General features: G+C 48.3%; 59 protein-coding genes (2 of these 59 running past the window's edge). 25 read left to right on the forward strand and 34 right to left on the reverse strand.

Translation table 11 applies throughout. The annotated features are described in order from the left end of the window. Positions 1–1,312 carry the 5' portion of a sodium:solute symporter gene (locus FHW36_RS11030; RefSeq protein WP_145667253.1) on the reverse strand. Its footprint begins 233 nt before the window's first position, so only the first 1,312 of its 1,545 coding nucleotides appear in the window; its start codon is at positions 1,310–1,312; its stop codon lies off the left edge, out of view. Between the two features lie 136 nt (positions 1,313–1,448). On the opposite strand from FHW36_RS11030, the gene FHW36_RS11035 reads away from it, so the two are divergent. Further along, complete coding sequence (locus FHW36_RS11035; RefSeq protein ID WP_145667257.1) at positions 1,449–2,312, forward strand: AraC family transcriptional regulator; 864 nt, start codon at positions 1,449–1,451, stop codon at positions 2,310–2,312. Between the two features lie 68 nt (positions 2,313–2,380). On the opposite strand, the gene FHW36_RS11040 is transcribed toward FHW36_RS11035, so the two are convergent. Next, the gene (locus FHW36_RS11040) at positions 2,381–3,463 is read right to left on the reverse strand and encodes a Gfo/Idh/MocA family protein (RefSeq protein WP_145667262.1); all 1,083 of its coding nucleotides are present in this window, start codon (positions 3,461–3,463) and stop codon (positions 2,381–2,383) included. Positions 3,464–3,580: 117 nt separating this feature from the next. Here FHW36_RS11040 and FHW36_RS11045 point away from each other — a divergent pair, with 117 nt between their 5' ends. The 7 genes from FHW36_RS11045 to FHW36_RS11075 all read left to right on the forward strand — a co-directional run bounded on the left by FHW36_RS11045 (position 3,581) and on the right by FHW36_RS11075 (position 9,635). Continuing rightward, a complete protein-coding gene (locus FHW36_RS11045; protein WP_186452386.1) occupies positions 3,581–4,396 on the forward strand; it encodes a DUF4272 domain-containing protein in 816 nt (271 codons plus the stop codon). A gap of 346 nt (positions 4,397–4,742) precedes the next feature. Then, complete coding sequence (locus tag FHW36_RS11050) at positions 4,743–5,474, forward strand: HAD family hydrolase (RefSeq protein ID WP_222429041.1); 732 nt, start codon at positions 4,743–4,745, stop codon at positions 5,472–5,474. Continuing rightward, complete coding sequence (locus FHW36_RS11055; RefSeq protein WP_222429042.1) at positions 5,474–6,316, forward strand: phosphoribosyltransferase family protein; 843 nt, start codon at positions 5,474–5,476, stop codon at positions 6,314–6,316. The genes FHW36_RS11050 and FHW36_RS11055 overlap by 1 nt, the downstream gene beginning before the upstream one ends. After that, positions 6,306–6,860: a TerD family protein gene (locus FHW36_RS11060; protein ID WP_145667271.1), complete on the forward strand. Its 555-nt coding sequence runs from the start codon at positions 6,306–6,308 to the stop codon at positions 6,858–6,860. Before FHW36_RS11055 ends, FHW36_RS11060 begins: the two co-directional genes overlap by 11 nt. Positions 6,861–6,884: 24 nt before the next feature. Then, positions 6,885–7,499 carry a TerD family protein gene (locus tag FHW36_RS11065; protein ID WP_145667274.1) on the forward strand — a complete coding sequence of 205 codons (615 nt, stop codon included), beginning with the start codon at positions 6,885–6,887 and terminating at the stop codon, positions 7,497–7,499. Positions 7,500–7,558: 59 nt separating this feature from the next. Further along, positions 7,559–8,659 (forward strand): toxic anion resistance protein, encoded by a 1,101-nt coding sequence (locus FHW36_RS11070; protein ID WP_145667277.1) that lies wholly within the window; start codon positions 7,559–7,561, stop codon positions 8,657–8,659. Positions 8,660–8,669: 10 nt separating this feature from the next. Next, complete coding sequence (locus FHW36_RS11075) at positions 8,670–9,635, forward strand: hypothetical protein (RefSeq protein WP_222429043.1); 966 nt, start codon at positions 8,670–8,672, stop codon at positions 9,633–9,635. 42 nt (positions 9,636–9,677) lie between these two features. On the opposite strand, the gene FHW36_RS11080 is transcribed toward FHW36_RS11075, so the two are convergent. The 13 genes from FHW36_RS11080 to FHW36_RS11140 form a co-directional block, all read right to left on the reverse strand. Continuing rightward, complete coding sequence (locus FHW36_RS11080; RefSeq protein WP_145667280.1) at positions 9,678–10,478, reverse strand: DUF475 domain-containing protein; 801 nt, start codon at positions 10,476–10,478, stop codon at positions 9,678–9,680. Positions 10,479–10,503: 25 nt separating this feature from the next. Next, complete coding sequence (locus FHW36_RS11085) at positions 10,504–12,012, reverse strand: helix-hairpin-helix domain-containing protein (RefSeq protein WP_145667283.1); 1,509 nt, start codon at positions 12,010–12,012, stop codon at positions 10,504–10,506. A gap of 27 nt (positions 12,013–12,039) precedes the next feature. Then, positions 12,040–13,440, reverse strand: coding sequence for a protein phosphatase 2C domain-containing protein (locus FHW36_RS11090; RefSeq protein ID WP_145667287.1), 1,401 nt, complete (start codon positions 13,438–13,440; stop codon positions 12,040–12,042). A 12-nt stretch (positions 13,441–13,452) separates the two neighbouring features. Continuing rightward, positions 13,453–14,508, reverse strand: coding sequence for a TerY-C metal binding domain-containing protein (locus FHW36_RS11095; RefSeq protein WP_145667290.1), 1,056 nt, complete (start codon positions 14,506–14,508; stop codon positions 13,453–13,455). Beyond that, entirely contained in the window at positions 14,508–15,137 is a 630-nt protein-coding gene (locus FHW36_RS11100) for an AIM24 family protein (protein ID WP_145667293.1), read from the reverse strand. Before FHW36_RS11100 ends, FHW36_RS11095 begins: the two co-directional genes overlap by 1 nt. Before the next feature lie 12 nt (positions 15,138–15,149). Continuing rightward, positions 15,150–15,785, reverse strand: coding sequence for a vWA domain-containing protein (locus FHW36_RS11105; protein WP_145667296.1), 636 nt, complete (start codon positions 15,783–15,785; stop codon positions 15,150–15,152). Positions 15,786–15,801: 16 nt separating this feature from the next. After that, positions 15,802–16,440 carry a vWA domain-containing protein gene (locus FHW36_RS11110; protein WP_145667298.1) on the reverse strand — a complete coding sequence of 213 codons (639 nt, stop codon included), beginning with the start codon at positions 16,438–16,440 and terminating at the stop codon, positions 15,802–15,804. A 49-nt stretch (positions 16,441–16,489) separates the two neighbouring features. Then, a complete protein-coding gene (locus FHW36_RS11115; RefSeq protein ID WP_145667301.1) occupies positions 16,490–17,173 on the reverse strand; it encodes a TerD family protein in 684 nt (227 codons plus the stop codon). Positions 17,174–17,182: 9 nt separating this feature from the next. Continuing rightward, positions 17,183–17,758, reverse strand: a complete 576-nt coding sequence (locus tag FHW36_RS11120) for a TerD family protein (RefSeq protein WP_145667304.1) — start codon at positions 17,756–17,758, stop codon at positions 17,183–17,185. 104 nt (positions 17,759–17,862) lie between these two features. Continuing rightward, a complete protein-coding gene (locus tag FHW36_RS11125; protein WP_145667307.1) occupies positions 17,863–19,320 on the reverse strand; it encodes an aminoacyl-histidine dipeptidase in 1,458 nt (485 codons plus the stop codon). Positions 19,321–19,416: 96 nt separating this feature from the next. After that, positions 19,417–21,117: a GMC oxidoreductase gene (locus FHW36_RS11130; protein WP_145667310.1), complete on the reverse strand. Its 1,701-nt coding sequence runs from the start codon at positions 21,115–21,117 to the stop codon at positions 19,417–19,419. Positions 21,118–21,246: 129 nt separating this feature from the next. Further along, complete coding sequence (locus tag FHW36_RS11135) at positions 21,247–22,065, reverse strand: HAD-IIA family hydrolase (RefSeq protein ID WP_145667313.1); 819 nt, start codon at positions 22,063–22,065, stop codon at positions 21,247–21,249. Positions 22,066–22,259: 194 nt separating this feature from the next. Next, entirely contained in the window at positions 22,260–23,801 is a 1,542-nt protein-coding gene (locus FHW36_RS11140) for a DUF4139 domain-containing protein (RefSeq protein ID WP_145667316.1), read from the reverse strand. Between the two features lie 180 nt (positions 23,802–23,981). Here FHW36_RS11140 and FHW36_RS11145 point away from each other — a divergent pair, with 180 nt between their 5' ends. From FHW36_RS11145 to FHW36_RS11160, 4 genes are all read left to right on the forward strand, one after another. Then, entirely contained in the window at positions 23,982–24,989 is a 1,008-nt protein-coding gene (locus FHW36_RS11145) for a lipid A deacylase LpxR family protein (protein WP_145667319.1), read from the forward strand. 232 nt (positions 24,990–25,221) lie between these two features. Continuing rightward, complete coding sequence (locus tag FHW36_RS11150; RefSeq protein WP_145667322.1) at positions 25,222–25,533, forward strand: ArsR/SmtB family transcription factor; 312 nt, start codon at positions 25,222–25,224, stop codon at positions 25,531–25,533. A gap of 5 nt (positions 25,534–25,538) precedes the next feature. Continuing rightward, complete coding sequence (locus FHW36_RS11155) at positions 25,539–26,039, forward strand: SRPBCC family protein (protein WP_145667325.1); 501 nt, start codon at positions 25,539–25,541, stop codon at positions 26,037–26,039. Between the two features lie 149 nt (positions 26,040–26,188). Continuing rightward, a complete protein-coding gene (locus FHW36_RS11160) occupies positions 26,189–26,677 on the forward strand; it encodes a DinB family protein (protein ID WP_145667328.1) in 489 nt (162 codons plus the stop codon). Between the two features lie 5 nt (positions 26,678–26,682). On the opposite strand, the gene FHW36_RS11165 is transcribed toward FHW36_RS11160, so the two are convergent. From FHW36_RS11165 to FHW36_RS11210, 10 genes are all read right to left on the reverse strand, one after another. Next, positions 26,683–27,327, reverse strand: a complete 645-nt coding sequence (locus FHW36_RS11165) for a class I SAM-dependent methyltransferase (RefSeq protein WP_145667331.1) — start codon at positions 27,325–27,327, stop codon at positions 26,683–26,685. A gap of 51 nt (positions 27,328–27,378) precedes the next feature. After that, positions 27,379–28,422: a Gfo/Idh/MocA family protein gene (locus FHW36_RS11170; protein WP_145667334.1), complete on the reverse strand. Its 1,044-nt coding sequence runs from the start codon at positions 28,420–28,422 to the stop codon at positions 27,379–27,381. Continuing rightward, the gene (locus FHW36_RS11175) at positions 28,394–29,500 is read right to left on the reverse strand and encodes a radical SAM protein (RefSeq protein ID WP_145667337.1); all 1,107 of its coding nucleotides are present in this window, start codon (positions 29,498–29,500) and stop codon (positions 28,394–28,396) included. The genes FHW36_RS11170 and FHW36_RS11175 overlap by 29 nt, the downstream gene beginning before the upstream one ends. A 213-nt stretch (positions 29,501–29,713) precedes the next feature. Further along, positions 29,714–30,676 (reverse strand): class 1 isoprenoid biosynthesis enzyme, encoded by a 963-nt coding sequence (locus FHW36_RS11180; RefSeq protein WP_145667340.1) that lies wholly within the window; start codon positions 30,674–30,676, stop codon positions 29,714–29,716. A 229-nt stretch (positions 30,677–30,905) separates the two neighbouring features. Continuing rightward, positions 30,906–31,880 (reverse strand): Gfo/Idh/MocA family protein, encoded by a 975-nt coding sequence (locus FHW36_RS11185; RefSeq protein ID WP_145667343.1) that lies wholly within the window; start codon positions 31,878–31,880, stop codon positions 30,906–30,908. 80 nt (positions 31,881–31,960) lie between these two features. Next, positions 31,961–32,638: a hypothetical protein gene (locus FHW36_RS11190; protein ID WP_145667346.1), complete on the reverse strand. Its 678-nt coding sequence runs from the start codon at positions 32,636–32,638 to the stop codon at positions 31,961–31,963. Between the two features lie 10 nt (positions 32,639–32,648). Then, on the reverse strand, positions 32,649–33,617 hold the full coding sequence (locus tag FHW36_RS11195) for a hypothetical protein (RefSeq protein WP_145667349.1): 969 nt from the start codon (positions 33,615–33,617) through the stop codon (positions 32,649–32,651). 69 nt (positions 33,618–33,686) lie between these two features. Beyond that, positions 33,687–34,490, reverse strand: a complete 804-nt coding sequence (locus tag FHW36_RS11200) for a polysaccharide deacetylase family protein (protein WP_145667352.1) — start codon at positions 34,488–34,490, stop codon at positions 33,687–33,689. Positions 34,491–34,560: 70 nt separating this feature from the next. Beyond that, a complete protein-coding gene (locus FHW36_RS11205; protein ID WP_145667355.1) occupies positions 34,561–35,595 on the reverse strand; it encodes a ferredoxin--NADP reductase in 1,035 nt (344 codons plus the stop codon). Between the two features lie 112 nt (positions 35,596–35,707). Continuing rightward, entirely contained in the window at positions 35,708–36,295 is a 588-nt protein-coding gene (locus tag FHW36_RS11210) for a helix-turn-helix domain-containing protein (RefSeq protein ID WP_145667358.1), read from the reverse strand. A gap of 251 nt (positions 36,296–36,546) precedes the next feature. Here FHW36_RS11210 and FHW36_RS11215 point away from each other — a divergent pair, with 251 nt between their 5' ends. Both FHW36_RS11215 and FHW36_RS11220 read left to right on the forward strand, forming a co-directional pair. Then, positions 36,547–38,550, forward strand: coding sequence for a TonB-dependent receptor (locus FHW36_RS11215; RefSeq protein ID WP_145667361.1), 2,004 nt, complete (start codon positions 36,547–36,549; stop codon positions 38,548–38,550). Positions 38,551–38,555: 5 nt separating this feature from the next. Beyond that, a complete protein-coding gene (locus FHW36_RS11220) occupies positions 38,556–39,596 on the forward strand; it encodes an AAA family ATPase (protein WP_246121133.1) in 1,041 nt (346 codons plus the stop codon). A 241-nt stretch (positions 39,597–39,837) separates the two neighbouring features. Here the strand turns inward: FHW36_RS11220 and FHW36_RS11225 are convergent, their stop codons facing one another. Continuing rightward, positions 39,838–40,713, reverse strand: a complete 876-nt coding sequence (locus FHW36_RS11225; protein WP_145667365.1) for a DUF72 domain-containing protein — start codon at positions 40,711–40,713, stop codon at positions 39,838–39,840. Between the two features lie 99 nt (positions 40,714–40,812). Between FHW36_RS11225 and FHW36_RS11230 the strand changes: the two genes are divergently transcribed. After that, positions 40,813–41,799: a formylglycine-generating enzyme family protein gene (locus FHW36_RS11230; RefSeq protein WP_145667368.1), complete on the forward strand. Its 987-nt coding sequence runs from the start codon at positions 40,813–40,815 to the stop codon at positions 41,797–41,799. Positions 41,800–41,855: 56 nt separating this feature from the next. Here the strand turns inward: FHW36_RS11230 and FHW36_RS11235 are convergent, their stop codons facing one another. Next, entirely contained in the window at positions 41,856–43,019 is a 1,164-nt protein-coding gene (locus FHW36_RS11235) for an acyltransferase family protein (protein WP_145667371.1), read from the reverse strand. Positions 43,020–43,315: 296 nt separating this feature from the next. Between FHW36_RS11235 and FHW36_RS11240 the strand changes: the two genes are divergently transcribed. Then, the gene (locus FHW36_RS11240) at positions 43,316–44,284 is read left to right on the forward strand and encodes a S66 family peptidase (RefSeq protein WP_145667374.1); all 969 of its coding nucleotides are present in this window, start codon (positions 43,316–43,318) and stop codon (positions 44,282–44,284) included. Here the strand turns inward: FHW36_RS11240 and FHW36_RS11245 are convergent. Then, on the reverse strand, positions 44,262–44,600 hold the full coding sequence (locus FHW36_RS11245; protein ID WP_145667377.1) for a winged helix-turn-helix transcriptional regulator: 339 nt from the start codon (positions 44,598–44,600) through the stop codon (positions 44,262–44,264). The genes FHW36_RS11240 and FHW36_RS11245 overlap by 23 nt on opposite strands. A gap of 109 nt (positions 44,601–44,709) precedes the next feature. Between FHW36_RS11245 and FHW36_RS11250 the strand changes: the two genes are divergently transcribed. Further along, positions 44,710–45,123, forward strand: a complete 414-nt coding sequence (locus FHW36_RS11250) for a DUF6194 family protein (RefSeq protein WP_145667380.1) — start codon at positions 44,710–44,712, stop codon at positions 45,121–45,123. A gap of 85 nt (positions 45,124–45,208) precedes the next feature. Further along, positions 45,209–46,027: a helix-turn-helix transcriptional regulator gene (locus FHW36_RS11255; RefSeq protein WP_145667384.1), complete on the forward strand. Its 819-nt coding sequence runs from the start codon at positions 45,209–45,211 to the stop codon at positions 46,025–46,027. Between the two features lie 2 nt (positions 46,028–46,029). On the opposite strand, the gene FHW36_RS11260 is transcribed toward FHW36_RS11255, so the two are convergent. Further along, positions 46,030–46,476, reverse strand: a complete 447-nt coding sequence (locus FHW36_RS11260) for a YybH family protein (RefSeq protein ID WP_222429044.1) — start codon at positions 46,474–46,476, stop codon at positions 46,030–46,032. A 97-nt stretch (positions 46,477–46,573) separates the two neighbouring features. Here FHW36_RS11260 and FHW36_RS11265 point away from each other — a divergent pair, with 97 nt between their 5' ends. From FHW36_RS11265 to FHW36_RS11290, 6 genes are read left to right on the forward strand one after another with little or no spacing between them, the layout of a single operon-like run. Next, entirely contained in the window at positions 46,574–47,632 is a 1,059-nt protein-coding gene (locus FHW36_RS11265) for a tellurite resistance/C4-dicarboxylate transporter family protein (protein ID WP_145667387.1), read from the forward strand. Positions 47,633–47,670: 38 nt separating this feature from the next. Further along, positions 47,671–48,735, forward strand: coding sequence for an MFS transporter (locus FHW36_RS11270; RefSeq protein ID WP_186452387.1), 1,065 nt, complete (start codon positions 47,671–47,673; stop codon positions 48,733–48,735). Positions 48,736–48,772: 37 nt separating this feature from the next. Then, on the forward strand, positions 48,773–50,986 hold the full coding sequence (locus FHW36_RS11275; RefSeq protein WP_145667393.1) for a molybdopterin oxidoreductase family protein: 2,214 nt from the start codon (positions 48,773–48,775) through the stop codon (positions 50,984–50,986). A gap of 24 nt (positions 50,987–51,010) precedes the next feature. Continuing rightward, entirely contained in the window at positions 51,011–51,580 is a 570-nt protein-coding gene (locus FHW36_RS11280) for a 4Fe-4S dicluster domain-containing protein (RefSeq protein WP_145667396.1), read from the forward strand. Between the two features lie 10 nt (positions 51,581–51,590). After that, positions 51,591–52,115, forward strand: a complete 525-nt coding sequence (locus FHW36_RS11285; protein WP_145667399.1) for a QcrA and Rieske domain-containing protein — start codon at positions 51,591–51,593, stop codon at positions 52,113–52,115. Next, on the forward strand, positions 52,112–52,366 hold the full coding sequence (locus FHW36_RS11290) for a DUF6755 family protein (RefSeq protein WP_145667402.1): 255 nt from the start codon (positions 52,112–52,114) through the stop codon (positions 52,364–52,366). The genes FHW36_RS11285 and FHW36_RS11290 overlap by 4 nt, the downstream gene beginning before the upstream one ends. Positions 52,367–52,424: 58 nt before the next feature. Here the strand turns inward: FHW36_RS11290 and FHW36_RS11295 are convergent, their stop codons facing one another. From FHW36_RS11295 to FHW36_RS11310, 4 genes are all read right to left on the reverse strand, one after another. Continuing rightward, positions 52,425–53,018, reverse strand: a complete 594-nt coding sequence (locus FHW36_RS11295) for a hypothetical protein (RefSeq protein ID WP_145667406.1) — start codon at positions 53,016–53,018, stop codon at positions 52,425–52,427. 90 nt (positions 53,019–53,108) lie between these two features. Further along, a complete protein-coding gene (locus FHW36_RS11300) occupies positions 53,109–54,041 on the reverse strand; it encodes a Dyp-type peroxidase (protein WP_145667409.1) in 933 nt (310 codons plus the stop codon). Positions 54,042–54,095: 54 nt separating this feature from the next. Beyond that, positions 54,096–55,013, reverse strand: a complete 918-nt coding sequence (locus tag FHW36_RS11305; RefSeq protein ID WP_145667412.1) for a bestrophin family protein — start codon at positions 55,011–55,013, stop codon at positions 54,096–54,098. A gap of 169 nt (positions 55,014–55,182) precedes the next feature. Next, positions 55,183–56,076 carry an SDR family oxidoreductase gene (locus tag FHW36_RS11310; RefSeq protein ID WP_145667415.1) on the reverse strand — a complete coding sequence of 298 codons (894 nt, stop codon included), beginning with the start codon at positions 56,074–56,076 and terminating at the stop codon, positions 55,183–55,185. Between the two features lie 125 nt (positions 56,077–56,201). Here FHW36_RS11310 and FHW36_RS11315 point away from each other — a divergent pair, with 125 nt between their 5' ends. Continuing rightward, positions 56,202–56,789, forward strand: coding sequence for a Crp/Fnr family transcriptional regulator (locus FHW36_RS11315; RefSeq protein WP_145667418.1), 588 nt, complete (start codon positions 56,202–56,204; stop codon positions 56,787–56,789). Positions 56,790–56,824: 35 nt separating this feature from the next. Here the strand turns inward: FHW36_RS11315 and FHW36_RS11320 are convergent, their stop codons facing one another. Next, positions 56,825–57,163, reverse strand: partial view of a GNAT family N-acetyltransferase gene (locus tag FHW36_RS11320; RefSeq protein ID WP_145667421.1) — the 3' portion only. The gene runs 183 nt beyond the window's last position; only the last 339 of its 522 coding nucleotides appear in the window; the start codon falls outside the window, past its right edge; its stop codon occupies positions 56,825–56,827.

Below are 57,163 nucleotides of genomic sequence, written 5' to 3' on the forward strand. Positions count from 1 at the left end.
GGAGAAACAAGCCCAGCATGCCACCGGCAAAAATGCCCGACAACTCCCACCACATATCCAGGATACTCTTTACACCTATCATTGCGATACCAAAAATGATAGCCACCATACCACTCACGGTAGTGGCTATATATAATACCCGCATATCTTTCCGGGGAGTAGATACCGGGGAGATATACCGCTGGTAAATATCTTTCAGGAAAACAGTTGCCGTACTGTTCATACCACTGCTCACGGTACTCATAGCTGCCGAAAGTATAGCTGCTACAATCAACCCCAGCAAGCCTTTCGGCACTTTCATCACCATAAACAACGGCAATACCTTATCGCCATAATCGGCGGGTGTCAACGACTCTGGCGTTACCTGCCTTTCCGCCGCTACCTGCTGCTTTATCATGGCCAGCATATCGGGGTGCTGTTGTACATAGGCGTATAACGCCGTACCGATAAAGAAAAACACCAGGCTTACCGGTACATACCACCATACGCATATCCAGATACTGCGGGAGGCTTCCTGCGCAGAGCGAGCTGTATGATAACGCTGTATATAGTTCTGGTCCATACCGAAATTATTCAGGTTAATAAAGAACCCATATAAAAACACCACCCAAAAAGTGGAGCTGCCCAAATCCAGTATATTAAAGCTTCCCAGCGAAAATTTCCCATCGGCCACGCCTATATGAAAAATGTCTGTTACGCCATGCTGCATACCACCGATCACCAGTCCCAGTATAATCAATGCTCCGGCTGTTTTAATAATCCCTTGTAATACTTCCGTCCAGATCACGGCCTCCATTCCTCCCAGCACCGTATACACAATAATACAGCCACCGGTAACGGTCATGATGGTGCGCATTTCCAATCCTGTGAGCGCCTGTAATGCCAATGCCACCCCGAAAAAGATAGTCCCCATCCTGGCCAGCTGCGTTAGTATAAAGCAGATCATGGCGTATGTCCGGGCCCAGGCACCGAAGCGTCGCTCCAGGTGGGTATAGGCGCTAACCTCCCCGCTGTGGCGGTAGAACGGCACAAAATAACGGGCGGCAATAAACGCTGCGGCCGGCATCGACAAGCTAAAAACAAACGCGTTCCAGTTGCTGCCAAACGACTTCCCCGGTACTCCCAGGAAAGTGTTACTGCTTAAAAAAGTGGCGTACAGCGATAATCCCAACGCCCAGCCTGGAATATTTCCGGATGCTGTTGTAAATTGAGCTGCATTCTTATTCTTCCTGGAGAACCATACGCCTACCAGGATCATACAAAGCAGGTAAATCGCAATAACAGCCAGATCTATTAAAGGCAAATGATGCATATCAGTTTTTCTATTTATTGCTTACGTGGAAAACAGGGAATATAATGTATTTCGGTTGATACCACTAAGGTTGGTAATTTTTACGGTTCAAACAATGTTGAATGTTATGAAAAGAATGGCTTAAATTACTATCACCATGAGTCACACTGCCGCCAACATGCCGGGTACCTGGACCCTGCCAGCCCAGTTGCAACGCAAGCTGGAAAAGCATCCGCTGGGAAAAAATCTTTTCATCACCGCTATCGGTCATTACCCCGAACATACTGCCGGCGCCATCCGCGAATCAAAGGGCACGCTGGTGTATACCCTGTTGTATGTGCTGCAGGGCAAAGGTACAGTGACCATCGGCAGGCGCAGCGCTCCGCTGAAAGCCAACCAATACCTGCTGATTCCCAAAGGCACCGCTTTCCGGGCAGATCCTGACACCGACCTTTCCTGGCGGATGTATACCCTGCAGTTTGCCGGACAACTGGCCGATGATATTTACGGGTACCTGGGCACTAACCTGCAACCACGTACCATTCCGCCGCTGGTAGGCCGCAATGCACAGTTTGATGATATCCTGCACCACCTCGATCTTATGAATAATATTGAGAACCTGCTGTACGCCAACTTCCGCTGTTACAGCTTCCTGGGCACTTTCCGGCTCAGCGTTTTCAATTATATGAAAAAGGGCGCCGACAATATCATTGAGCAATGTATACAGCTCATGAAACAGCGGCTGGACCAGCACCTGACGCTGACCAGCCTCTCGCGGGAAATGGGAATCTCCGCATCTTATCTCTCTGCACTCTTTAAAGAAAAGACCCGCTATGCTCCTATACAGCTGTTCACCTCCCTGCGCATGCAGAAAGCTTGTCAGCTGCTAAAAGAAACGCCCTGGAGCGTCAAGGAAATTGCAGCAGAAATGGGCTACCCCGACCCCTATGCATTTTCCCGGTCATTTAAACTGGTGATGGGTGTAGCGCCCAAAACCTTCCGGGACAAGCGGGGTAACTAAAAGGTCTATAATAAACGATGCCGTACTGGTGGGTACGGCATCATTTATTATAAAAAATAGCTTAACGGTTATAGCATTACCACCTTGCCGGTACGTACCGATTCATCGCAGGCGAAGGCAATACGCAGGCTGTTGATGGCATCCTGCACATGATCAGTAAGATCGGTATCCTGTTGGATAGCCTGCAGGAAATAGCGCTGCTCGCGGTTGCAGAGCTCCTGGTGATCCGGCTCTTCTTCCGTATTAATCCAGCTATCGGCTTCCACAAATTGCCCGTTGGCATCCAGGGCGGCATGGTGGAAACGCAGTGACTCTGTTTTCGTATGTGCGGCCACGTTATCTGAGTTACCACTGCTCCCCGCTTCTTTTGCCACAATAGATACGGAGCCTTCAGGCCCAATCACATCCTTCACAAAGAAGGCGGTTTGGCTCATCATAGGCCCCCAGCCGGCTTCATACCAACCCACAGAGCCGTCTTCGAAACGTATCTGTAACTGGCCGTAGTTATAATTGCCATCTGCCACCTCGTTAGACAGGCGGGCGCCGATAGCGCTTACCTGCAACGGTTTAGAGCGGGTCATCTGGCACATGACATCAATATAATGTACGCCGCAATCTACGATGGGGCTCAGGCTTTTGAGCAGGTTGCGATGTACCTGCCACATGTTACCGTGGCTTTGCTGGTTGAGGTTCATCCGCATTACCAGGGGCTTGCCCAACTGGTGTGAGAGCTCCACGAACTTTTCCCAGGAAGGGTGGTGCCGTAAGATATAGCCAACCACCAGTTTTTTGCCTGCTTTGCGGGCGGCGGCAGCCACACGTTCTGCCCCTTCGACCGTATCGGCCAGTGGTTTTTCTATGAATACATGACAACCATTTTCAAAAGCGGTGATCGCAAAGTTTTCATGTGTGTCGGGGTAAGTGGATATGCAAACAGCATCCGGGCGGGTAGCTGCCAGTGCCGCTTCATAGTCGTTGAACAAAGCATAGCCTCCTCCCAGGCTGTTGTTAAGTACTTCTTTACTTGTTCCGGTAGAGACAAGACCGCAGATGTCAAAGCCATCCAACGTATGGTAGGCCGTTGCATGGGATGCCCCCATGTTACCGCAGCCTACTACTAACACGCGTAAACGTTTTGCTGTTTCAGACATAATTTCCTTAGTTTTTCATTATCCAGATTCGTAAGATACAGTGCCGGCAATAGAATTGCAAGTACCGGCTGTGCTAATTCTTTCAACAAAATGTATATTTACGCTTTAACCTACTGTATGAATCGAGCAAAAATAGTTGTTGTCGCCGGCGCAGTTACGATGATAGCAGCCTGCGGACAAAGCCAGCGGACCACCAAAGAAAAAGACAATGCCGATACTACGTCAGTTGCAGCCAGTAACGGCGCCTTTCCTTCGGCGAGCGTACCGGTAGAAGACATCGACCCAACTCCCGATCAACAGGCCAGGCGCACCGCTTCCGAAAAGATCTGCACCGCTCATGGTATCCCCGTTTATAAAAATCCACGCGCCCTGTTCACCATGCCGGAAAATGAAGTCAGCCTCCGCAGCAAAGACGAAATGGTAGACCGGGCCATTGCACTATGTTTCATGGAACTGAAAAGTGAGCAGCCCGCTAAAGAAGTACTCGATGATTTCAGCAACCGTTACCGGGTGTTGGAAAAACTGAGCGACAAAGAAACTGCGTTCGTAACATCGACAAACCCCACCAGCCAGGATATGACGGATGCCAACTGGAGAGCAGAAGGCGCACATGTGATGCTCTGGGCATTGGGGTATATCGACAGTCTGTCGTATCCCTCTGCACCTTGTAATGTGGCGGAAGATCTACATCATATCATCAGTACATCTGAAGCGGATTTCCGGAGTAAGGCAAAGCTGAGAAGCAAGAAAGAAATCCTTCAACAGGCCGACCTGATTTTGAGATATGAGTGGGCCTGTGTAGATGCACGTTTAAGTAATGCGCCGATGCCCGGAAACCTGATCAGCGATGTAGTGATGGAACGTCATTATGCCCTGAACTGGTTGATCCGCTACCTGAACCAGGACTGGGACAATGTCAGTACGGATTCCTGAGAAAAGACACAGGTGATATTAATCACAACAACTGTTTATAAGGATCAGTGATAGCGAGAAAACATGGCAATACCATCTCTTAAAAAACTGATTAACAATAAGATAAACATCTTAACCCAGGATGATTTTTACCGAAAAAACCGCCATATTACTAATCCTTTAATTCGCAAAAAAATTCATGCGGAATGCAGGATTATATGCTAAATTAGACAAGTGGAACTAACGATCGGCAGGCTTTTTGATAATAAGCGACCAACTATACTTAGTTCAAAACGATGAAAACAGGCTTACAAGATAGCCCAACTAATAACATGATGCCACGGGTTAACCCTGAAACAGTAGAAGCATGGGGCAACACCAGATCATAAAGCTGGAAAAATACATGAATCAATACCAACATTATTCTTTTGACCTCTGGTTAACACTCATCAAATCCAATCCTTTATTCAAACAGGAGCGGACGCGTTTTTTTTATACCCACTTCAACCCGCTGCAGAAGCCGGAGGCAGAGGTGGGCCAGATTTTCCGGAAGGTAGACCTGATGTGTAATGCCATCAATGAAAAAACTGGTGGCAATATCGACGCGGAGGAAATGTACCTGATGGTGATCAATGAGCTCAACGATTTCAGTCATACGTTCGACAACATTGATCTGCCGGCGCTTTACCAGGAAATGGAAAGCCTGGTGCTGCGGTACTTACCAGTGGTTTATTGTTCGCAAACCGTGAAGGTACTGCGGCAGTTAAAACAAAACCCGGATACGACGGTGAGCCTGTTGAGCAATACGGCTTTCATCAAGGGGAGCACGCTGCGTAAAGTACTGCAACAACTGGAACTGTCGCCCTATCTCGATTTCCAGTTGTATTCCGACGAAGTAGGTATGTCTAAACCCAATGCGGCATTGTTCCGGCTCATGCTGGATACCGTGGCCGCCAGCAGGCAGCAACCGGCTGACTTAGCTGATATCATTCATATTGGCGACAACAAAAAAGCGGATATACTAGGCGCGGATGCCATGGGCATTGCTTCGCTGCTGATCAATTCTAATCATCAATGTATTTCAACCTTGCTTAACTGATGACGACTACTTATTCATTGCACAAAATTACCGATACCGGCAATTTCGGATTTTGCCCTGATGACTACAGCCGTTTCAAGTTTGGAGACGATGAAGTGGCAGAACGCTTTGGCATAGGCCTGGCGGAAGGGTTTATCAAGGCACACCTGGAAAATGGCCCGGTACCCCAGCTGGTAGTAGTATCCAGCCCCTACTCTTTTATTCCTACCGCCACCTTTGCGATGAAAAACCATTTCGTTTTTCGGCTCAATCGCTGGCTGGCGCAGCATGGACACCCGGTATTACAGGAAACCAAGGTACACCGCACCATTACCTATAAAGAGGATTACGGGGAGCTGGATGCGGCACAGCGACTGAAACTGATCGGCAACGATAGTTTTCATATCGACAAGGCTTTCCTGGAGGGGAAGAAAATCCTCTTCCTCGACGATATCAGGATTACCGGCGGACATGAAAAAATGATCCTCAAAATGGTGGATACCTACGATCTGACGAATGACATTTACCTGCTGTATTATGCCGAATTGCAGAATAGGAACATCCATCCCAATATTGAGAATTATCTCAACTATCATTTTGTGAAGTCGATTTTCCACCTGGAAAAGATTATCCAGCAGGAACAATTCTTTATCAACACCCGCCTGGTGAAGTACATATTGAACTATGACTACGAATCTTTTTGTATTTTCCTGCAAAATCAATCGGATAAATTCATAAATCTTTTGTATAATATGGCGCTGGGCAATGGCTATCATACGATTGAAGCCTACCAGAAAAACCTTAACTTTATCAGCAATTACTTATTCAACAGTAAACATAAAAGCGTACAACATGGCAATTAATTTGCAAAAGGGACAGCGGCAGGCGATCAATGCGCCTAAATTCACCATAGGATTAGGATGGGATGCCAACGCATCTACTACCGGCACCAGCTTCGACCTCGATGCCTCCATTTTTATCATGGGTGAGAACAGAAAATTATTGTCTGATCAGCACTTTGTTTTTTATAATAACCTGGTTTCCCCCGATGGCGGTGTAGAACATACCGGCGACAACCTCACCGGTGAAGGCGCCGGCGATGATGAGCAGATCAAAATTGACCTTTCCAAAATGGATCCCCGGGTAACGGAAGTATGCGTGGTAGTAACCATTCATGAAGCCGAAAGCCGTCGCCAGAACTTCGGACAGGTAAGGAACTCCTATGTGCGTGTGTTCGACCCCGTAACTAACGAAGTGATCCTGAAATATGAGCTGGAAGAAGATTTTTCTATTGAAACAGCCGTAGAATTTGGCCGCATCTATAAACGTAACGATGAATGGAAGTTTGAAGCCGTAGGCGTAGGCATGAAAGGCGGACTCCAGGATTATCTTAACAAATACAATTAATCTATTTAAAATTACTATATCCTTATGGCAATTAATCTTCAGAAAGGTCAGCGTATTAACCTCGAAAAAAGCAATGGCGCCAAGCTGCAACACATCTGTGTAGGTATCAACTGGGGCGCTATCGAAAAGAAAGGCCTCTTTGGTTTATCCAAAACCAAGGAAGCGGTAGACCTGGATGGTAGCTGCGCCCTGTTCAACGAACAGAAACAACTGCTGGAAGTAGTATACTTCGGTAACCTTCGCTCAAAAGATAATTCTATCATGCATAGCGGCGATGACCTCACCGGCGATTTGAACGGCAACGACGGACTGGATAATGAAGTGATTACGGTTGATTTCTCCCGACTGAATACCAGCACCAACTATGTGGCGTTTGTGCTCAACAGCTTCCGTGGCCACGATTTCGGCACCATTCCATTTGCGTCTATCCGTATTTACGAAGGCACGCCTTCCCGGGTAAACGAAGTATTCGCTACATATGATATTGCCAGCGGTCCGGGCTTTGCCGGTCACGTATCCATGGTGATGGGCGTGTTTTACAAAAAGAACGGCGAATGGAAATTCAATGCTATCGGCGAACCTACCAGGGATAAGAAGCTCCAGGAAACGGTAAACACCGTAGCCATGAACTACCTGTAGTCCCTGCATTTTCTGATCACTTATTGTAAAGTCATCATCACTATATAATCAGATACCTTATGGAAGTAAACCCAAATGTTACAGACCAGACCTTACCCGCAGTGCGGTTGGATAAAGACGGCAACGCTGACTTATCCCAGATTACGCCGCAGGATGCGCAAAAATATTCAGAACTGAATAAGTCGCTGGTCATTACGGATGTCAACTCCATCCTGAATTACGGTACCGAGGTACAAAATTCCATGGAAAGGTACAGTAACGAGTTTCTCACCTCTGTACGTACCTACAATTCCGGCGAAGTAGGCGGTTTAATCAACGACCTGCTCTCGGAATTAAACTATATTGACGTTGATGAACTGAACCAGGGCGGCTTAAAAAGCTTCCTGTCTAAGGTGCCTTTCCTGAAAAAGATTGTGTTCGACGCACAAAAGCTTTTCCAGAAATATGATACCGTTATTGCCAATATCGACAAGATCACCAACAAAATAAAAGCAGGTCGTATTAACTCCCTGAAAGATAACAGTTCCCTGCAAACGATGTTCGACAGCAACGTGAACTATATCAAACAGATGGAAGACCTGATCATTTCCGGTCAGCTGAAATTCAACGAGCTGAATGAGAAGCTGGCCCAGATGGAAGTGAATGCCGCTAACTACAACGACTATGAAATTGCCGACCTGCGGGAATTCATCAGCCGTTTGGACAAGCGCCTGGCCGATATGAAAGTAGTACGTTTTATCATGCTGCAATCGCTGGCACAGATCAGACTGGTACAAAACAATAATACCTCGATCGCTGAAAAAGCACAGTCTATTATTTCCACTACCATCCCGGTATGGAAAAACCAGCTGACCATTGCGGTGGCCCTGCAAAGACAGAAAGCCAACGTAGAAATGCAGCGCAAGATTTCAGATACGACCAATACCATTTTACAGAAGAATGCCGACCTGCTGAAACAAAACAGTATCGAGGTAGCGAAAGAAAATGAAAAAACTGTCGTATCGATCGACACCCTGAAACGTACTACCCAGTCGTTGATAGAAACCTTGCATGAAGTGAAAAGAATTCATGACCAGGGCGCTGAAAACCGCAAAGTACTGAATGGTGAACTGCAAAACCTGGAAACAGAACTGAAGAAAAACGTAACTAACGTTAGCTAATTGAGATAAAGTGATGGAGGATAACCTGGCAAGAATATTAAATGACTCAAATAAAACCATCAGCAAACTACAATTGCTGTCCGCTTTTTTTGAAGAGGAGATTATTTACAAAATATACCTCCGAAGCCAGGTTGTCCATAAATTATTCGAAACAAACCCGGAACTCGATATCAATAAGCTGGAACTCTTTCACCTGCAATACACCGCCACTGCCATTGAATTGCTGAAGAAAATTAAGACCAGCAACGAGCGGAATGTGAGCCTTATCTTTGATGAAATACAGATCAATAAAGAGTTGATCGACAAAATCAACGATGCTGTTTTTTCGGAAAAGAATTTTAACCTGGACAAACAAAAACAGGCACTTAAAATTAACCTGTCTCTCCGGAAATTATACCAGGTGCTCTCCGATGGCTCTGAAGACTATCCTTTCTCCAAAAATATCAATGCCTTTAGCGCACGCTTTTCCCAGGATTTTTATTTTGATATTTCCCCGGAAACACTACAAACATTGACGAGCTTTAACCCCGAAGAAGTGTATCGGAACAACTATGCCATTATCCAGAAAAAGCTGATGGGATGGCTTTGTAAGACGGATTTCCGCAACGAATTTTTCTACGGACTGAAAGCGGGGAACGTGGTAGTAGAGATTTATAAATTTACGACAGAAGATAAATTCTTCATTTATTATCCTTCCAAAAATCTCTTTCTCTTTTGTGATCCTTCCCAGGTAAAAGATATCGACTGGACCAATACCCTTTCTAAAAAGGCAAAACTGATACAGGAGTTAACCGATAAAAATGATCAGTTGATGAGCCGGGCCAATATCCTGAAAGTGGCCATACCGGACAACGTAAAAGGGGTGCTGGAAGAATATTGCGAAAAAATCGGGGATGTAAATTTCCTGCAAAATATCGGCAACTTCGATGTGCAAACGAATATTTTAAGGACGATGCTGAATACCGACGCTATCTGATAAAAGAATTGCACCAATCCGGAGACTGGTGCAAATCCTGTTTTATTTCTTTTCCAGCTCAGTGGAAGTATTGCGCTTAGGCACGTTCAGCAGGGCTGAGGTAATAATCGGTACAATAAAAATACCCACCGTTAAGATGGAGGTCATAATATCTGCTTGCGAACTTTCCAGGAAGTGTGTCAGTCCGGACTCCGGGAAGAAATGTTCGTAGATAGATAAGGTCAGTTTTATACCCAGGATACCGATCACGATAAAGGCGGCTGCTTCCAGGAACGCAAATTTCGTCATCAGTTTTACGAACGCCTGCGCTACAAAACGCATGGCCAGGATACCAATAAATACGCCGAGGCATACCAGGATGATATTATCGGTAAAGGCTACCGCCGCAAAAATATTATCGATGGAAAAGGCCATGTCCATGAGCTCTACCAGGGCTACTGTAGCCCAGAAAGGCCCGATAGCGCCCACGGTCACCTTATATAGCCATTTCTCAGATTTATCAATACTTTCTTCCTCTTCTTCACCATTGGAAGCCTCTTTTGCTTTTTTGTCTCTCCACCAGCCGTATACCAGGTATAACAGGTACAGACCGCCCAATGGTTTCAGCCACCAGATTTTAATGAGGAAGGAAGCGAACAGCATTGCTAAACCGCGGAACAGGTAAGCGCCCAAAATACCATATTTCAGGGCTCTGTCACGTTGTTTCTCCGGCAAATCCATTACCATCGTAGCTAATACGGCTGCATTATCTACTGACAACAGGCTTTCGATGATCACAAGGTTCCCTACTATGATCAGGGAAGGTATGGGATTGTCAATAATGTGTTGGATTAATTCATTCATCGCTGTTTGTTTTTTTATATAGGTTTTATTGATTGGCCATTGTAATAATTACGACTCGTCCTCCCTCCTCCCGGGACAATAACAGTTTTTTCCCGTCTGTTAATTCTACCATGCTGCCCACAGGAATTTCCTTGTCTTCCGTGAGGTCTTTCAGGGCCGGTAATTGCTGGTTTACCAGTACCCATTTGCCCTGGTAAAAAGTAAAGTAGCCCACCGGCACCTTTTGTTCTGCGCTGAGCCGCTCGTTGCGGATCACATTGCGGTTCACATGCCATTGAAACAGGTATTGGTTGTGGTAAACCATCAACCGGTGATTTTCGGGCCTCCACACCGTAGGTTTAAACTCGTAATAGAGATCTAATACCGGCAGGGGGCCTTTATGCGGCGTACCGCAGAACGGGCATTTGGGTGAAACCGTATTGTCGAACACGTACCATTGCTGTTCGCAGGCCGGGTTGCTGCAAGGCTGCATAAGGTCGGTCGTTTTCAGCAGCGCCTGTTCCCACATATCGGCGGGTGGGCGCTGGGCTGGATCATGTAACCCTGTTACGAATGCCTGGTGAAACAGCTCTTTCAGGTAAGGCCCTGTAATCGTATATGGTATTTTAGTGACATCCGCCCAGGGCAGTTCTTTGGGATTGAGGTGCTGCACTTTGGGCCGGTTAGACGCATCTGCCGGGTGCTCTATAAACAGCGCCTTTTCTCCCATCGACAGCAGGTCATCTTTTTCTGTATCCAGGTCGTGTACTTTTCCTCCTTTGAGGGGATGGCGGTACAGGAGATACATGTAAATCATCACTGCCAGTGCGTGCAGGTCGGTAGTGCGATTGGGCAGTTTCCTGCCCGGGTCTTTCACATCCAGGTGTTTGGTAGCCAATACTTCCGGCGCAATGAAATCGGCGGTGCCGATAACATCGGGCGGGTACAGGCCCGGTACTACCAATCCGTCGATATCAATAATAGCAGCGGATTTGGTAACAGGATCTACCAGCACATTTTTATAGGAGAGATCCGAATGCGCCAGGCCTGCGGCATGCAGGCGCTTTACGCCACGGACTATATTTACGCATACTTGGTAATAGCTGAGCCAGTTGCCCAGTTCTGTTTCATCGAGCCGTAAGGCAAATTGCTTATTGCGGAATTTGGGAGAAGCAAACCACTTTCCTTCTTTCTCTTTCCCTTTAATAAGATCGTTGGCGGCATATCCCTTCTTAAAGAAAAAATGGCCGGGATAGCAGGGAACAATGAGCCCTACCTGCTTATCGGTGGCGATCATGTCGGTAGGCCAGCAATAGAGGGCTTTATAGTAGCTGCCGCCCTCGCGGTTAAAGAAGCTATTGTGATAGTCAGTCACAATCTTTTTCAACCTTTCTTTGGCATTATAATCGGGCATATCCCGGTAAAATGCCACTACATAGGATTTGTCCGGGCTGAAGTATACGTCTTTCATCCCGCCGCGCATAGGTTGCCCATTATCAACGTATTGATAAGTTTTTCCTGTGTGAATGGTGGAGGTGACTGTTTTTGTGTTCATATAGCTTGCATTACCGGCACATGTAGGTTAACTGATAATCATTAAAGTCCGGTCGTCGTGATTACCGGGACTCCAGAAGTCCATCCAGCCAGATAGTTGTTGCGCTACAGCCGGAGGATACGTATCCAGTTCCACGATGGCATTCTCTTTATTTTCTCCCCCCAGGTCGGCCAGCAGTGCTTTCCAGGCACTAACTTTCTCCAGGTTGGCTTCTACTTCAAACTTAGGATCATAAATACCGTCTGTCATGAGCATCAGGTAGGAAAAGTCTGGTACCAGCTTAAAACCGAAGCGGGTAGCAAATGTATCACTTTTAAAGATTTCCGGCATCGTGATGAACCTGGTTCCTCCTCCAAACGCTCCTACATCCAGGCGGTTCATCAGGGTGATAGCCGACAAATCCTTATTTAACAAGCCAATGGGGCAGTCGCCCACCCCAAAACTCATGATAACATAGCCACAAGGATACTTTTTCAGTAGTGCAAATATAAGGGTCGCATGAAAATCTTTAACAGGAACTTGCTGGTTATGCGCAAATTCCGCGATTTTTTTATGAGTGGTAAAGGCAGCTTTTCCCAGCTGTTCGTATACGAAGCGGGTAAGTTGCTTTTCCGTTGTTTCACTGGGATTGGCTGCATGTTCTGCCAGGACGGCGTCGAATGGCGCCAATGCCGCATTGGTAAAATGTTGTTCAAAATATTCCACGATATGAGCGCAGGCCATGCGGGCCCCTTCCCGGGCCAGTGGAGCACTGCCGGCGCCATCAGACACGGCCAGCACCGTCCAGCCGGTATCGGGGAAATACCGGAACGCGAAATCATCGTCACGGAACCCGCCGGTATTGGCATGCGAACGTCCCCGCCGGGAGGCCACTACCAGCCGTTTATCGCCCAATACTGCCGATGCCGACGCATTATCTTCCCGCCAGAATGGCGCAGTATTATCGCTGCTGATGTTCTTCCACAGCGATCTGGGGTCGGGATTTACGATGAGTGCCACCAGTTTTTCGTGCAACGCCGTTTCTTCCGGCTCTCCCTGGAGACGGTAACTGAACTTTAGGCGCCAATCGCCATTTTGAGTGGGTGTACCGCTGATTACCGAAGTGGTGCTATCGAACTGCAAGCCCACGGCCTCCAGTCCTGTTATGGAAAAGGCGGCAAAATCTGTCCAGTTGAGTTGCTGAAAATCAAGCCTGGCTTCATATACCTTGCCCACAGTGGCATTGGGAATCACAACGGTTTGCTGCTGAATATCCGCCAGCCTGCTTTTTAACTGCCATGTGTCCATAAGGAACTGTTGATTTTTCAATATTTGTTTTACCCGGTGCAGGTTTTCCTCCTCTTGTACAAAGGCCTCAAATAATTGCTCCCGGTTGCTGATATCGATCTGCTGCGCGTGGAAGAGCTCCCGGATAAATGATTTTTCCATACAACTCTTATATTAGCCCTGCGCTCGGTTTACATCAAACCCACCATCGCTGATGCCATAGGTATTGCGACTGCCACAACCCGGGCAGCTGCTCACCGTTTCTGTACCGATGCAATGAATCTGACCGCAACCGCACATGGCGAAGGCAGTTTGATTGCCGCAACAGGGACAGGTGGGATTACCGATCAGCTCATCGCTGTTGATGCGCACCGGGCCACTGCTGTGATCCGACAGCTCATCGTATGAAGCATCTAACGGGAACGCCCCTACGAGGCGGTACGACAGGCGGTCCAGGCTCAGCCCATAAATTTCGGCTTCTTCTACCGATCTACGGTACTTCATCAAATAAGCGCGGCCGGTATTTTGACATTTGCCGGCTACCACGGCATAATTGCTGTCCACTCCCTGCATAGAGGGCAGGGAGTGGGTGGTATCTACTTTTGTGAGGGTATCATCTTCCAGTATACGGGCCAGCTCAAAGCCGGAAGCATTGTTTTCCACGCTCTGGCTGCTGGTTTTAACGGAATCTGTTACCCATTTAAAGAACTCCTGATAAGCGGCAGTACTGGTATTTTTAAAATGCAATACATTTTCGGTCAACTCCTTCAGTAAACTCAGGTCGGCCTCATTACCAAAAGACACTGCCACCATGTTGACAGTGCGTTGCCAGTTTTGTTTCCACTCGGCAATAGCCGGGCGGGTATCGTCGGTAGGCACTCCATCGGTAAATAGAAAGACGATCGGCTTCCAGTCGCCTTTCTTCTCGTAAGTAGTTTTTACCTGGTTTTTCCGGAGCTCCATCATCAGCTGTCCCAAGCCCCTGCTCAGGGAAGTGCCGCCGCCTACCGGAAAACGGGGCGGATAAAATTGGATGATCTCCTGTAAAGGCACCAGTGTTTTCGCCTGTCCGGCAAATACCAGGATAGATACCCACACTGTTTCAATCGCATAGGGGTCTGCTTTCAACGCCTGGATGACGGTCGACAATCCCTCTTCTACCTGCTGGATAGGCTCTCCCACCATGGATTCAGAAACATCTATCAAAAAATAAATAGGTAGTCTTCTCATTATCCAAAATTTACAGAAGTGACGTAAACGGTGCCAGGGCCGGTGATCTTCAACATGGTAATCCCCTCTCCTCCCAGCATATTATTTCCGGAAAAATGCGACGACATCCGGTTTTGCATGTCAGCATGCATGCAGATAAAACTTTTTTCATCTACAAACACCGTTTGTCCAGGCGCCAGATCCAGCGTGATAGGCGTACCTATCACATCTATAAATACGGTACAAAAGCCGGTTAACTTTTGCATGATCAAACCAGTGCCTCCTATGAGGGAAGTCAGGTTCATTTTCACATCAATATCTACTTTGTCGGACGAGGCCACGTATACGCCGGCGCGACAGATAATGCCTCCCGGCAATTGTTTCAGGTTAATGGGCAACAGTCCTACTTTGCCCGCCACCACGAGTTTTCTTGTCTGTGGATGCGCATTGCTGAGCGCTACCTGGAAAATGCTTTCGCCGGTTAACTTTCTTTTGATTAATCCGGCTACTCCTTTATCAAATACATTGATGGTAGATTGGATACCTTCCTCATAATAAATCAATGCACCTTTTTCGCAATAGAATTTCTCCTGTGGGTCTAACTCTACCTGCAGACACTTAAAGTCGTGCCCTATCAATTTTACGTTCATGCCTGGGGGTTATCAGATAATTAAATTCACTTCCTGGGGAGGTGGTGGCAGTACTACCTGTGAGGTAGTGCCCATACTTTTGTTGCCTTGTTCTATGGTATCGGACACCCATTTAAAAAACTGTTTCAGGGTGGCGCTGTCGGCTGTGTCCAGGTGTACGACCGTATCCGCCAGCTCGCGCAGCATTTCATTGTCGGCCGCTTTACCGGCTGCACAACCTACGATGGCGGCAAAGTTGAGCTCCTTTATCTTAGGAATCATGCTGCGATACAGTTGCAGGTCGGAGGGCTTGCCGTCGGTAAAAATAAACAGCAATGGGCGCCAGTCGCCTTTCTGCGTGGGCGTTCCTTTACGCACATCGGCGCTCACGCGGGCGTGCAGGAATTCAAGGCCGCTGCCGGTGTGGGTAGGACCACTTTGCGGGCAGGTAATTTCGGGCAACTGGAAGCTGACCAGTTCAGTGAGCGGCATCAACTCTTTTACATCACGGTCGAACGTGATGATGCTGAGCCACAGGGAGTCCAGTGCCTGCGCATCCATGCGCAGGGTGTTCACCATACCGCTCAGCGCATTGTTGAGTGCCTGAATGGGTTCTCCAAACATAGAACCCGAGGTATCTAATAAAAAATATACGGGTAGTCTTCGCATGGTTAAATTTTAATGCTTATACCACAATATTCAATTCAGCCGGAGGAGGTGGTAATTCGTCCAGGCCGGTGAGTTCTTTGCCGGAGTGTTCTATTTTCGTAGAGCTGACACCGATAGAGGCGGTTACCCAGGCAAAAAATTTGGAGATGCTGTGGCTGTCAGCAGTATCGAGCTTTACCACATTGTCGGTAACCTGTTTCAGCACAGCGGAATCGGCCCCGTTGCCGGCAGCACAGGCCACGGTATATGCTGTTTTGCGTTGCTTATAGGCAGCCAGGCCACCTTGCCAGTTGTCGGTAGGGATACCGTCTGTCATAATGAATACCAGCGGCTTCCAATCGCCTTTTCGTTCGGTGGTGGTTTGTGCTACTTCCCGGTCTATACAGCTGGCTAACAGCTGCAGCGCTTCTCCCATAGCCGTAGTACCGGAAGCCCGAATATCGGGCACCTGGAAGGAAGATAGATCGGTAAGTGGTACCGCCTGCCGGGCGGTACTATCAAAAGTGATGACACTGATAAAGGCAGTTTCAATGGCCTGCGGGTTTTGCCGCAATGAACTGATCATTACCTGCACCCCATTTTTCACGGCTTCTATGGGCTCTCCGCTCATAGAGCCAGAGGTATCCAGCAAAAGATACACGGGCAGTCTTCTCATACAATACAGAATTAAGTGTTTGCTACAGAAAGGGGTTAACGGTTTAACATCAGGAATAGGTCAACTTCTTCAGTTCATCAATGAAACTATCAGATTGATGTGGTGTACCAATTGCCCTGAATTTCCAGGCGCCATCTTTGCGATAGATCTCTGCAAAGGTCATAGAGCACATGCCGTTGTAGGTACTGTCGCCCGACAGGCTGTACTTGGCAATCTCCTTCCCTTTTCTGTCTACCGCACGGATAAAGGCATTTTCTATCATACCAAAGTGCTGGTTGTTCTGGCGGCCCTGGTAGATGGTGACCATGAATAATATTTTCTGATACCGGTTATCCAGTTCATTGAGCTTGATGATAATCTGCTCATCATCGCCATCGCCGGCGCCGGTACGGTTATCACCGGTAAGCCAGATATGACCAGACGGATGTTTCATAGAATTGAAGAACACCACATCCCCTTCAAAGAGGCCCATGCTTCTGCCATCGCGGGTTTGCACAGTGCGGCCCAGGTTAGCTACTTTTCCATTGTTGTCGAGCAGCAACGCTACTGCATCCAGGTCATATTCTTCTTCTTTCTGCGCGCCGCCAAACAGCTTGCCGAAAAAGCCATCATCCTTTTTCTTTTGTCTTACATCCCAGCCCAACCCGATGGTAACGGTAGATAGATCAAATTCTTCTCCGGAGTCGTTTTTACGAAGGTCGATCGTTTGACCTTTCACTAAATTGATAGCCATATGTGATGTTTATTTAATGATCTGACCTTTAAAATATTTGGAGAGGAAGAACGCCAGGTCTTCTTTATAACCTTTACCGGAAGCTTCAAATTTCCACTTACCATCTTTCACATACAGTCGACCGAATTCAACGCCTGTTTCGATAGAGAAATCTTCTCCCAGCTCGTATTTAGCGATTTCCTGCCCGTTGGCATCGTCTACAATGCGGATATAGGAATCACGCACCTGTCCGTAGTTTTGCTTACGGTTAAATGCATCATGGATAGTCACTACAAACAGGATTTCCTTTACCCTGGGATTTACTTTGGAGAGGTCTACCTGGATCACTTCATCATCTCCCACCGCGCTATTACCACCGGTAGGGTCATCGCCGGTATGGTGCAAAGCGCCATCAGGTGAATCGGTATTGCCGTAGAAAATAAAGTATTCTTCCTGGAGAATTAGTCTGTTTTCATCAATCATAAAAGCAGATGCATCGAGGTCGAAATCATACCCGGTGCCTTCGTTGGGATGCCAGCCTAAACCCACACTGATACGGGAAAGACCGATATCAATTCGTTGTCCTTTTTGTAAGTTAATCGCCATTGTTCTGAAGTTTGTCTCAGGAAAGGTAAACTATATAATCTTCTCAGAAAAGAAACAGGGTATACCAGCTACTGACACACCCTGATTTGTAATTATTTTAACAATTACTTCGCCGGTATTTCCCGGAGGATATGCAGCAAATAATTATAGAACCGGCCTACAGAAGAGACCTGTACTCTTTCATCCGGGGAATGCGCTCCGCGGATAGTGGGGCCAAAAGAAATCATGTCGAGCTTGCCCTTGAAATGCGCGCCTAAAATACCGCATTCCAGTCCCGCGTGACAAGCGCCCACTTTAGGCGTATGTTCAAAATGATCTTTATACAAATCGAGCAATAAGCGCAGGATGGCTGAATCGGCATCTGGCCGCCAGCCGGGATATTCTCCGTCCTGCACTACTTCCGCATGGATATTTTCGAATGCCGCGCGTACCGCAAAGGCCACATCTTCCTTGGTGCTGGCTACGCTGCTGCGTTGCAGCGACTGCGTAGTAAAAACACCATTCCTGGCGATGACCCTGGCCAGGTTGGAAGAGGCTTCCACCAGGTCAGCGATATCAGGACTCATCCGGAATACACCGTTGTGGGTGGCGTATATGGCCTGCAGTAATTGCATAAAATACGCCGGATCTATGATCACAGGCGGCGGCGCTACTGGCTTTAGCTCCAATGTCAGCCCGGGTTCTATCGCCTTGTATTCTTCTTTGAGCGTTGCCGCAAAATCCTGTACGAAGGCGGTGAACAAACGGCTATCCGTTTCCGGCACTACGATGGTAGCAGTGGATTCGCGCGGAATAGCGTTGCGCAGGCTGCCTCCATCCAGGCTGGCCAGTTGTATATCGAACAATTGTTTGGCCTTATACAACAGGCGATTCATCAGCTTATTGGCATTGCCCCGGCCTTTATGAATGTCCATGCCGGAGTGACCGCCCAGCAGGCCTTTGATGGTAATGTCGAAACCTTCTGCGCGGGCAGGTGTGGGTACCTCCTGGTAAAGTCCTTTGGTATTGGTATCGAGTCCACCGGCGCAACCAATCGTCAGTTCATCTTCCTCTTCAGTATCCAGGTTCAGTAAAATAGTGCCGGAGAAATTGGCGGGATCGAGTTGCTTGGCGCCCGTCATCCCGGTTTCTTCATCGATGGTAAACATGGCTTCCAGTGCCGGATGCGCAATGGTTTTATCAGCCAGCACCGACATGATCGCCGCTACGCCGATGCCGTTATCAGCGCCGAGCGTAGTGCCGCGCGCTTTCACCCAATCGCCGTCTACGTACATGTCGATGCCCTGGGTGTCGAAATTGAATACAGTGTCGTTATTTTTCTGGTGTACCATATCCAGGTGCGACTGGAGGATCACCGTTTGCCGGTTCTCCATCCCGGGCGTAGCTGGCTTGCGGATCACCACATTTCCGGTGGCATCTTTCCGGGTATCGAGGCCCAGGCTTTTACCAAAATCTTCGATGAAGGCGATTACCCGTTCTTCCTTTTTGGAAGCCCTGGGCACGGCATTGAGGTCGGCAAAATATTTCCACAGCGGTTGTGGCGACAAATCTTTTATTTCCATGCTGTTTTTTATTAAGCGCAAATCGGCGGTAAATAATTACCCGCCAATCTGTGCCGGGGCAATGTATACAAATCCTGTTAATCCATCAAAAAAGCGTTACAGGTCCTGCCGCTTCAGGGCTTTCACCGCATAGTCGGCGGCTCTTGCCGTGATAGCCATATAAGTCAGGGAAGGATTCTGGCAGGCGGAAGAGGTCATACAGGCGCCATCAGTTACAAACACGTTCTTCACGGCGTGTACCTGGTTCCATTCATTCAGCACGGACGTGCGGGGATCCCTTCCCATGCGCGCTGTGCCCATTTCATGGATGGCCATACCGGGATAAGAATCGCGGTTGAATGGCTGCACATTTTTCAGTCCTGCTGCTTCCAGCATGGCTACCGCCTCCTGGTCCATGTCTTTGCGCATCTGCCGTTCATTGTCTTTGAATTCGCAGTTGAACTTCAGCACTGGCTGCCCCCAGGCGTCTTTAACGCTGTGATCGAGGGCCACCTGGTTTTCTTCATAGGGAAGGCATTCGCCAAAGCCCATCAGTCCCATTTGCCAGGGACCGGGTGCTGATAAATAATCTTTGAAGCTATTGCCGATGCCCAGTTCTGCGATGCCCCTCGCCCATCCACTGCGACTGCTATAGCCAGTGTAACCGAAGCCGCGCAGGTAAGCACGTTTATCGGCGCCCACATTCGCGAAGCGGGGAATATAAAATCCAGCGGGACGCTGCCCGAAATAATATTTATCGGCAAAATCATCGGACGTACCGCTGGCGCCTGCATGAAAATGATGGTCCATCAGGTAGTGCCCCAGCACTCCGCTATCGTTGCCCAATCCATTGGGGAAACGGTTGGATACGGAGTTCATCAGCAGGAAGGTGCTACCCAGTGTAGAAGCATTGAGGAAGAGAATACGGGCATAATATTCCGTCATCTCTTTAGTATGTTTGTCGATCACCCGTACCCCGGTAGCCTTTCCTTTCGCTTCATCATAGATGATACTGTTTACGATGGCATCGGTATGTAAGGTGAGGTTACCCGTTTTCATGGCAGCTGGCAAGGTGGAAGATTGCGTGCTGAAATAAGCGCCAAACGGGCATCCCCGGACGCAGCGATCCCGGTACTGGCATTTTCCACGGTCGCCGATAGGTTGCGTGAGATTGGCCGTGCGGAAAATGGTCATATGTCTTCCCGGAAACGTGGCTTCTATCCTGCCTTTCACCTGCTTTTCAAAGCAATTCATTTCCATGGGTGGCTGAAATACGCCATCCGGTAAATGCGGGATGCCTTCTTTTTGTCCGCTGATACCTGCAAAAGCTTCCACATGATCATACCAGGGCGCCAGGTCTTTGTAACGTATGGGCCAGTCGATACCGATACCGTCTTTGGCATTGGCTTCAAAGTCGAGATCACTAAGCCGCAGCGATCCGCGGCCCCACATAATGGAGCGGCCACCAACGATGTCGGGGCGCATCCAGTCGAAACGCTTTTCTTCTTTGTAGGGGCTATCACTGTCTTTCAGCCAGTAGTCGGCATTGAACTCGGTATACAGGCGATCGCGCACCTGGTAAGGATGGTCTTTTTCCTTGTCCAGCGGCATTTTGCCACGGTGTGTAGCTTCCCACGGCGCTTTGGTGGCGGTGGTATAATCCTTAATGTGTTCCAGTTGTTTTCCTCTTTCAAGCAGCAATACCTTCAGTCCTTTCTCACATAATTCTTTTGCTGCCCATCCGCCGGAAATACCCGATCCTACTACAATAGCATCATAGGTATTTAATTCCTTTGCTTTTCCATTGACATTGATCATAACGTATAGATATGAATTGGTTGCCGGGAAAATAGTGAAATAATGGGAAAAGCAAAATAGAATTGGGACAGATGGAAAATGACGATCCGCCCCCGCAGGTGCGGGGACGGCAGCATGTCGTTTCCGTTGTTAATACATTACATCCGTCAACACAGTGTTACCCACTACCCGGGCAAACAGCTCATCGTTCAGCAAATCCTTAATTGATTTAATGATGAAGTCCGGAGAATAACCAAAATGCGTGAGGTCTTCTTCTTTGGTCACACCCGAAAGCGTAAGAATAGTCGTAAAGCCCATGGATCCTGCGCCTAATATATCGGTGCCCATGGTATCGCCGATCATCACCGTTTCGTCGGTAGTGAGTTGTAATGCTTTCCGGGCCATGCGCATCATCACCGGGCTGGGCTTGCCTACGCTGAAAGCTTTGATGCCGCTGGCCGTTTCCAGCATGGCTACCATGGCGCCGCATCCTGCGCGGTACTTGCCATCGCCCATGGGGCAGTTGGGATCGAGGTTGGTAGCAATCAGTTTAGCGCCCTTCATAATCATATTGAGCGCTTTGTCTACCGACTCCAGCATAATCGTTCTGCCCTCCCCGATAATTACATAGTCGGGCTGATCATCTACAATAGAATAACCCGCATTGTATAATTCGGTGAGCAATCCTCCCTCGCCGATAACATAGGCGGTGCCATTTTCCTTCTTGGAAGCGAGGTAGCGCGCAGTAGCCATGGCGCAGGTAAAGATGTCGGCATCCGTTACCCGGAATCCCATCTTATTCAACTTGTAACAAACATCGCGGCTGGTCTTTTGACTGTTGTTTGTCAGGAACAGGAAAGGCAGGCCTTTATCTCTCAGACCATTAATAAATTCTACGGCACCTGGAATGGGTTCACTGCCCTTGTAGATAACGCCGTCCATGTCGATAAGAAATCCCTTTTTTTTCATAGCATTCAGATGTTGATTATTGTATAATGGTCAATAAAAATATCATAAAAACTATGGAACGGATAAAGGCTGGAAGCTGTGCGGATACAGCGGTGTATGACGGGGTGGTGTATGAAGTGCAGATACCGGGAGAACCTGATATCTGCACTAAAGATAAGGATAAATTCCAGGAAAGCAACTACTTTTTAAAAAATTTAATTAACCAGCACCTGGTAGCTATACCGCACTACTTTCTTCTCTCCTGCTTTCAGTGCCAGCTGCCAGTTCATTTCAGAATAAGGATTTTTATCTCCCTGTTGTGTTTTGCGCTTTACTACACTACCACCATCGCTCAACGGGTCTACGGCGCCATTTACGCATTTCTTTACATTCACGGTAACATCCTTCTGTTGGAAATTATTGATCGTCACGGCACCAGTTACCGTCACTTTTCCGTATACCACTTTACCTACTTTTTTGAAATTATCTACCCGCCCCGTTTCTTCTTCTTTATTCTGTAAAGTGATATCGATGGCTTTGGATATCTGTATGGTATTATCAGCGCCTACCGGCGTGTATTTTAACTGGTTTTGCGCGAGGAAGTTACCCTGTTGATCCATGAGCATAATGGGCGCTGTGGTAAATGGTTTGTTCAGCGTGTTCTTAATTTCATAGGCATGATATACATCGGCAAATCCGCCACCCTCAGTACTTTCGTCGGCACCTGACTGGTAAGTGCCTACGTTGTCGGGGATTGTACAGCTATATTTTTCTTTGCAGGCAATGGTACCGGTGAAAATGGGAAAAGTAGCCGTAGCCTGTTTAGGCAGCGATATTTTGCCTAACTTATAAATATAGAAATCGCCCTGCTTTTCGCCTTCCTGCGAGAAATCATCCGGAGCGGTGGCTTCCTCGGCTGCAACGCGGCCTTCCATCATCACGATGTTATTGCTCATCTGCGACATGTGAAACTTCGCAGACGCAACATCTACCCCCATTTGCACAAAATCGAAACTCATCGGATCACGTTGTGCGCCGAAATACAATACCGGCGAGCCCACTACCAGTTCAGTTTCCACATCGGTCATGCGCTTACCGGGGTTGGTAAGGGTGGCCTTCATCTCCAGGTAAGCGGTTTTATCGTCGGCTATTTTCAACAGATAGGAAGGAGTCCAGTTCAAACCATCCTGCATGTATAGCTCCTTCAATGCAGTTTCTTTGACGCTGTTTTCCAATTCTATCACCACCATCCGGGCAACACTGTCTTTTGCAAAAGCCAGCGGACTATTGTCCATATCCACCTGGTAAATGGCCGACGTTTGCAGGGCCGTTACTTTGTTGTCATCTTTTCTAAGCTGCACCAGGTTGGCTGCAGGACTTACCGACAGAATAGTGCCGGTGACAGAGCGGTCGCCCCGTTCGCCTGCGGTGTAAGACAATGTTACTTTTTTGCCGGTGTTGGCCATCAGCATCTGGGGAATAGTGCCAATGGCGCCCTGTACTTTCAGGGTATCTGTTTTTACATCTACTCTTTTGACGGTGTTGCCTTTGGGGGCGCCAATCCAGTAGGTTCCCAGCAATACGGCGCCGGGATCGGGTAATGTGGCCAGTTTTCCGTTGACCGGCACGGTGCCTTCGTTAACAATCAATGCGGTACCATTTTTAAACACGGTTACTTTCTTTGGAGGAACTCCCTGCTGGGCCATGGCAGTATGCAGCACTAACAAACTGGCTGCGGTAAATGCTATCTTGTACATCTTTATAGGAAAAATTTTCGGTGAATATAGGTAAAATCCAACGGCCACGGCCTTTGCCAAGTAATCAAGTCCGGGAGTTTTTACGTATACCGACGACAAACAACATTCAAATGGGCGACAAACAGCGCTTTATTTATTGTCGCCGAAGTACGATATTTGAGAAGTCCTGAAGAGCACAAGATGAGCAAAAAGATCCTGTCCCTTTTACTATACAGCTGCCTGCTGGTAGTAGGGGGTAACGCCAACGCACAATCGAAAGACAATAGTTATTTATTCCGGCTGTACGACGATAACGACGGCATCAATATTACCGGCAATGGTACCGATGAAGCGTACACGAATGGTACCCGTTTCGACCTGTTTTATACACCCCGGAAACTACCCCGGGCTATACCTGACCGCTGGATGCCCCGGGCCGGCCAGGAGAGCGTGAATACTTATGGCTGGGGATTTATGCAGGCGATGTTTACTCCCCGGATCATTAAGCGGGAAGTACCGCCTCCGGGCGACTATGCCTATTCGGCCGGACTATTTATCATACGCAGCCTGCATTCAGCCAACCCCGTGCGCAAATACAATATTCAAACTTCGTGGGTAGCCGGTGTCATGGGCCCCTGGGCGCTTGGCAAGGAAACACAAACGACGGTGCACCGCCTACTTGGATACCAGACTCCCAGGGGCTGGAGCAGCCAGCTTAAAAACGACGTACTGCTCAATTTAAATATCGCCGCAGAAAAGCAATTGCTGGGATATAAACGATTCATAGAGGTAATTGGCGGCACGGAATTGTGTGCCGGCACTATGCTCAACACCTTGTCGGCTTATTCGCTGATCAGGATTGGTAAAATGCAGCCTTATTTCAACGGTTATCTCTCCCAATACACCACTAATACCGGGGATGCCCAACACTGGCAGTTGTACTTTACCCTGCAACCCGGCGCCCGGCTGATGCTAACCAATGCCCTGATAGAAGGCGGTATGTTTTCAAACCACGAGTCTGCCCACCGCATTATGGCGGATGGCCATTCTACCTTTGCCATGCATAAGCTGCTGGGCGGTATTGACTACGGCGTGGTGGCCGTTTATCGCCGGGTGGGTTTCTCGTTGTCGCAGAAAAGCGTTTCTTCTATGATTAAGGGACTGCCAAGTGTCGAGACCGGCAATATTTCTCTGTATATTGCATGGTAACAATAACCGACTTCCTGACCAATTTACCGACTTATAAACCTTTGACAACAACGCAGACCTAGCGGGTTGGTTAGATTTAAAACGGGTGTATCAACAATTACGATTGACACACCCGTTTTTATTTCCGCCTGTTAACACCCTGCCCGCTAAAAAAAATCGCAAAAATTTTGCGCAACCAATTAGTTTCATATATTTGCAACTGAACGGTTGCTCTTTTTTTTATTTTAGTTACATGAGAAGGGATGTATTTCAGGCAATAGCAGATCCGACCCGCCGGGCCATCCTTTTGCTGATTGCCACAAAGCCCATGACACCAGGTGCTATTGCGGAGCATTTTGAGATATCGCGACAGGCCGTATCCAGGCACCTGCGCATCCTTACGGCATGCCAGTTGTTACAGCAAACACAAACCGGCAGGGAGATATATTACCGCCTAGATGGAACGAAATTAACAGTCATCGCGGAGTGGCTGGAGAAATGCCGGACTACCTGGGAGAAAAAATTTAATACCCTTGATATTGTATTGTCCACCATAAAAACGTAAAAAAAATGAACGCGAATTTAGCATTTGATTTCTCTGTGGATAAAGAGAAGAAAGCCATTACGGTAAAGCGGGAATTCGACGCCGCCTTACCGTTAGTATGGGACGCCTATACGAAAAAAGAACTACTGGATCAGTGGTGGGCGCCCAAACCCTGGAAGGCCAGAACAAAATCCATGGATTTCCGCGAAGGCGGACAGTGGCTATACGCCATGGTTGGCCCGGAGGGCGAAGTACACTGGTCATTTGCCAATTACCAGCAAATTGTCAACCAGCAGAAATTTATAGGGCTGGACGGGTTTTCAGACGAACACGGCAACGTAAATACCAGTCTCCCTCAATCACGCTGGGAAGTATCCTTTCAGGCTAAAGGCGACAAAACACTGGTAACCTGTCATATTACCTATAATAAGCTGGAAGACCTGGAAAACATTATTAAGATGGGCTTCAAAGAAGGATTTACCCTGGCATTGGGCAACCTGGACGAAGTACTGGCAACGCTCAAATAATCACAGCAAACACCTCACAGCAACGGCAAGTTGGTTACGGGCACCAGCTTGCCGTTTTATTTTTCCGGCTCCTCCTGATTTCCCGTTGAAAAAGCGCTTTACCACACGACATTTTCCTATCTTCCAGCCCAGAAGTAAGGAGCATGCATATGAACAAAGTATACCGCACCGGCGCCGTTGGCGCCCTGCTGGACGAATATGAGAATGTAATCAAAGCGTTGCAGGAGGTCATTGCTGACGTGAGCGATCCAGCCCTAGCCGCTATAGCCGACACGACCACGACCGATCCTAATTGCCGGTCCATCCAATCCGTGCTGGCACATGTAACCAGTTCCGCCTACAGCTACGCCGTATACATACAACGCGGCAGCCGGGACAGTGTACCCGGCATTGCTGATACCTTTCGCACCAGCGCAAAAGCGTATATACAAGGCCTGACAGACGCCTTTATTTTTACGGTAAATGTTTTCAGTCAGATCCAGGACAATGAACTGGAAGAATTTGATCCCGCAAAGAAGATAGCTACCCGCTGGGGACAAGTATACGATATCGAACAACTCATGGAACATGCCATTGTGCATGTGATGCGGCACCGGCGGCAAATAGAAAAATTTAAGCTGGTACTGGCTACCAGGTAGGTGGATCAGCGTTTTTTTGCTATTAAAATCAGGTCGTCTGTAGGCCATCCATGTTGGTTAGGTGCGGGAACCCGTTGTACGGCCTGGAGGGCAAAGTCGTTTTGGTTCAGTGCCGCAACGAGGTGGGCGGCCTGGTGGTAATAAATATAAATTTCATCACCGGATGAGGAAGAGTAATATCCCGACAGGTGCTCCTCTCCTTCCATGGTGCTCAGGTAAAGCACGCCGCCGGGAGCCAGCAGGTCATATGCATCGGCGATTAACTGTTCACTTTCTGTTTTAGAGAGATAAGGTAACCCGAACGCACATACGATAGCGTCAAACTGTTGGCCGATGGTGCGAATCGCCCGTGCATCCTTCTGCTCAAACGTAGCGCCCGGATTGTTCTTCCTGGCCAGCTCAATCATATTGGGAGCCAAATCAATTCCCAGGATACGGAATCCGGGCCGTTTTTGCAGCAAATACGCGGTTACATTGCCCGGACCACAGGCAATATCCAGCAAGGCAGCATCGTCTTTGGGAATGTAGCTACAAAACAGATCAAACGTATCATGGTACATGGAAACATCCATGTATTTATCCTGGTATACTTTGGCCTGCTTGTTGAAAACTTCCACGGCCGTCAGGGATCTGCTGTTGAGCTGATTCATTCGGGGACCGGTTTTAATAAAATCCGGTGCTACAATTTACATAATTTCCATTTACTTCCCCAAGCCTTGCGAAACAGCTTCCAATAAACGGAAGGTGCCTTCAAAAGTATCCGGTGTTGCCTGCAGTGGTGATTTCCCCTGCTGTACAGCCGCTACGAAACAGGCAACTTCGCGATAGTAGCCATGTTGCCAGGTACTATTGTTGGCAGCCACGGGCACTGCACCGGCAGCATTACTTACCTGTGCTCGTCCCGTTCGTTTTAAAATTTTATCTACCGGGATACCACCGGGGCGATAACCCAGCTCCTGCACTACAAACGTCCCTGGGTAGTCGATAGCGACATGCCGTGTCGGCGTTACACATTGTAGTTGATCTGCAAAAGACGACCAGGCATAACAAGTCGATAGCTCCATGGTACCGGTTACCCTGGCATGCCGGAGTAATAACTGCACCTGTACTCCGCCGTTGACCTGCTGCGCTGTGAAATAATATTCCTTTACTGGTCCGAAGAGCTGCAATATATTATCTACCGGGTGACAAAACAGTTCCATCACGGCATTGCCTTCCGGGTAAGGGCCGGTAACATACCGGGCCTGGTAACTGAACGCCTTATTGAAATCCTTTTGGAACTGTGCATTTACCGGGTTGAATCGTTTGTTAAAGGCAATCATACAGCGGCTGGCGTGGCGATGCGCCGTCAATTCCTCCCAGCCTGCACAGTTGGTCACTCCCGGCTTCTCCACGAAAACATATTTTCCCTGATCCAGGCAGGCGTTCACCAGGGGCAGCTGGTATTCATTTTTGGTACAAATGAATACGCCTTTGATAGTATCATCCTGTAAAATGGCCGAAAGGTCGTTTACCCCCGTGCAGGCGGGAAACAAGCGGGCAGCCTGCTGTGCCAGCGGCAGCTGCCGGGAGTAAATGTATCTCACCGGCACGCCTAAACGTAATAATACAGGGTACAGGTTATCCAGGCTATGCTGCCCTATTCCAATGAATGCAAAGTTGCATCCCGGCAATGGCGCCGCCAGGGCGTCCATCACCTTTTTTCTTCGCCAGTTTTTATACCGCACTGCCAGGGACCTTATCATATTTCGATATTACTGTTTTAAAACGCTCCCGTTGTTCATTCCATTGGTAATTGCCCAATACCGCTGCGGTGATGCTGGCTCCGGCCAGTTGCTCCGCCTGGCGGAACAGGGTAACATCATATTTCCGGTGAAAGTTGATCCAGCAGCCATTACAATCGCGGCAATGTTTTTTCTGTAAGGCTATCGTGGCGGCCTCATTGTAAATGGTATCCAGGCTTTTTTCATGGATGTTGCCCAGCTTCAGGTCCAGGTTCTGGCAAATGGGCACATCGCCATTGGGGAGTACTACCACACTGTCGAAGATAGAATAACAGGGAAGTTTCAGCTCGCCCCGTTGCCAGTATTTATAAAGCAACAGGAAGTCCAGGTTCTCTTCAAAATTTCCCAGCTGTTGAATAATTTCAGGCGGAATTTCATAGCCCGTTGCGGCAGCCGATAATGAGCCTTGCTCATGGGCTTTGTCCACCGTGTCGAAATAAGAGATATTGTTGTAAATCCCTACCCGTAAATCAATTCCATAGCGGGTACACACATCCATCACATGTTGCAGGTCATCAAAGCTGTTGTAAGGAGAAAGGGTAAACATCACAGAGATATTACAGGTACTGTGCAGGGCTTCTATAACCGTCAGTACCTTATCGTATCCATCTTTTCCCCGCATATATTTATAAGACTCACGGGTACCATCCAACGAAATAAATAAGCGTTTGGGTGGAAACTGTTGCACTGCCCGGATCACTTTTTCCGGTTGCAGGCAGTTGGACAACAAGTCGAAATTGGGATGGTGATGATGGAACCATTCCAGTATTTCAAAGGCTTCCGGGTGCAGCAGGAATTCGCCGCCCTCCAGTCCTACAGTGGTAGCATCGCTGATACAACTGCTCTGCATGATGTCTATAATTTTTTCTTTGGAGAGATAGGCCACTGGGCGTTTGGCCCATATCAGGCAATGTTTGCAACGGGAGTTACAAAGATCGGTAGCGTATATCATCAGCGTAGACAGCACCTTTCGGGAAGGGTACAACTGGTTACGCACAAAGCGGCTCCCCCTGGAGAGATAATCAGAAGTTTTATACATGGTCCGGCGTTATAATAAAATAATCAATAGAATAATGGCGATGGAAATGAGGCCCAATGCGGGCAAAACCAGGTAGGCCAGCAGCCTGGCCAGCTGCTGGTGCATTTCGTCTTCTTCATATTGCATGTACGATAATTTGGTACTAATACACGCCACTGAAAAAATACCCTTATGTGCGGGAAAAATATTCTTGGGGAAGGTGGTAATACGCTATTAATTGGCTGCAGCTATCGATAATTGCCAGGCTTTCGTTTTACGGTACGTGAATTTGATACAATACCAGATATTGGTTGCCTGCTCCATATCTACTACCAACGCTTTTCGGGGTAGCTGGCGCAGGTTGGGCAGGCGCTCTTCTTGTCCCTGGAGCTCCCGGAGCCGGTGCAGGGCCAGGCTACCAAATGAGCAGATGCTCATGACGCCCGACAGAAAATCCTGCCGCTTGGAGGTGTCATAAGGCAGCATAGCGATCGCTTTTTCGATGGCGGCAACTTCTCCCATAAAATAATCGGAGAACTCGTAAGCATTTATCATCCGGTTGGGTAAAGTAACCGATCCCTGTTCCAGGTCTTTATGAATATCGAACAAATCATTTGTTAACTGGATGATGCCACCAAGACGGTACCAGCAAGCCTGCTCTATAGCACAGGCCGGGGCGTCAAAATAAAAATGGCAAAGCAGCACAGAATAGCCGCCTTTGCCCAGGGTGATGCGCATTAATTCCTCCTGGCTGATAGCCGGATCAAATTGCTTATCCGAATCGATCTGGGCTTGCAGAACTGCCCGGGCTACCTGATCATAATAGGATTTATCTGGAACAAAGTCTCTCAGGGTCAGGTTGGCATGTATAAACATCCGTTCCTCCAGGCGGGTAGCCTGGTATTGCCCGTCCCCGATGGCGATGGCTTCCAGCTGCGCAGGCAATAGCTCCCGCTTATCGCAGAAATCGTCGAACAGGGTGCTGCAAATAAAATATAACAGCATCCGTTCTTTCTCTTCAGCAGAAGTCTTTTTTCCCCGGAGTCCCATAAAGGCATCACAGATCATGGGGATATAAATACTGTAGCTGTTGACAATTTTACGAAAGGAAACCGGATCCAATTGGCCGTCAAAGCAGCTTTCCAGGTTTCTGAGATAATTAGTGGCCCATTTTTCTTCCTGCCTGCGGGCAGACATAACTTGATACAACTGGTAACAGATGCTTGCCCCGAACCTGACAAAATACATAATAGAATAAAAAACGAAATAGTTAGTGTAACGATAATGGTTGTAGGTAAAACTATATTTCCAAATATAAGATAAAAGAGAATTATCAAACAAAAAAGTAAAGCCGGAAAATAAATGACCAGCGCCTGCGGCGCTGATCTCCTCCTGTTTGGCTGCGCTGCACCCTGGCGGGCACCTATTAGAAAATCATTTTATCCTTTTTCGTAAAACTATCCATCAATTGCATAGAAAGGATAGCTTCTTCAGCGGAACAAGGATTAGGACTTTTATCTAAAAAGAAGGCGGTTACCTGTTCTATCATAGGTTGCTGGACATGTTGCAGGGCATCAAATGTAAATACCTGCTCGGCTCCGTTTATATTGAGGGTAAAGGAATGCCCGAATACCGGGAATCTTATTTTTCCCAGGGAGCCGGTGATCTCACACACGTCGGCTTTGTCGGCGGCGCCCACGGAAAAGCACCAAATGCCGTTGAATACGATTCCATTTTCGAATAAAATATTGCCCGATACCAGGTCATCGGCCCGGTACATTTTGGTCTGGTTCCTTGCAATCCCGGTAGCGCTCCTGGCTCGTCCAAAAAACCAGGTCATGAGGTCCAGCTGGTGGGGAGCCAGGTCATGAAAGAGCCCTCCTCCGGATACAGCAGGATCTACCCGCCAGTTGGCTTCCGGCGATACAGGCGGTTGCAGCATTTGCAGGGATACAAAACGAATATCGCCAATGGCTTTTTCCTCCAGCAACGCTTTTATCTTCCGGAACATGGGCTGCTCCCTCCGGTAGTGGGCAACTGTAAGCTTTACGCTATGCCGTAAGGCTGCCTCCTGCATACGGTAAGCCGATTCGGCATTCAGTGTCATCGGCTTTTCTACATACACCGGCTTACCGGCTTGTATGCATTGCAGGGTATACTCCTCGTGTTGCAGCGGAGGTGTGGCAATGTACACCGCATTTACTTCCGGGTCGTTGATGAGCGCTGCTGCATTGTCATACCACTTAGGTACGCCATGCCTGCGGGCATAGTCTTCCGCTTTGGCGGCATCCCGGCGCATAACCGCTACCAGGGATGAATTGGGTACTTTGTTAAATGCCGGCCCGCTTTTTACCTCTGTTACATCTCCACACCCGATAATTCCCCATTTGATGTTGTCCATATTTATTCGTCAGATTTTAATGATCCGGTCTGATGTGCAGAAAGATATATAATTTATTATAATAATTTATTTCTTTTCGATTATTCCCGGTAAAAGCGGTCGACATTCCCGGCAGCGGTAAAGCTGATAAAATAACGTTCGCGGCTACCGCTGATGGAGCGGGGATACCAGGTGATACTATCTCCCCTGATAATGGCATAGATATGTGTGAGGGGAGCCACGCCTTCGATACTGTCGGCCTTCAGCCGATAATTATTATAGATGGTGGCCACATTGGCAAAATGTACTTTATCCAGGTTTAGCAGGCCTGCCTTGATATCGTCGTGTACTGATAACTGTACGGGCGCTGGCTCCTGCCAGCTACCCTTATTGAAACGATAGGCATCGATATAGTCTGTCCTGGTGGGATGTTGCAGTTCCAGGTTGATCCTTCCGTCGTCATAAAAATGAATGGCTTCATATACAGCGATCTGCTTACCGGCAAATGCTGGCAGATTTCGCAGGGCATTCTCGGCCGCCGCCAGGGCGGCAGCGTTGCGCAGGAAATTGCCGCCGGACGAGCTGTGTACCTCCTGGTGGCTGCTAATCACGGTAATGGTAGTATTACTGTGCTGCTCTACCCGGGTGGTGTTGTCGGAGGTTTGCCCCGCCGCAGGACTCCCATACAGGGTATCGTGAATAGACTGGCGAATGGGTTTACAGGACATGCTTCCCATGATCAATGCCGCCGTCAGGATATATCGCATATTCATCTCCATAAAAATAATTTTAGTCCTCCAGGTCACTGGCAAAAGCAATTCTTTCAGGATGATCTTTCTGGTAAAAAATGGGGATGGAGGGCTGTTTGGTAATTCCGAGGTCCAACAGTGAAATTACTTTCTTCAGGGTGGCGGTACAAGTACGGCCACTACTATCCTGGAAGCGCAACTCAAAGCGGATCTGCGGCTGTTCATTAATATAAGTGCCGGTTTGATTGGCAGATACAATTTCCGCATCCGTGCGAATACCGTAGTATTTAGTGCGGAGCAGGTCGGAAGGCTTCCCTCCTATGAACCGCAATAGCTTAGTGAAAAAGAAGATTTCCGCCAGCAGTATTAGTGGGCATAATACCAGGGGATGATAGAAGCGCAGGAAACGCCAGCCGGCGCCCCCGTTTTCCAGCACATAAGAAAATTGATAATAGTAGATGACTGCTGCCGTAATGATGCACCAGCTAATACCAAGCCACAGCATACGGGATATTTTGACGCCTACTTTCATATCTTCCAGGCAAATGACGGGGATGGAACGAAGGGTATCATCTACCAGCAGCGCTATTGTTTTTCCATTTTCATATCTTCTCAGCGCTGGCTGTGTATCGGTCAGCTCCATTTCTTCTGTAATGGGGGTACTGGCAAAATTGGTAAAGGAAAATATGATCTTCCGCGCTTCAGCGCCGCTGCTGTTTGTTCTTAGGACTTTACTTTCCAGCACGCGGCCTTCTTTTCGCACGCCGGCTTTAGCCAGGCGGGCAAAATTCTTTTTCACCACAAAGGGTTGCACGATCCATCTGCGTGCTAACCGGCCCAGCACCAATCCCCATAGCACCACTGATAACGCCAGCCAGGCAAGGGCCAGCCAGGGTGCTGTATCCGGTGATTCCTTTCCATAAGTGGAGGCGTAATAGATAATCATCGGAAACGGCACCGCAAAGAAAAGCATATAGAGCATCCAGAAATAACGCCAAAATCCTGTCATACACTCGTTTTGTGATCAAAGATAATGGAAGGATAGCTGACTAATCTAATTTACCGTATGATAGATCTGTTATTTTTTGGGTGCATGCGTTACATAGTCCATCACCTCCTGGAAGGTGGCCACCCACACATCCTGGCGGTGAGCTGCCAGCCAGGCCAGCAGCTGTTCATGTGCTTCCCCGGAAGTGGTGATGTAATCGCCGCCTACGCCGTGAAACATGAAAATACCGAGACCGTTTTCCTGCAGCGTACGGGAGGCAAAGTCTATCAATTTTTCTCCGGTGGGCTGATAGTTCACCGGCCAGCTGGGTATTTTGTACAGCTGCAGCGTATCGAAGCGGGTGATGATGGCGGTACTGTCGCCTCCGCTGCGTGCATATTTTATCAGGCCTGATTGCTGCAATGCCGGGGTATAGTCAACTCCGCCCACCAGCGACTCACTGCAGGGGAAAGCGTAGGTGCGTTGCCGTTTGCCATCTATACCGAAAAGTAGTTTGTTCATCATCCCCACCTCTTTTATCATCGTGCTGACGTCATAGTTTTCACTGTAGTACTGACGGGCATTGGGATATACCCGTTCACTACAGGGATGATACAGACTATGGTTGGCCAGCTCCATCCCATCATTGGCAGCCTTGCGCCATTGCAGCATCTGGTCTTCCGTGATGTTGCCGGTCAGGAAGAAGGTACCGGTTAATTCATACTTCCGGAGCTGCGGAATCGCCACGTTTAATTGTGAAGCCAGGGCGTCGTCATAGGTCAACACAATCGCCGCCTTTTTCCCACCGGGCCATTTCACGGGCTGTTGCGCATGCGCTGTTAGTGAGGTTGTTGCGGCTAATAACGCCAGCAGGGATTGACGGATCCATTTCATATAGTAACATTCATATTACGCTCAATATAAGTATAAATCGTCTTCCCTGTATGCCCTGCTTCGTTGATCGCTACTCTCCCACTACCACGGTTACATCGGCGGTGAGCGGATAGCTCTGACACAACAATATCATGCCATCGGCAATATCGGAGGGCCGCAATGCATAGTTTTGCCGCATGGTTACCTGGCCTGAGGTGAGTTTAGCCAAACAGATACCACAGGTACCACCCCGGCAGGAGTAAGGAAGCGGAATCCGGTCGTCGAGGGCCGCCTGGAGAATGGTTTGTCCGGCATCCACGTCCAGCAGGTTGGTTTGTTCAAAGAAATGCAGCAATACCTCCTGTGTTTCGTGGGGGAGTACGATGTCATTACTGGTGGCTCCTGGGGTAAACCATTCCATGAAAATATGATCCGGCGCCACTTGCAGGGCGGTCAGCATTTCCTGGTGCATCGTCATTAGTCCTTCCGGGCCGCAAATAAAATAGTGTACCTGGTCCAATGGGTTGGTCACCGCCTGCTGAATCAGTTTACGGGTAACGAGTTTACTGAGCCGTCCTTTCAGGTGGCCAGGTGCACTGACCCCGGTGGCGGCAGACAAAGCATGAAATACGTGTAGCCGTTGGGGGTAGCTCGCCTGTAATGCGTCCAGTTCCTTGCTGAAAATGATTTCATCCGTGCTACGGCTGGCATATATGATGGTAATACGGGTATCCGGCGCTTCGGCCAACAAAGAACAGGCAATGGTGTATAGCGGGGTGATACCGCTTCCACCGGCCAACAGCACTACATGCCGGGCCTGGTAAGTAACCGCTGTGGGGGTAAAAGTGCCATGCGGACCCGCTACCTGCCATTGCCGGATCTGGCGGGCATGATCGAGGATATAATTGCTCATTACACCGCCCGGCACCCGCTTTACGGTAATGGCGGGATGCCCGCCTGGTACGACGCTTAGCGAGTACGAACGGGTAACCGGCGCACCGTTGATCGTTAAGGTTAGCTGGATAAATTGTCCCGGTTTATAGGAGAAAGGTTCCCCTTGCGTGTCAAATATAATGGTGATCGTGTTTGCCGTTTGCTGGATTACCTGTGCTGTCTGCCAAATCATATGTTCCAAATTTTCCTTGCCTGAAGCCCGCTTACGCCGGAATTCAGTGGAGCAAAGCTACATCGGCACAATAGTGCTGTGTTACACTATTCACCGGAAGTTGTATATAATTTTAAGATGATTGTTCACCCGGATGGGTAAGTGATTGTTTCATTTTCCGTATTTCTTTGAAATGCGAGGTATTGAGCCCTGTTTGGGCTTTAAACTGCCGGGAAAGATGCGGGGCGCTACTGTAACCCAGCCTAAAGGCAATATCCGCCAGGGTTTCATCTGTATATACCAACAGCTCCTTTACCTTTTCGGTTCTATATTCCATGATATACTTTTCCAGTGTAACGCCCTCCAGCTCGGAGAAGATGGCGCTCACCACGGGGTAAGGCTGGTGTACCGCGCGGGTGACTACATCGGAAAACTTAAAATTATCGGGGAAATCATACGTGCCGGCATACACTTCTTCTACCAGCGATTTTACCTGCTTAATCAACCGGGTACGTTTATCTTCCAGCAAGGTAAATCCGAGTGCTGCCAGCTTTTCTTTCACCACTTTCATATCCGGATCCGACAGGGCTGCAATGGTAGTTACCTCCCCCAGTGTAATGCCGGTAATCGGTACATGCAGGTCGGCAAATATCTCCTTCACGGCCAGGATGCAACGTTCACAAACCATTCCTTTAATAAAAATCTTGTGGCTACTTAACATGTATACGATATTTTGGCGGCTACAAAGGTCGGCTATCCACAGGAATAGCCATTATAAAATTCGGGAAAAGGTTTATATAATATCAGGGCACGCGGAAACTATTATCGTATATGCGTTTCCGTGTTACGCCCGGAATATATAACACAAACGTGTTATCTTCAAGAATCATTTAGGATTGTACATTTGTGTAATTATTACACTAATTATTAAGCATTGAGAGGCAAATTCTCCATATCACAGCCGTACACCATATGAATCAACGTTTTACAGCCATCGTGGGATGGTTTTTATCACCATTGTTGACCCGGGCCCAGGATAGCCTGCCAACTAAAAAAGACAGTACCCGGCGCTTGCAGGAAGTAGTAGTGGCCTACCAGGCGGGTAAAAACACCCCGGTTACGTATTATAATATGGATATGAAAGTATTGGGAGAGAAGAACACCGGCCAGGAGCCTTCTTTTCTGCTATCCGAAACACCGGCAGTAACTGTTTACTCAGATGCCGGCAACCAGCAGGGCTATTCGTACTACCGTATCCGTGGGATGGATCAAACCCGCATCAACACTACCCTGGATGGTATGCCACTGAACGAGCCGGAAGACCAGGGCGCTTACTTTTCCAACTATCCCGATATCCTCAACTCAGTAAGTCAGTTGCAACTACAACGGGGCGTAGGCATGTCTAAAAATGGCGCGGCGAGCTATGCCGGCAGCGCACAGCTGTCGTCGCCCAACCTGGGCGATACGGCCCACACCATGCTGGGCATCGGCTATGGATCCTACAACAGCTTCCGTGTTTTCGGCGCCTGGAACAGTGGCATCAAAAATCACAAAGCCTTGTATGTACGGGCTTCGCAGGTGTATACCGATGGCTATAAATACCACGCTTTCAATAATGCCCAATCTGTTTTTGTCAGTGGAGGATTGTTCTATGACAAGAGCTCCTGGAAAATAAATATCATGGCCGGCAACCAACGAAATGGCATGGCATGGCTGCCGGTAACCGATTCGCTGATTCAGAAAGACCGCCGCACCAACGCCGATACCCGCGATGAAAAAGATCATTTTACACAAGCATTGGTACAGCTGCAAAACACATGGCAAACAGGCGCCCGCGCCAGCCTCAGCTCCAGTATTTACTATACCTACCTGAAAGGCGGATACGATTTTGACATCAATAATTTCAGCGGTCTGGTGCCCAATGGCCACCTGTTTAACTACGGCTTCCGGTCCCATTTCACCGGCTTTTTCAGCCACTATACGCTGAGCGGCCAGCACTTGAAATGGACCAGCGGTGTGCACGGTAACCTATATCAACGCCGGCATACGGGTACGGATACACGTGAAGGGGAATTGTACCGTAACACCGGCTACAAAAATGAGATCAGCGCCTTTAGCAAAATGGAATATTACCTGCACCGGTTTACCTTCTATGCCGATCTGCAATACCGCTACGCCGCCTTCCACTACAATGGCAGCGTACCATTACAGCCCTTACACTGGCAGTTTCTCAATCCCCGCGCAGGCGTTAACCTTGCCGTTAATGAACATACCAACATCTACTACAGCCTGGGCCGCACCGGGCGCGAACCTACCCGCAACGACATCTTCGGCGGCAACGACGATCTGCCAGCCGACAGCACCGGTAAGCCCCTGCTGTATAACCACGACCCCGAGTACGTGACCGATCATGAACTGGGCATCCGGATCAACCGGCAACGCCTTCAGATACAGCTGAATGGATACTATATGAACTTCAATAATGAAATAGTACTCAACGGACAACTGGGTCCCAATGGGCTGCTACTCACCAACAACGTGAAACGCAGCTTCAGAACCGGCGTAGAGCTATCGGCCAGCTACCGGTTAAATAAAGCTTTCAGTTTCACCAACAACAGCTCCTTTAATTACAGCCGCATAAAAGAACAGTCTACCACTTTCAGCCCGGTACTTACCCCAGCGCTGATCATTAACCAGGAAGTGGCCTATCAGCACCGACAACTCTTGCTGGCACTATCTGGCAGGTATCAGGGGCACTCTTATATCGACTTTGCCAACACGGCTACCATTAAAGCATACGTGCTGCTAAATGCCCGGATACAGTATAGCCTTAACCGTTATATGGCGTCACTTTATCTTAACAACATCTCCGGAACAAAATATTATAACAATGGTAGTGTAGACGCCGCAGGTACCCTGAAATATTTTGTTCAGGCTCCGGCGAATGTATACCTTGCCTTAAAATATAGTTTCTGATAAGCATGGCTATGCAGGAAAAAAAGATCACCAAAGCATTTGTATTCGGCAAGTTCATGCCCTTTCACAAAGGGCATGAAGCAATGATAAATTTTGCATTGTCGCACTGCGACTTTTTATCCGTACTCATTTGCTGCAGCGATGAAGAAACGCTATCCTGCGCGCTGCGGAAATCATGGATGGAAGCTACTTTCCGGGACCACCCGCGCATTAACATCCGCACTTTTCAATACGACGAAAAAGTATTACCCAATACGTCGGTTTCCTCGACATCCGTATCCGCTATCTGGTCGGAGCGATTTAAGCAGCTGTTTCCCGATTATTCGCTGGTGGTAACTTCAGAGCCTTATGGCGACATGGTGGCGGATTACATGGGCATACAACATATCCCTTTTGACATCAGCAAAAACCTGTATCCTGTATCAGCCACGCATATACGCGCCGACCTGTTTAAGTCCTGGGAATATTTGCCGGATAGCGTAAAAGCATCGCTGGTGACCAAGGTGGTGCTATTAGGCACTGAATCTACCGGTAAAACCACGCTCACGGGCAAGCTATCGGCTTATTTTAACAGCAGCGCCGTTATGGAAGCTGGCCGGGATCTGATCCCGGATTCCCATCATTTCAGTGTAGCCGACCTGTACCTGGTTGCCCGGGAGCATGCCGCCTGTATTCAGCAAATGGAAACTGGTCCTTCTCCCCTGGTGATCATCGACACCGATATTCATATTACGGCCTCTTATGGCGTATATGCGTTGGGGGAAATGCTGGCCATAGATCCTGCAATTTATGCCGCTAACAAGGCGGATCTCTATCTTTACCTGAATAATGATGTGCCTTATGTACAGGACGGTACGCGGCTCAGCGAAGCGGAAAGGGATTTGCTGGATCAATCGCACCGGCAGGTATTGAAGCAGTACGATATTGCCTATGAGGAAATTACGGGCGACTGGGAAGCCCGCTTCCAACAGGCGGAGGCACTGATCAACCAACTGCTGCAACGCAAGATAACGGCCTGGCATACCCGCACGCTGCCATCTTACTAAAACAAAAGCCCCGTCCTGCAATGCGGGACGGGACGTGTTATATCGACGGGTATCGTTATCTCAGCTTTTTGCGTATTTCTTTTTTACGTGTTTAACCCTTAAAATGATACAGATGAAGTAATACATCATTTCAATAAAATTCAACATGCTATCAGTTTTGTGCCGGAACAGATCCCGGCCGGTGCTTAACTTTCTTTAAGATAGTATTTTCCGGTGATATTGCCAACGCAGTTATTTCGGACTAGAAAAACGTCATTTGTGGCTGAGATCGCGTTAATCCAAACACCGCCTGTACTTCCTCGTAAAACCCTGCTTCATATTTGCCATCATGTACGTGTAAAAAAAAGTAAGTTTCCTCCAGGCCCCGGGCATTCCAGTCGTCCAGACGGGCTTTCCAGTCCTGTAAGCGAATGCTGTCGAGCGGATGTCCTCCCTGCGTTACAAACCGCAGCATCAGCTTCGGAATGGTAAGTCCCATGTGGAGGCAATCGCGGCGGCCCGGCGTATCGGTGATCACGGCGCCAATGCCCAGGTCTTTCAGCGTACGGAAAAGCTCCGCTCGTTCTGCTGGGTTTCCAAACCAATCGGGATGCCTTACTTCCACGAAAAAAGTCAGCTGCCGGGGGAGGGACTCCAGGTATTTGTACAGGTTTATTTTCCGGACTGGTGAAAAGTATTCGCTCAATTGCAAAAAGATAGGCCCCAGGCGGTCTTCAAAGGCCGCAACGCCTTCCAGGAAAGCGGCTGTTTCCACACCTGCATTCAGCAAAGTGCTGTGATGACTGATAGACTGTGGTACTTTGGGGCAAAACTTAAAATCGCGGGATCCGGTTTTCTCCACCCATTTGCGTACCGCTTCGGGCGCATAAATTTTGTAATGGGTTGCATTGAGCTCTACACAATTAAACAAGCGGCTATATTCCGTTAGCAGTCCCGTTTCTTTAGTACCCCGGGGATAGAGCGTACCCATGTATGCCACCCTGCTCCAGCCGGAAGTGCCTATCCGGAGCGGATGTGGTACAGCCGTTCCAGTGAGTGTTTCGCCGGTCACCCATTCATCGGGAGGTAACGGATGATACAGCTGATCGTATTGTTGCCAGTTAGCGCCAAAGTCCATACAAAGTATTGTTGTCGTTCACGGCCTGCAAGATAGGGTTAAACAATCTTGTTTGGTTATCTTTGCGTTTTCGTTAAAAAAAATTGTTTGTTTATATACATGGATATCACACCCATCTTTAGCCGGAAAGCCTGGAATCAGCTCACACACGACGAAGCAGCCCATTTGTTGCAACACCTGGTAGTTACCCGGCTGCCCGGATTTACCATTCTGCGCTTTGAGCAATTTGATAAATTCCAGCAAAGCACTTATACAGCGGTAATGACTTACGAAGGCTGCGAATTTGTTTTTGTACCGGGAGATACCGTTACCCTGGGCCTGGACCCTCTCGTAATTCCTGATACAACCCGGCAACAGCTGACTGAACTGATGGGCGGCAATATAGATGAAACAAATACCTACCTGCAGGAACGACTCTCACCGCTGCGCACGGCTACTATTGCCCCGATGATCGTAGAACGGCAGGTGCGGGAAACCGGCTATTTCCCGGTAGCGTTGAACGATGAAAGACTGCTGGCGGATGACTATTTTGAAAAGACAATGGCAGAGGTGAGCGCTTCTACGCGTGAGCATTGGACCTACACCGTCAACGATAGTTTCCGGTTGGTAAAAAATGGCGCCCGCATACAGGCCTTTCTCTATGAACCGGCCAGCTACCCGGCACTGTTGCAGGAGGTTTCGGCCAGCGGGTTCAGCCTCCCCACAGAAGATGAATGGGAGTACTTATGCGGAGGTGGCAGCCGCAGCTTATATCCCTGGGGCAATAGTGTAAACCGATTGGAGAAATACCACCATTTTGCTGCCGGGAAAGACGATGCTGCACCTTATATACTCGATATACCCAATCATTTTGGATTAGTGATTGCCAACAATCCGTATCGCTATGAAGTAACCAGCAGCGAATGGTTTCTTAAATCGGGTGATGGTGGTTGCAATATATGTGGTGGCGCCGGTATGGAGCTGGGTTATCTGCCCGTAAGCAGCTACTACCGCGATAGCTATATTTTTGACGAAGAGATGAATTATAAAGGGGAGATCACCGGTGACTATACCTTTACCCGGCGCATTAAACATCTGGCACTTTAAAAAAAGCGCGTAATACTGGTTGTATTACGCGCTGTATCCCGAACATTCATTTCTCTTTATACTTTGAGAAATACTTTCTTCTTATACATAAAATATAAAAATAACCATTTCACGAATACGAAAGACAGGGCCAGCGCCACAGCGCCATAAGGCTCTCCTACCAATTGTCCCAGCCATTTAAATAATGCGTTATTGGAATAATTCCAGTCTACAAAATGACCGGAGATGTAGATAAGAATAGAGTTCATGCCAATCACGCGGAAGAAGAACGCCCATTTTTTATACCCGGCAATATCTATCACGTAATAAAATAATGCCAGTAATAACAGGCTGATACCTCCCACCTGCAATACGAAGGAGCTGGTCCACAGGTTTTTGTTGATCGGAAAATCGAGGTTCCATAGTTGTGCCAATACCAGGAATACCACGCCGGTAATGCTCATCAAGGCCACTTTTCTTAGCGGCGTCGTGTGATTATTGCGCAGCAGGTTGCCCGTCAGGATACCCAGCAGGGCGGTGCTGATAGCGGGGAAAGTGGAGGCAACACCTTCAGGATCATGAATACCGAGATATAATTTACCGGGAACAATACACCGGTCCAGGTAAGAGGCAAAATTACCCTGCATGGTGAGGTCGCCCGGAGGAAAGCCGGGAGCAGCCGTAAACTTCAGCAGCAGCCAATATGCTATCGGGATGGCCACAAACCAGATCATCTGGCCTCTTTCTTTCGTGTATAGATAGATGATATTGGCAAACATATAAGCCAATCCGATTCGGCCCAGGACGCTGCAAAAACGTATTTCTGATATAGGATGCAGTTGCAGACCGTTATTGTAGATAATTCCCAACAGCACCAGGGTAAGTCCCCGCTTTACCACCCGCCATAGTAGCTGGCTACGGCTTTTTCCTTTCTCTAATTCCCTTCCCACGGAATACGGGGTAGATACACCTGCCATAAACAGGAAGAGCGGGAAAATAAGGTCATAAAAATGGAAACCATTCCAGTCGGGGTGTTCCAACTGTTCTGATATAGTATGCCAGAAAGGAGCTCCGGTGGCTTTTTCCAGTGCGTGGAAAATACCGGCGCCGCCCATAATCCAGAACATATCAAAGCCGCGAAGGGCATCCAGCGAATACAGCCGGCCTTTTTTTTCGTTGTCACCAGCGGCCGGTACGGATACTTCTCCTGCCTGTATAGGGCTTGTTGTTAATGTGCTCATGAATGGTGTGATATTGAAGCGTTCAAACGATACATTATCATGCAGATTTTGGTTGCATCCGGCCTACAAGCTACTAAAAATGAAATTAAATTTTTTTAAAAATAAATGAAGGAAAATTTATCTTCCTGCAATTATTAGCAAAAATGGCAGGGCGTTCCTATTTCTGCAAATTAGGCAATGTATCTGCCAGTTCTTATCCTGATGGTTTACTTAATATATTGTTATGTCTAAAATGTACGCATGATGTCTTAATTTGGAGATAACAAAGTAATGCCTGAGCGTGTAAAAATTAACCGATGCAAACAGTGATTCCGGGTATCTTGAAAGCAGGAGATGAAATAGCTGTCATAGCAATTTCGCAAGGGCTGGAGATCCTTCACGAAAATTTAATAACAAAAGCCGTACAAACGCTGGAAGGGCGCGGATTAAGGGTTACTTTACCTCCCGGCCACCGAGAAAAATCCACACGCACACAGCAGGGGATCCGCGAAAAAGTGGCCACCCTCCATGCCGCACTTGCGAGTCCCTCTGTTAGAGGTATCCTGATAGGGTTGGGAGGCGTCAGCGCCCTTGAAATGCTGCCTTATATTGATTTTGACCTGGTCAGGAAAAATCCCAAGCCAATTTGCGGCTTTTCTGATGCCACCATTATACTGAATGCCATCTATGCCCAAACCGGTGTTATTACCTTTTATGGTCCTATGCTGTTTTCTTTTGCCGCCAATACAGACATATGCTATACGTGGGAGTTCTTTCAGAATGTCTTGTTTTCAACAGCTGCTTTTGAGATAAGACCGGCGATAAAATGGGGGAATTACGACGAGCTAAACGGTAGCCGTAAAAATCAGGGATTTCATGTGCTAAGAGCAGGCAATGCCACCGGGGTACTTGTTGGCGGCCATGTACCCTCATTTAACCTGCTGCAGGGAACGCCTTACCTTCCCTCACTGAACAACGCTATCCTTTTTGTAGAAATTTGCGAACGCTATAGAAAAGACAGCGCAGGAAAATTAATGCAATATTTAAACTCCCTGCTGTTGCAAAAAGGCGCAGATGAACTGCAAGGATTGATTGTTGGCCGCTTTTATCACCAGGAAGGTGTATTGGAAAATGAGCTCTATGAAATGTTGTTGTCACATCCCCTATTGCAGCATATTCCTATCATTACCAACGTGGATATCGGGCACACTACGCCGATGGTAACGCTGCCTATTGGCGGCAGGGTAAGTATATCACAACATACTATCGCGGTTGAAGAACGCTGATAGCCCAAGACTGTATCGCGGTCAACACCGGCTTCAGCGACGTTCCTTTTTCCGTCAGCGAATATTCTACCGTTGGCGGCACGGTGGCATAGGCTTTTCTTTTCACGATTTTCTTTGCTTCCAGTTGTTTCAACTCTTTGACCAGCATCCGTGTGTTGATACCTGTCACCTGGCGTTCCAGTTCTTTGAACCGCATGGTGCCGCTCATCAACACGTTTACAATAGACATGGTCCATTTGCCGGCAATTAAATCCATGGCTTCCTGGAAGGGACATTCCCCCGATTGTTTTGTTTTTTTCTTTGATTGCAATGCCATAACTGTAGCCAATACTTTACTTTAGTATACTATATGCCAAAAAGGTAACTACTTGCAAATGTAAAGTGGTCGGCCGACATTTGCCACAGATCTATTAAACTGATTGTATATGTCACTCACCGCTATAGAACAATACCTTGGCACATTGCCAGCTATCAGTACCTCCGAGCATTTCGGGTATAAATTTTTCTTTTACGGAGCGGAACAAGTGCTTCCCTTTGTCACCATTGCCCTGGCCGATAACGAGCATGACCAGGTATCCCGGCTGGACCGCGACGGCGTATTCCGCCTGAATATAGGCGTATCAAAGGCTACCTTTCAACAGCTGTTTCCTGGCAATACTGTTGCGTGGGACTATACAGCGCTGAACAGTTTCATGCCACATCCGCATTATGCCGCCCAGCATTTCATTTGTATACTGAATCCCGAAGGAGCCCACCTGGCCACTACCACCGGTTATATAGCCGAGGCCTACGGGATAGCTAAAAAACGCTTTGACAAAAAGCACGCCGCTGATCATTAAAGGAAAATGGTCACCCTCCGGAAAAGGGCGACCATTTTTTTTCCTGCTTTCCTTGAAAAGTTTAACTTTATACAAGGACGATCATATGCAGTTTTTACCTTCCGCTCCCCTAGCGCCCTACATAAAGAATTATACCGTTGTTACGATTCATAAACATCTCGACAACGAAGTATTTTACCCAAGCGGTTATGTAGACCTGGTGATTAATATCTCAGGTGGTATGGCGGCCACCATTATCAATGGTAAGCGAAAAGATACGCCGGCTATAGAGCTGCTGGGACACCTCACGCTTCCCACCCGGCTCACGGTAGCGCAAGGCACCTCAGTGCTCATTGCACGGATTTATCCGCATGCCAGTACCTTGTTCTTCACAGATCCCCTGTCGGAATTCACCAACTACGCCACAGATATGTATGATGTGACGCTGAACGAAAGCCGTGCATTATATGGCCGTATCATGCACGCTGAAGGACTGGCACAAAAAATCGGGATCCTGGAAACCTACTTTCTTCAACAACTGAAAAAAAATGAAACGCGGTTAAAGAAAGTATCGATGGTGCAGGCACTTAGCCAACAACTTTTCCTGGAACACCAGTACCTCGATTTACCCGCCCTGGCTCAGCGTTCGGGGCTATCACAGCGATATATTCAGAAACTCTACCTGGCGAACATCGGTATCAGTCCGGCGGCCTTTAGTGCGGTAGTGCGGTTCAACAGGAGCCTCCACCAGGTGTTGCATACCTCCGCATCATTAACCGCCGTTGCGTACGATTGTGGGTATTATGACCAGGCCCATTTCATTAAAGAGTTCAGGAAATTTACCGGTATCACGCCTTCTGCTGCCAGGCGTTCGCTCATCAAAAATGGAACTGATTTCCAGCAGGCGGTTAATATCGGCTTCTAGTGCTATTTTGCGGGGTGGTTGCTGCTAAACATATCCCGGTACATTTTCCAGCCGTCCTTTGTATTTTTCCAGATAACAATTACTTTTCCATCATCCAGCCTTTTACCTTCCAGGTCGGTCATCTCGTAAAAACTTTCCTCTGTCACAAATGTTTTACCATCTCCGTACAAGTGCTGGATCGTAAAGGTAACATGTACTTTAGGGCCACCATTAAAGAAGGCGGCCATTTGTGCGGGACCACATACCGGCGTGGTATTGGGCGGAAAGAGACAAGCATCATCGGTGTACCTGGCAAGGATAGATCCATCGCCCTTGTTGGCAAGATCGGCGTAGATTGCGTTACTGGCTTCTATCACCTTCCTGACGGCTTCCAGTTCAGGGTTTTCCGTTTGGGCATTACACCAGCAGGCCAACATCAGCAAGCCGCTTAAAACAAACATTCTTTTCATTTTGTATTTTTTATACAAAACAAGTTATTCCGGCCGGCAAGAAATTGTAAAATAGCGAACAACTTTTATTTTCAGTATCTTAGATAAAACCCTGCTCATGTCTACCACCACACTCGCCCATCCTGGCCAGCCCGTGAAGACTACGTCGCTGGAAAATTTCTTTCCTGGTTACTTCGCCCTGGTAATGGCTACTGGTATCGTTTCCATTGGCATGTTCCTGTGGGGGCATCGTTTGCCTGCAGAAATTTTCCTGGGACTGAACATTTTTTTTTACGCTCTTTTATGGGGGATCCTGATTGTGCGGATCATCAGGTATCCTTTGGTAGTATGGAATGATTTGCACCATTCTGCCCGGGGTGTTACTTTTCTTACCCTGGTAGCGGGTAATAATGTACTGGGCAGCCAGGTGGCCCTTATCACGGGTCGCATGGATATAGCGCTGATACTATGGATAGCGGGGTTTGTGTTGTGGATATTGCTCCTGTATACTTTCTTCCTGGTAAATATCATGAAAGAACCCAAGCCTACACTCTCGCAGAGTATTAGTGGTGCCTGGTTGCTGATAGTGGTGGCCACCGAATCGGTAGCGGTATTGGGCGCCATCATCGCTAACAGTAGTGTGCTGCACTGGCTGATCGCGTTTATTTCCCTTTGCACGTATATGATTGGCGGCATGTTTTATTTTGTGCTGATTGGATTGATTCTTTACCGCTGGCTTTTTTTTAGTATGAAAGCAGAAACGCTGACGCCTCCTTACTGGATTAATATGGGCGCCGTAGCCATCATTACGCTTGCAGGTTCCCGGTTGGTAATGTATGCCCATGCCCATGAAACACTCCTTGTTTGGGCTGGTTTTGTACAGGCATTCACCTTATTTTTTTGGGCTTTTGCCAGCTGGTGGATTCCCCTGTTGTTCCTGATGTTTGCGTACCGGCATTTTATAGCCCGGGTTCCGTTGCAATATGATCCGCAATATTGGTCCATGGTATTCCCGCTGGGCATGTACGGCGTATGTACGTTCACGTATTCCGCCATTACAGGCTTCAGTTTTCTCAAACCCATTTCGGCTTTATTTGTTATATTAGCTTTAAGTACCTGGGTTATTGTACTGATAGGCTTGTTTATTGAAATGTTTTCAGCAGGGAAGAAACAATAACCGCGTGTCCTCTTCCGGAAAACCTTAAACTGATCGCCATGCATTTTTCTCTCAATAAAAAAGCAGCGCTGATTTCATTTGTGGCAACGGTTGTCTGTGTGGTCATCTCTTTTTACGGGTCGCGAAAGCTGCAAAATTTTGACCCTGCGTTAATTGCTTATTTATTCGGTACGCTCTTCGCCCTCTTTGGCGGCATTTATCGCTACTGTGTATGGCTGCAGCGGCCTCCTACCTGGTTGTATTTCAAGCGTACCTGGCAACTGGTATTCAACGGCCGGTTCTTTGTCCATGCCTGGACCTTAATTACAGATGCGATAAAAAACCTGTTGTTCCAACAGTTTATTTATCCAAGGGGTAAAAAACGCTGGATCGCGCATTTTATGCTGGCCTCCGGCTGTATGGCGGCATTTGCCATTACCATTCCACTTACCCTTGGTTGGATCAACTTCACCCTGGATCCATCTACTGCGCTAGACCCGGGCATGACCAAACTTTATAACGCCAATTTCTTCGGCTTCAAAGTGATGAGCTTTCAACTGGGCTCTGCACTGGCATTTTTTATTTTCCATGCGCTTACCTGGTGCTCCTGGCTGGTGATTGCAGGAGCAGTAATATTTCTCGTGAGAAGGTTAACCAATGCGGGACTGATTGCATCTCAAACATTTGAAGGGGACTTACTGCCATTGATACTACTGATCATTATTTCGGTAACCGGACTGGGATTGAATTTCAGCTATGCTTTCATGAAAGGTATTGCATACGACTTTATGTCTGTAACACATGCCATATCGGTGATACTCTTCCTGGTATGGATTCCTTTCGGGAAGTTCTTTCATATCATCCAGCGGCCCGCTCAAATCGGTGCACATATCTACCGCCGGGAGGGTGAGAAAAAAGGTATGGCTGTTTGTCCGCATACCGGCAAGGAATTTACCTCGCAACTGCACGTCGATGATCTGAAAAGGGTGACCAGGGAATTAGGATTTGATTTCACACTGGAAGATGGCAGCTCGCACCTGGATTATAGCCCGGAAGGGAAACGCTCCCTGTTGGCGAAAGCGCATCTCAAGGCCAGGCAGGAAAACGGAAAACTATTTGGATAATCAACGCCCGCCTACCGGCGTATAAAATACGATCAGCATGGCTAAATTACCCGTATCCCCGGAAAAAATTATCACACATTTTGGTCCACATCTCAACTTCGCGCCACAGGAAGGCTATCCCGGCAGAGATGAACCCGACGCCACCGTGAAAACGCATTGCTGTTTTTGTGGTATGCAATGCGGTATCCAGTTACTGGTAAAAAACAACAAAGTGGTAGGCTTTGAGCCCTGGATGGAATTCCCTTTCAATGAAGGCAGGTTATGCCCCAAGGGGGTTCAACGATACCTCCAGGACAATCACCCCGACCGCCTGTTGGAACCGCTGCAAAGAGTGGAAGGAGAAGGCTTCAAGCCCATTGCCTGGGATGATGCACTCAACCGCGTAACTACCGCCATCAGGCAGATACAGGCTGCCCACGGGAAAGATGCCTTTTCTATTTTATCAGGCGTTTCCCTCACCAATGAAAAAAGTTATTTGATGGGCAAGTTTGCCCGGGTAGCCGTGAAGACGGCCAACCTCGATTACAACGGCCGCCTGTGCATGGTGAGTGCCGGCGCCGGTAATAAAAAAGCATTTGGGCTCGACAGAGGTTCCAACAACTACGCCGACCTGGAACATGCAGAAGTGATTATCGTTACCGGCGCCAATGTGAGCGAAACCTTTCCTACCCTCACCCACTGGCTTTGGCGTGCCAGAGATAATGGCGCCAAACTAATAGTTATAGATCCGCGGGTAATTCCGCTGGCACGTACCGCCGATATACATCTCGCCATTAAGCCGGGCACCGACTCCGCCCTGTATGGCGCTATGCTCAAACACCTGGTGGATCACGACCTGCTGGACCATGATTTTATCCGCGAACATACCACCGGTTTTGCCGACACCATTGCTGCCGTACAGGACTATACGCTGGAATGGGCCGAAGCAATAACAGGTATAGAAAAAGAGAAAATACGCCAGGCCGCCGACTTATGGGGCAGGGCCAGCACCAGCTTCCTGTTGCATGCCCGGGGCATTGAGCATCATTCCAAAGGCGTAGAAAACGTATTGGGATGTATTAACCTGGTACTGGCCACCGGGCGCATTGGCCGCCCTTACTGCGGCTATGCTACTATCACAGGCCAGGGCAACGGCCAGGGAGGCAGGGAACATGGTCATAAATGCGATCAGCTGCCCGGCAACCGCGACATCACCAATCCCGAACACCGGAAATATATAGCCGGCGTATGGGGCATTCCTGAAGCGGAACTGCCCGGGAAAGGCCTCACCGCCTGGGAACTGATAGAAGCCATCCACCAGGGAGAAGTAAAAGGATTATTATCTATCTGCTTTAATCCGCTGGTGTCGCTGCCTAACAATAACTATGTAAGAGAAGCACTGGAAAAGCTGGAGTTTTATGTTTGCATCGACTTTTTCCTCAATGAAACAGCCCGGCATGCCGACATTGTGCTGGCAGGCTCCTTACATGAAGAGGAAGAAGGCACCGTAACCACCGCGGAAGGTAGGGTAGTTCGTATACGCAGGGCCGTTACCCCTCCGGGAAATGCCCGCACCGACACATCCATTATACTGGACCTGGCAGCCAGGCTGGGAGAAGCTGATAAGTTTACCTACGCCGATACCGAAGCTATTTTTAATGAACTGCGGGTAGCCTCCAAAGGCGGTACCGCCGATTATTACGGCATCACCTATAAAAAAATTGAAGATAATATGGGCATCTTCTGGCCCTGTCCTTCAGAAGAGCATCCGGGCACACCACGGCTTTGGGAGGACAGACAATTTGCGACGCCTGATGGGAAAGCACATTTTAATCCCGTACAATTCCGCGAGCCCAGTGAAGTAACAGATAGTGAATTTCCAGTGGTACTCACTACCGGCCGCGTGGTATCGCAGTATCTCAGTGGCACGCAAACCAGGCGTATCGGTAAACTGGTAGGCCTTATCCCCGAGCCGTTGCTGGAGATACACCCCGAGCTGGCGCAACGCTATAATATCCGGCAACGCGAAACCGTGAGGGTTACCACCCGCCGCGGCAGCGCTGAGTTTCCGGCCAACATCGTAGAAACGATACGGAAAGATACCGTATTCATTCCCTACCACTGGCCCGGGAAAAAATCGGCCAACCAGCTGACCATCGGCACCCTGGACCCAGTATCCAAAATCCCTGAATTCAAGGTATGCGCCTGCCAGCTGGAGCCATTAGGCATTTTCACGCAACCCGGCGAAACAAACGCCTTTGACAGTATCTGATTTGACGCTAAATATTATAACCATATGGAAGTTACCGCCTACAAAACCGATATGGAGTTTTTCGTGGACATGCAGCGCTGCATTGGCTGTAAAGCTTGCGAAATGGCCTGCGCAGAATGCGAAACCAACGGTCACGAAAGCATGATCCATGTAAACTATGTAGAACGCGCCGTTACCATTCAAACTACGGTGCAGGTGTGCATGCATTGCGACAACCCCGTATGCGCGCGGGTATGCCCGGCAGACGCCATTTCGAAAGATGATTTTGGTGTGGTGCATACTGCCAACACCGCCCGCTGTATCGGCTGCTCCAATTGCGTAATGGCATGCCCCTTTGGTGTACCCATCAAAGAAGAAAAGTACGATATGATGATGAAGTGCAACATGTGCTATGATCGTACCAGCGCAGGCAAAAAACCGATGTGCGCCACCGTTTGTCCCAGCCAGGTCCTGTTCTACGGCACCCGGGAAGAAATCAGCCGCATGCGTCCTAACAGCACACCGGTGAACACCTTCCTTTTCGGCGCAGAAATCGTGACCACAAAAGTGAATATCATGATGCCCAAAGGCAGTACTCATTTGAGAATACATTAAACTGGATCATATGTCCGATAAACCTACTACTGAACCGCACTGGAAACAGGACTTTCCCATTGAAAGAACTGAAGCGACTAAAATCAGTCGCCGTGACTTTGCCCGGTTCCTGTGCCTGGTATCCGGGGGACTCGCCGCCGGCAGCGCCTATGTAGCCGTAAAAGCCAATTTCTTTCCACCGGAAGACGTGAAGGGAGAACATTTTATCTGTAAAACCCACAGCGTACCTACAGGCGGCACCCGATCCTTTACCCTTACAGGAAGCAACATCCCATATATACTCATCCGGCTTGAAAACGGCAGCTGGAGGGCCTACGAGCAAAAATGTACCCATCTCTCCTGCGCGGTATATTATAAGCCTGGCAGTGGCCAAATCGTATGCCCCTGCCATGAAGGGTTCTTTGATGCCATGACCGGCGACGTGCTCGCGGGGCCGCCGCCCAGGCCTTTACCGGCACTGGAAGTAGTACTGAAAGGAGAAGATGTATATGTGAAAGCGGTTGGTGGTGAATTAACTAAAAATGAGTCGTTATGAGTAACTTCAAAGATGCGCAAAACAAAGCGCATCCCAATAAAACCAATACCCTGATATCAGCACTGATCATTATTCTTATTCTGAATATCAGCCTGCAGATATGGTTACTGTATACCGGCCTTAACAATGCGCTGGGAGATAACCGGGATATTGCATTGCCGGCTTTTATTGCATCCTTGGTATTATTCCTGATCGGGTTCTTTTGGTTATATTTTTTACCGATGGGATATAAGAAGAGTAGGGAGAAGTAAAAAGCAGGCCCCTCTTATCCCGAAGCAGCCTGCTTTTTTAATCAAATGACTTTATCATTTAGTTCTTTCTGCTCAGTTTATATCCCTCCCGCATCATATTCAATCCGTAAGTAATGGTGGCCAAAGCGGTACCCAGTCCTACCAGCACGACAACTGATTCCTGGCTGCCCTGGCGAAAGGTGAGCCAGATTCCTGCCAACGCCACCAGGCTGGTCCAGGTAGCGGTGTAGTAGTCGAGCTTACGCTTAAACACCCAGGCCATTGGGTAAAAATGCAGTCCCACTATCAATGCAATAGCAGGGATAACATATTGCTGCAGCCTCAGGCTGGAGAGTACTGTACAGGTAGGGAAGATGGCTACCCCTTCTCCCCCGAAAATAATACCAAACCATTTTCCTGTTCTCTTTTCCTCTGCTTTATCTTCTTCGCTGGTTACTTTGGGAAAAGCCGCCGCAATTTTATACAGGTAAATGGCGAAACCAAGTAACAGTAAGCCAAACAGGAAGCCTATTGTCAACAAAACACTTCCATAAATAGCAGGTAATCCAAGGGAGGCTAAACGCAGCCAGAAAAAGGTAAATGCCGCCATCAGCAGCAGACCGCCGGCAACACCTCTCAGCGCTTTGCCGGGGACTAAAGGATTTTCATTCATATCAATAATAAAAATTTACATAGGAAAGTACGAAGCTTCCTGCTATTTCGTCAACGGCTAACATTAAAATCAACTTAAATATATTGGGCATCAATCGCCATCAGCAGAAAATTTGTCCAGCATATCGAGGGTGGGCACAAAAAATAGACTGCCTGTTTGGGCTGTACTGAAATCCAGCAGGCGATCATAATTCCCTTCGGGCTCCCCTATAAACATGTTTTGCAACATCTTCTTTACCGTACTAAAAGTGCTGGCATAGGCAATAAAGTAGGTTCCCATTTCATTGGTAGACATATTGCCAAAAGGCATATTATCACGGATAATTTTGAAGTCATCACCGATATTGGCCACCGCGGTATGCGCATTCTTAGGCTTCACCTCATCGGGCATTTCTATATCGGTGGATTTATAGCGACCAAATACCTTCTCCTGCTCTGTTACCGGCAAGTGATTAAAGGCTTTGAGGTCGTGTATATATTTCTGTACAAATAAATAGCTGCCTCCTTTATACGCAGGATCAGCATCACCGACAAGGCCAAAGTAGGCGCGGTCTTCGCCATGGGGATTTTCCGTACCATCTACAAAGCCCAGGATAGAGCGGCCGTCCCAGTAACGAAAACCATGTACTTCTTCCACGGCAATAGCTACCGGCGCCAGTATATCAGTGATGGCGGCCGCCATGTCGTAGCATATGCTGCTATTCGTTCCCCGCAGATGAAAATGTAAATCGCCCTTCGTGGCCACCGCGGTATGCTGCTGGCCGGCGATAGGAGCAAAATTTTCCAACTCTTTCGGAAGTGGTGCCGGCAGCTGCAATTTATTCCAGGCATCATAACCAATACCCATTACGCAGCTAACGCCACCTGTGGAAAAACGGGTATAGGCCGAATGATTCAGGTTGACGACCAGCGCGCAGATATCTTTAAAAATATCTTCGACGATAGCCTCGTCTTTAAAGTTCCATACCATAAAAATAGTGTTGATACCACCATCATCTAATACATGCTGCGGTTTAGGATTCATATCTGTGTTTATTGCACTAATGTATAATTTTCTTTAAGATGTAATAGCTATTTGTTAATCGATCACGCCATGATCGGCCACCTGCGTAATCTCAATGGGCTTACCGATCAATTCCGCCAGGGTTGCGGCTATCACCTGGCACATATTCGTGAGGGCCAGATCGTTGGCCGATGTGCCAAACGGCTCTTCAATTTCATCTGCAATTGCTTCAAATGCCACAAAGGTGTAGGCAATAAACACCACGATAAATGGGGTCAGCCACCCCAGGTTGTCAACCAGGCCAAACGGCAACAGGAAACAATAAATATAAACCGTGCGATGTAGCAGTACGCTATAACTGTATGGGATGGGCGTAGATATAATTCGCTCACAGCCTCCTATTATGTCAGCCAGTTTATCCAGGTTTTCATCAAAACGCGCCTGTTGAATGGAATCGATCCTGTTCTCTTCCCTGGCCTGTTGCACCCACCGTGCTAAGAGTTTCATCAAGACCACCGGCTTATACTTTGCTGCTGCCACCTTATCGAATTGCGCTGCATCGAGGTATTTCCCCAGGTCTTCTTCCGCAGGTGTATTTCTCAATTGGTGCTTCAGCGCATACGTTAAAGCAGTAAGCATTTGCACAAAATCCAGTACGCGGGCTTCGTTGGCAGCATCGTTTCCTAATGTCAACGCCTGACGGGTTAAAGAACGGGTTACGTTCAATAAAGCCCCCCAAAGCTTTCGTCCTTCCCAAAATCGGTCGTAACTGGCATTGTTGCGAAAACCCAGGAACAGCGCTAATACAAATCCGAATAAAGTCAATGGTGTCGGGTTAAGCGGTACCTTAAAGGAGAAAATAAAGCCATGGAAATATACAATAGCCAACGACAATATAAACAACATCAGCAGGCGAGGCAGTAATTGTGGCAGTACTGACCCATGCCACACAAAAAGCATCCTAAACCAGTGTTCTTTTGTTCTTATGATCATATACAAGCAGGTTGATGGTGCGAAAATATAAAATCCGTGCTACACCAGCGCTGAAAATACTATGGCTGGCCCCAGGGGCCAGCCATAGAGAAGAAAAACAGAGAACCGCAACGTGCTTCAGACTACAGTAAAATAGAAAAGCCCTCCAGGCTACCTGAAGGGCTATACGTTATTTAAAATAAACGGGCCGGTCGAGGTCGGCCATGAGCGTAGGATGTGCAGGCCGCCACCCCAGCTGTTCCTGGGTTTGTTTACCCGAGGCTGGTACATCCAACGAAAAGAAGCGGGCCATCCAGCCGAAATGATCCGGCGCAGCCTCGGGCGGCCTGGACTCAACGGGCAACTGCAACCCCTTCCCTATCATGGCCGCGATATCGCGGGTGGGGATACCTTCTTCTGCTACTGCATGATATCTTGCGCCCGCCGCGCCTTTTTCCAGTGCGAGCCGGAATACCCGCGCCGCATCGAAGCGATGCACGGCAGGCCAGCGATTACTGCCATCGCCGATAAACGCCGCCACACCTTTTTCCCGGGCAATATTGATGAGTGCAGGCACAAAACCATGATCCCCCTCGCCATGCACGGTTGGGGGCAGTCGTACGATGGACGCCCGCACACCACGTGCAGCGAGGGAAAGCGCCAACTCTTCCGAAGCTGCCCGTGGAATAGTACGCGGGGAGGCTGCCGGTACATCATTTTCTGTAGCGATATCGCCGTTATGTACCAGCGACGTTCCGGACGTTATCAGCAATGGTCGTTGGCTGCCTTCCAGCGCAGCTCCCAGGGCACTGATGGCGCCACGATCGGCTTCACAACTGGCGGCAAAGTTGGCAAAATCATGAATGAAGGCCAGGTGGATGACCCCATCCGCCGCGACAACACCGCGTTGCAGGCTATCCCTATCGTTAATATCGCCGCGGTGTACCTCCGCTCCTGCTGCTTCCAGCAACCGGGCAGCGGTATCCGAACGCGCCAGCCCCGTTACCTGGTGGCCCGCCTGCAATAACTCCTGTACTACAGCGGTACCAATAAACCCCGTAGCTCCTGTAACAAAAACACGCATAAATGTAATTTTGATCGGCTACAAATTTGCAGTGGAAGACTGCCTCATCACAAGGACATTTGACACAATTTTTCAAGGTCATTTGACCTACCTTTGTACCGGTCAACCGTATAAAACCGTTACCCATGTCTGACATTTTCGAAAACTACCTCCGGTCTGTGATGCCGCTTACCCAGGAGGAGCTGCAACAAATATTATCGTTATCTGTTACCAAGAAAGTGCGCCGCAGGCAACTGCTGCTGGAGGAAGGAGAAGTATGCCTTTACAAAATATTTATTACAAAAGGCCTGTTAAAATCTTACCTGCTGAAGTCCGATGGCTCGGAACATATTATGCGCTTTGCACCAGAGCAAACCTGGCTTACGGATCATGAAAGCTATATGCATCAAACGCCGTCGAAATACTTTATAGAAGCCATTGAAGATACCCATGTATTGCTGTGGACACGCGATCATTTCAATATGCTGATGGATAACATTCCTGCTTTAAAAGCTTATTCTATCCGTATTGTTTCCAATAGCCTCAACGCCAGCCAGGAAAGGATACGCATGCATATCAGCGCTACCTCTGAAGAAAAATACCAGGAATTTGTTGCTGCCTTTCCCCAGCTGGCCAACCGCATCCCATTACACCTGATCGCGTCCTACCTGGGCGTTTCCAGGGAAACACTCAGCCGGATCAGGCATGCGCAACGCATGGTGAAGCCATCATAAATCATAAAAGGGCAGCGATGTAAAGTATCATTGCTTTAGCGCAACTCTTTTTTCATCATGAGATCTGTTTGCTCATCATTTCCTACTTTAAAAATATGTTTGTCGAAAACGACAAATCCATTTTTTTCATAAAAGCGAATAGCCCTGGGATTTTCCTCCCATACACCCAGCCAGAGATAAGACTTTCCCTGTAGCTGCGCTATTTCCAAAGCTCTATCGTACAATAATTGTCCCACCTTCTTTCCATGGTACGCACTTTTTACATAGATGCGTTCTATCTCTATCCCTTCTTTCTCCTGCAATTCCGTTTGCGCCTGGCCGGTGTTCAACTTCAGGTAGCCCACCGCTTCAATTCCTTCTCTGGCAATAAAAAA

It is taken from the genome of Chitinophaga polysaccharea, assembly GCF_007829335.1.
In the GTDB taxonomy this organism is placed as follows: domain Bacteria; phylum Bacteroidota; class Bacteroidia; order Chitinophagales; family Chitinophagaceae; genus Chitinophaga; species Chitinophaga polysaccharea_B.

What these genes read in the sequence shown, in the direction of transcription:
- FHW36_RS11145 (WP_145667319.1), top strand. Translation starts at nt 23,982, where the DNA reads ATGAGCAAAAAGATCCTGTCCCTTTTACTATACAGCTGCCTGCTGGTA.
- FHW36_RS11310 (WP_145667415.1), bottom strand. Translation starts at nt 56,076, where the DNA reads ATGCGTGTTTTTGTTACAGGAGCTACGGGGTTTATTGGTACCGCTGTA.
- FHW36_RS11170 (WP_145667334.1), bottom strand. Translation starts at nt 28,422, where the DNA reads ATGATAAGGTCCCTGGCAGTGCGGTATAAAAACTGGCGAAGAAAAAAG.
- FHW36_RS11215 (WP_145667361.1), top strand. Translation starts at nt 36,547, where the DNA reads ATGAATCAACGTTTTACAGCCATCGTGGGATGGTTTTTATCACCATTG.
- FHW36_RS11055 (WP_222429042.1), top strand. Translation starts at nt 5,474, where the DNA reads ATGACGACTACTTATTCATTGCACAAAATTACCGATACCGGCAATTTC.
- FHW36_RS11285 (WP_145667399.1), top strand. Translation starts at nt 51,591, where the DNA reads ATGTCCGATAAACCTACTACTGAACCGCACTGGAAACAGGACTTTCCC.
- FHW36_RS11230 (WP_145667368.1), top strand. Translation starts at nt 40,813, where the DNA reads ATGGATATCACACCCATCTTTAGCCGGAAAGCCTGGAATCAGCTCACA.
- FHW36_RS11235 (WP_145667371.1), bottom strand. Translation starts at nt 43,019, where the DNA reads ATGAGCACATTAACAACAAGCCCTATACAGGCAGGAGAAGTATCCGTA.
- FHW36_RS11095 (WP_145667290.1), bottom strand. Translation starts at nt 14,508, where the DNA reads ATGAGAAGACTACCTATTTATTTTTTGATAGATGTTTCTGAATCCATG.
- FHW36_RS11200 (WP_145667352.1), bottom strand. Translation starts at nt 34,490, where the DNA reads ATGAAATGGATCCGTCAATCCCTGCTGGCGTTATTAGCCGCAACAACC.
- FHW36_RS11070 (WP_145667277.1), top strand. Translation starts at nt 7,559, where the DNA reads ATGGAAGTAAACCCAAATGTTACAGACCAGACCTTACCCGCAGTGCGG.
- FHW36_RS11180 (WP_145667340.1), bottom strand. Translation starts at nt 30,676, where the DNA reads ATGTCTGCCCGCAGGCAGGAAGAAAAATGGGCCACTAATTATCTCAGA.
- FHW36_RS11085 (WP_145667283.1), bottom strand. Translation starts at nt 12,012, where the DNA reads ATGAACACAAAAACAGTCACCTCCACCATTCACACAGGAAAAACTTAT.
- FHW36_RS11270 (WP_186452387.1), top strand. Translation starts at nt 47,671, where the DNA reads ATGCATTTTTCTCTCAATAAAAAAGCAGCGCTGATTTCATTTGTGGCA.
- FHW36_RS11300 (WP_145667409.1), bottom strand. Translation starts at nt 54,041, where the DNA reads ATGAATCCTAAACCGCAGCATGTATTAGATGATGGTGGTATCAACACT.
- FHW36_RS11120 (WP_145667304.1), bottom strand. Translation starts at nt 17,758, where the DNA reads ATGGCGATTAACTTACAAAAAGGACAACGAATTGATATCGGTCTTTCC.
- FHW36_RS11190 (WP_145667346.1), bottom strand. Translation starts at nt 32,638, where the DNA reads ATGGAGATGAATATGCGATATATCCTGACGGCGGCATTGATCATGGGA.
- FHW36_RS11090 (WP_145667287.1), bottom strand. Translation starts at nt 13,440, where the DNA reads ATGGAAAAATCATTTATCCGGGAGCTCTTCCACGCGCAGCAGATCGAT.
- FHW36_RS11130 (WP_145667310.1), bottom strand. Translation starts at nt 21,117, where the DNA reads ATGATCAATGTCAATGGAAAAGCAAAGGAATTAAATACCTATGATGCT.
- FHW36_RS11260 (WP_222429044.1), bottom strand. Translation starts at nt 46,476, where the DNA reads ATGAAAAGAATGTTTGTTTTAAGCGGCTTGCTGATGTTGGCCTGCTGG.
- FHW36_RS11035 (WP_145667257.1), top strand. Translation starts at nt 1,449, where the DNA reads ATGAGTCACACTGCCGCCAACATGCCGGGTACCTGGACCCTGCCAGCC.
- FHW36_RS11280 (WP_145667396.1), top strand. Translation starts at nt 51,011, where the DNA reads ATGGAAGTTACCGCCTACAAAACCGATATGGAGTTTTTCGTGGACATG.
- FHW36_RS11290 (WP_145667402.1), top strand. Translation starts at nt 52,112, where the DNA reads ATGAGTAACTTCAAAGATGCGCAAAACAAAGCGCATCCCAATAAAACC.
- FHW36_RS11040 (WP_145667262.1), bottom strand. Translation starts at nt 3,463, where the DNA reads ATGTCTGAAACAGCAAAACGTTTACGCGTGTTAGTAGTAGGCTGCGGT.
- FHW36_RS11110 (WP_145667298.1), bottom strand. Translation starts at nt 16,440, where the DNA reads ATGAGAAGACTGCCCGTGTATCTTTTGCTGGATACCTCTGGCTCTATG.
- FHW36_RS11250 (WP_145667380.1), top strand. Translation starts at nt 44,710, where the DNA reads ATGTCACTCACCGCTATAGAACAATACCTTGGCACATTGCCAGCTATC.
- FHW36_RS11305 (WP_145667412.1), bottom strand. Translation starts at nt 55,013, where the DNA reads ATGATCATAAGAACAAAAGAACACTGGTTTAGGATGCTTTTTGTGTGG.
- FHW36_RS11155 (WP_145667325.1), top strand. Translation starts at nt 25,539, where the DNA reads ATGAACGCGAATTTAGCATTTGATTTCTCTGTGGATAAAGAGAAGAAA.
- FHW36_RS11045 (WP_186452386.1), top strand. Translation starts at nt 3,581, where the DNA reads ATGAATCGAGCAAAAATAGTTGTTGTCGCCGGCGCAGTTACGATGATA.
- FHW36_RS11080 (WP_145667280.1), bottom strand. Translation starts at nt 10,478, where the DNA reads ATGAATGAATTAATCCAACACATTATTGACAATCCCATACCTTCCCTG.
- FHW36_RS11115 (WP_145667301.1), bottom strand. Translation starts at nt 17,173, where the DNA reads ATGGCTATCAATTTAGTGAAAGGTCAAACGATCGACCTTCGTAAAAAC.
- FHW36_RS11315 (WP_145667418.1), top strand. Translation starts at nt 56,202, where the DNA reads ATGTCTGACATTTTCGAAAACTACCTCCGGTCTGTGATGCCGCTTACC.
- FHW36_RS11100 (WP_145667293.1), bottom strand. Translation starts at nt 15,137, where the DNA reads ATGAACGTAAAATTGATAGGGCACGACTTTAAGTGTCTGCAGGTAGAG.
- FHW36_RS11105 (WP_145667296.1), bottom strand. Translation starts at nt 15,785, where the DNA reads ATGCGAAGACTACCCGTATATTTTTTATTAGATACCTCGGGTTCTATG.
- FHW36_RS11150 (WP_145667322.1), top strand. Translation starts at nt 25,222, where the DNA reads ATGAGAAGGGATGTATTTCAGGCAATAGCAGATCCGACCCGCCGGGCC.
- FHW36_RS11225 (WP_145667365.1), bottom strand. Translation starts at nt 40,713, where the DNA reads ATGGACTTTGGCGCTAACTGGCAACAATACGATCAGCTGTATCATCCG.
- FHW36_RS11125 (WP_145667307.1), bottom strand. Translation starts at nt 19,320, where the DNA reads ATGGAAATAAAAGATTTGTCGCCACAACCGCTGTGGAAATATTTTGCC.
- FHW36_RS11220 (WP_246121133.1), top strand. Translation starts at nt 38,556, where the DNA reads ATGGCTATGCAGGAAAAAAAGATCACCAAAGCATTTGTATTCGGCAAG.
- FHW36_RS11275 (WP_145667393.1), top strand. Translation starts at nt 48,773, where the DNA reads ATGGCTAAATTACCCGTATCCCCGGAAAAAATTATCACACATTTTGGT.
- FHW36_RS11175 (WP_145667337.1), bottom strand. Translation starts at nt 29,500, where the DNA reads ATGTATAAAACTTCTGATTATCTCTCCAGGGGGAGCCGCTTTGTGCGT.
- FHW36_RS11265 (WP_145667387.1), top strand. Translation starts at nt 46,574, where the DNA reads ATGTCTACCACCACACTCGCCCATCCTGGCCAGCCCGTGAAGACTACG.
- FHW36_RS11165 (WP_145667331.1), bottom strand. Translation starts at nt 27,327, where the DNA reads ATGAATCAGCTCAACAGCAGATCCCTGACGGCCGTGGAAGTTTTCAAC.
- FHW36_RS11205 (WP_145667355.1), bottom strand. Translation starts at nt 35,595, where the DNA reads ATGATTTGGCAGACAGCACAGGTAATCCAGCAAACGGCAAACACGATC.
- FHW36_RS11060 (WP_145667271.1), top strand. Translation starts at nt 6,306, where the DNA reads ATGGCAATTAATTTGCAAAAGGGACAGCGGCAGGCGATCAATGCGCCT.
- FHW36_RS11210 (WP_145667358.1), bottom strand. Translation starts at nt 36,295, where the DNA reads ATGTTAAGTAGCCACAAGATTTTTATTAAAGGAATGGTTTGTGAACGT.
- FHW36_RS11065 (WP_145667274.1), top strand. Translation starts at nt 6,885, where the DNA reads ATGGCAATTAATCTTCAGAAAGGTCAGCGTATTAACCTCGAAAAAAGC.
- FHW36_RS11185 (WP_145667343.1), bottom strand. Translation starts at nt 31,880, where the DNA reads ATGGACAACATCAAATGGGGAATTATCGGGTGTGGAGATGTAACAGAG.
- FHW36_RS11135 (WP_145667313.1), bottom strand. Translation starts at nt 22,065, where the DNA reads ATGAAAAAAAAGGGATTTCTTATCGACATGGACGGCGTTATCTACAAG.
- FHW36_RS11140 (WP_145667316.1), bottom strand. Translation starts at nt 23,801, where the DNA reads ATGTACAAGATAGCATTTACCGCAGCCAGTTTGTTAGTGCTGCATACT.
- FHW36_RS11240 (WP_145667374.1), top strand. Translation starts at nt 43,316, where the DNA reads ATGCAAACAGTGATTCCGGGTATCTTGAAAGCAGGAGATGAAATAGCT.
- FHW36_RS11245 (WP_145667377.1), bottom strand. Translation starts at nt 44,600, where the DNA reads ATGGCATTGCAATCAAAGAAAAAAACAAAACAATCGGGGGAATGTCCC.
- FHW36_RS11295 (WP_145667406.1), bottom strand. Translation starts at nt 53,018, where the DNA reads ATGAATGAAAATCCTTTAGTCCCCGGCAAAGCGCTGAGAGGTGTTGCC.
- FHW36_RS11255 (WP_145667384.1), top strand. Translation starts at nt 45,209, where the DNA reads ATGCAGTTTTTACCTTCCGCTCCCCTAGCGCCCTACATAAAGAATTAT.
- FHW36_RS11050 (WP_222429041.1), top strand. Translation starts at nt 4,743, where the DNA reads ATGGGGCAACACCAGATCATAAAGCTGGAAAAATACATGAATCAATAC.
- FHW36_RS11195 (WP_145667349.1), bottom strand. Translation starts at nt 33,617, where the DNA reads ATGACAGGATTTTGGCGTTATTTCTGGATGCTCTATATGCTTTTCTTT.
- FHW36_RS11160 (WP_145667328.1), top strand. Translation starts at nt 26,189, where the DNA reads ATGAACAAAGTATACCGCACCGGCGCCGTTGGCGCCCTGCTGGACGAA.